The organism is Kitasatospora sp. NPDC048194 (genome assembly GCF_043202455.1).
Classification (GTDB): Bacteria; Actinomycetota; Actinomycetes; order Streptomycetales; family Streptomycetaceae; genus Kitasatospora.
Map to the genome: position 1 here is coordinate 1 of NZ_JBIDAK010000019.1, position 57671 is coordinate 57671.

47 protein-coding genes and 2 tRNA genes (1 of these 49 running past the window's edge) are annotated in these 57671 nt (G+C 72.9%); 34 read left to right on the top strand and 15 right to left on the bottom strand.

Features of this window, described 5'->3' with window-relative positions:
- Positions 1 to 357 precede the first annotated feature (357 nt).
- From ACGF07_RS22365 to ACGF07_RS22380, 4 genes are all read left to right on the top strand, one after another.
- Positions 358 to 2949, top strand: a complete 2592-nt coding sequence (locus tag ACGF07_RS22365; protein WP_350749964.1) for a sensor histidine kinase KdpD — start codon at positions 358 to 360, stop codon at positions 2947 to 2949.
- A gap of 199 nt (positions 2950 to 3148) precedes the next feature.
- Positions 3149 to 3829, top strand: coding sequence for a response regulator (locus tag ACGF07_RS22370; protein WP_350749961.1), 681 nt, complete (start codon positions 3149 to 3151; stop codon positions 3827 to 3829).
- 65 nt (positions 3830 to 3894) lie between these two features.
- Positions 3895 to 4305, top strand: a complete 411-nt coding sequence (locus ACGF07_RS22375; protein WP_350750372.1) for an OB-fold nucleic acid binding domain-containing protein — start codon at positions 3895 to 3897, stop codon at positions 4303 to 4305.
- The gene (locus ACGF07_RS22380) at positions 4302 to 5069 is read left to right on the top strand and encodes a DUF3159 domain-containing protein (protein ID WP_392901427.1); all 768 of its coding nucleotides are present in this window, start codon (positions 4302 to 4304) and stop codon (positions 5067 to 5069) included. The genes ACGF07_RS22375 and ACGF07_RS22380 overlap by 4 nt, the downstream gene beginning before the upstream one ends.
- Before the next feature lie 109 nt (positions 5070 to 5178).
- Here the strand turns inward: ACGF07_RS22380 and ACGF07_RS22385 are convergent, their stop codons facing one another.
- Both ACGF07_RS22385 and ACGF07_RS22390 read right to left on the bottom strand, forming a co-directional pair.
- On the bottom strand, positions 5179 to 5850 hold the full coding sequence (locus tag ACGF07_RS22385; protein ID WP_350740902.1) for a TrkA family potassium uptake protein: 672 nt from the start codon (positions 5848 to 5850) through the stop codon (positions 5179 to 5181).
- Entirely contained in the window at positions 5850 to 6518 is a 669-nt protein-coding gene (locus tag ACGF07_RS22390; protein ID WP_350740904.1) for a TrkA family potassium uptake protein, read from the bottom strand. Before ACGF07_RS22390 ends, ACGF07_RS22385 begins: the two co-directional genes overlap by 1 nt.
- A 247-nt stretch (positions 6519 to 6765) precedes the next feature.
- On the opposite strand from ACGF07_RS22390, the gene ACGF07_RS22395 reads away from it, so the two are divergent.
- A complete protein-coding gene (locus tag ACGF07_RS22395; RefSeq protein WP_392901581.1) occupies positions 6766 to 8841 on the top strand; it encodes an APC family permease in 2076 nt (691 codons plus the stop codon).
- 377 nt (positions 8842 to 9218) lie between these two features.
- Complete coding sequence (locus ACGF07_RS22400) at positions 9219 to 10568, top strand: class I SAM-dependent RNA methyltransferase (protein ID WP_392901583.1); 1350 nt, start codon at positions 9219 to 9221, stop codon at positions 10566 to 10568.
- A gap of 66 nt (positions 10569 to 10634) precedes the next feature.
- On the opposite strand, the gene ACGF07_RS22405 is transcribed toward ACGF07_RS22400, so the two are convergent.
- Positions 10635 to 10829, bottom strand: a complete 195-nt coding sequence (locus ACGF07_RS22405) for a hypothetical protein (RefSeq protein WP_350740908.1) — start codon at positions 10827 to 10829, stop codon at positions 10635 to 10637.
- A 417-nt stretch (positions 10830 to 11246) separates the two neighbouring features.
- Between ACGF07_RS22405 and ACGF07_RS22410 the strand changes: the two genes are divergently transcribed.
- Both ACGF07_RS22410 and ACGF07_RS22415 read left to right on the top strand, forming a co-directional pair.
- A complete protein-coding gene (locus ACGF07_RS22410; RefSeq protein WP_350740910.1) occupies positions 11247 to 11483 on the top strand; it encodes a toxin-antitoxin system HicB family antitoxin in 237 nt (78 codons plus the stop codon).
- The gene (locus ACGF07_RS22415; RefSeq protein ID WP_350740912.1) at positions 11480 to 11908 is read left to right on the top strand and encodes a fic family toxin-antitoxin system, toxin component; all 429 of its coding nucleotides are present in this window, start codon (positions 11480 to 11482) and stop codon (positions 11906 to 11908) included. The genes ACGF07_RS22410 and ACGF07_RS22415 overlap by 4 nt, the downstream gene beginning before the upstream one ends.
- Positions 11909 to 12191: 283 nt before the next feature.
- Here ACGF07_RS22415 and ACGF07_RS22420 read toward each other — a convergent pair whose 3' ends face one another.
- The gene (locus tag ACGF07_RS22420; RefSeq protein WP_392901430.1) at positions 12192 to 13031 is read right to left on the bottom strand and encodes a GNAT family N-acetyltransferase; all 840 of its coding nucleotides are present in this window, start codon (positions 13029 to 13031) and stop codon (positions 12192 to 12194) included.
- Positions 13032 to 13235: 204 nt separating this feature from the next.
- Between ACGF07_RS22420 and ACGF07_RS22425 the strand changes: the two genes are divergently transcribed.
- The 6 genes from ACGF07_RS22425 (at position 13236) to ACGF07_RS22450 (ending at position 18906) form a co-directional block, all read left to right on the top strand.
- Positions 13236 to 14129 (top strand): RimK family alpha-L-glutamate ligase, encoded by an 894-nt coding sequence (locus tag ACGF07_RS22425; protein WP_392901432.1) that lies wholly within the window; start codon positions 13236 to 13238, stop codon positions 14127 to 14129.
- Positions 14126 to 14992, top strand: a complete 867-nt coding sequence (locus ACGF07_RS22430) for a RimK family alpha-L-glutamate ligase (RefSeq protein ID WP_392901434.1) — start codon at positions 14126 to 14128, stop codon at positions 14990 to 14992. The genes ACGF07_RS22425 and ACGF07_RS22430 overlap by 4 nt, the downstream gene beginning before the upstream one ends.
- A gap of 51 nt (positions 14993 to 15043) precedes the next feature.
- Positions 15044 to 16021 carry a putative RNA methyltransferase gene (locus ACGF07_RS22435; RefSeq protein WP_392901436.1) on the top strand — a complete coding sequence of 326 codons (978 nt, stop codon included), beginning with the start codon at positions 15044 to 15046 and terminating at the stop codon, positions 16019 to 16021.
- Positions 16022 to 16112: 91 nt separating this feature from the next.
- The gene (locus tag ACGF07_RS22440; RefSeq protein ID WP_392901438.1) at positions 16113 to 17525 is read left to right on the top strand and encodes an AAA family ATPase; all 1413 of its coding nucleotides are present in this window, start codon (positions 16113 to 16115) and stop codon (positions 17523 to 17525) included.
- A gap of 131 nt (positions 17526 to 17656) precedes the next feature.
- Complete coding sequence (locus tag ACGF07_RS22445; protein ID WP_392901585.1) at positions 17657 to 18106, top strand: nucleotide pyrophosphohydrolase; 450 nt, start codon at positions 17657 to 17659, stop codon at positions 18104 to 18106.
- A gap of 170 nt (positions 18107 to 18276) precedes the next feature.
- Entirely contained in the window at positions 18277 to 18906 is a 630-nt protein-coding gene (locus tag ACGF07_RS22450; RefSeq protein ID WP_392901440.1) for a DUF6099 family protein, read from the top strand.
- On the opposite strand, the gene ACGF07_RS22455 is transcribed toward ACGF07_RS22450, so the two are convergent.
- Positions 18852 to 19094: a hypothetical protein gene (locus tag ACGF07_RS22455; protein ID WP_392901442.1), complete on the bottom strand. Its 243-nt coding sequence runs from the start codon at positions 19092 to 19094 to the stop codon at positions 18852 to 18854. The genes ACGF07_RS22450 and ACGF07_RS22455 overlap by 55 nt on opposite strands.
- A gap of 517 nt (positions 19095 to 19611) precedes the next feature.
- On the opposite strand from ACGF07_RS22455, the gene helR reads away from it, so the two are divergent.
- The gene (gene helR, locus ACGF07_RS22460) at positions 19612 to 21777 is read left to right on the top strand and encodes an RNA polymerase recycling motor ATPase HelR (protein ID WP_392901444.1); all 2166 of its coding nucleotides are present in this window, start codon (positions 19612 to 19614) and stop codon (positions 21775 to 21777) included.
- A gap of 142 nt (positions 21778 to 21919) precedes the next feature.
- Positions 21920 to 22219, top strand: a complete 300-nt coding sequence (locus ACGF07_RS22465; protein ID WP_350740942.1) for a DUF6087 family protein — start codon at positions 21920 to 21922, stop codon at positions 22217 to 22219.
- A gap of 953 nt (positions 22220 to 23172) precedes the next feature.
- Here the strand turns inward: ACGF07_RS22465 and dapD are convergent.
- Complete coding sequence (dapD, locus tag ACGF07_RS22470) at positions 23173 to 24177, bottom strand: 2,3,4,5-tetrahydropyridine-2,6-dicarboxylate N-succinyltransferase (RefSeq protein ID WP_350740944.1); 1005 nt, start codon at positions 24175 to 24177, stop codon at positions 23173 to 23175.
- A 165-nt stretch (positions 24178 to 24342) separates the two neighbouring features.
- On the opposite strand from dapD, the gene ACGF07_RS22475 reads away from it, so the two are divergent.
- From ACGF07_RS22475 to argF, 3 genes are all read left to right on the top strand, one after another.
- Entirely contained in the window at positions 24343 to 26034 is a 1692-nt protein-coding gene (locus tag ACGF07_RS22475) for a 3' terminal RNA ribose 2'-O-methyltransferase Hen1 (protein WP_392901446.1), read from the top strand.
- A complete protein-coding gene (locus ACGF07_RS22480; protein ID WP_392901448.1) occupies positions 26031 to 28694 on the top strand; it encodes a polynucleotide kinase-phosphatase in 2664 nt (887 codons plus the stop codon). Before ACGF07_RS22475 ends, ACGF07_RS22480 begins: the two co-directional genes overlap by 4 nt.
- A gap of 224 nt (positions 28695 to 28918) precedes the next feature.
- Positions 28919 to 29920, top strand: coding sequence for an ornithine carbamoyltransferase (gene argF / locus ACGF07_RS22485; RefSeq protein ID WP_350740950.1), 1002 nt, complete (start codon positions 28919 to 28921; stop codon positions 29918 to 29920).
- A 107-nt stretch (positions 29921 to 30027) separates the two neighbouring features.
- Here the strand turns inward: argF and ACGF07_RS22490 are convergent, their stop codons facing one another.
- Positions 30028 to 30561, bottom strand: coding sequence for a superoxide dismutase family protein (locus ACGF07_RS22490; protein ID WP_392901450.1), 534 nt, complete (start codon positions 30559 to 30561; stop codon positions 30028 to 30030).
- 68 nt (positions 30562 to 30629) lie between these two features.
- Entirely contained in the window at positions 30630 to 31037 is a 408-nt protein-coding gene (locus ACGF07_RS22495) for a type II toxin-antitoxin system VapC family toxin (RefSeq protein ID WP_350740954.1), read from the bottom strand.
- 443 nt (positions 31038 to 31480) lie between these two features.
- Between ACGF07_RS22495 and acnA the strand changes: the two genes are divergently transcribed.
- Positions 31481 to 34141, top strand: a complete 2661-nt coding sequence (gene acnA, locus ACGF07_RS22500; RefSeq protein WP_350740956.1) for an aconitate hydratase AcnA — start codon at positions 31481 to 31483, stop codon at positions 34139 to 34141.
- 276 nt (positions 34142 to 34417) lie between these two features.
- On the opposite strand, the gene pepN is transcribed toward acnA, so the two are convergent.
- Positions 34418 to 37030 (bottom strand): aminopeptidase N, encoded by a 2613-nt coding sequence (pepN, locus tag ACGF07_RS22505; RefSeq protein WP_392901452.1) that lies wholly within the window; start codon positions 37028 to 37030, stop codon positions 34418 to 34420.
- A gap of 222 nt (positions 37031 to 37252) precedes the next feature.
- Between pepN and ACGF07_RS22510 the strand changes: the two genes are divergently transcribed.
- Entirely contained in the window at positions 37253 to 37885 is a 633-nt protein-coding gene (locus ACGF07_RS22510) for a DsbA family protein (protein WP_392901454.1), read from the top strand.
- 114 nt (positions 37886 to 37999) lie between these two features.
- Here the strand turns inward: ACGF07_RS22510 and ACGF07_RS22515 are convergent, their stop codons facing one another.
- Positions 38000 to 39427, bottom strand: coding sequence for an amino acid permease (locus ACGF07_RS22515; RefSeq protein ID WP_392901456.1), 1428 nt, complete (start codon positions 39425 to 39427; stop codon positions 38000 to 38002).
- A gap of 265 nt (positions 39428 to 39692) precedes the next feature.
- Here ACGF07_RS22515 and ACGF07_RS22520 point away from each other — a divergent pair, with 265 nt between their 5' ends.
- From ACGF07_RS22520 to ACGF07_RS22535, 4 genes are all read left to right on the top strand, one after another.
- Positions 39693 to 40292: a biotin transporter BioY gene (locus ACGF07_RS22520; protein WP_392901458.1), complete on the top strand. Its 600-nt coding sequence runs from the start codon at positions 39693 to 39695 to the stop codon at positions 40290 to 40292.
- 47 nt (positions 40293 to 40339) lie between these two features.
- Complete coding sequence (locus ACGF07_RS22525) at positions 40340 to 40825, top strand: ribose-5-phosphate isomerase (protein ID WP_350748994.1); 486 nt, start codon at positions 40340 to 40342, stop codon at positions 40823 to 40825.
- A gap of 347 nt (positions 40826 to 41172) precedes the next feature.
- Entirely contained in the window at positions 41173 to 42399 is a 1227-nt protein-coding gene (locus ACGF07_RS22530; RefSeq protein ID WP_350749971.1) for a PP2C family protein-serine/threonine phosphatase, read from the top strand.
- A gap of 483 nt (positions 42400 to 42882) precedes the next feature.
- Positions 42883 to 43080 (top strand): hypothetical protein, encoded by a 198-nt coding sequence (locus ACGF07_RS22535; RefSeq protein ID WP_350749969.1) that lies wholly within the window; start codon positions 42883 to 42885, stop codon positions 43078 to 43080.
- 32 nt (positions 43081 to 43112) lie between these two features.
- Here ACGF07_RS22535 and ACGF07_RS22540 read toward each other — a convergent pair whose 3' ends face one another.
- Positions 43113 to 43898: a DUF6348 family protein gene (locus ACGF07_RS22540; RefSeq protein WP_392901460.1), complete on the bottom strand. Its 786-nt coding sequence runs from the start codon at positions 43896 to 43898 to the stop codon at positions 43113 to 43115.
- Between the two features lie 191 nt (positions 43899 to 44089).
- Here ACGF07_RS22540 and ACGF07_RS22545 point away from each other — a divergent pair, with 191 nt between their 5' ends.
- On the top strand, positions 44090 to 44629 hold the full coding sequence (locus ACGF07_RS22545) for a hypothetical protein (protein ID WP_350749965.1): 540 nt from the start codon (positions 44090 to 44092) through the stop codon (positions 44627 to 44629).
- A 111-nt stretch (positions 44630 to 44740) separates the two neighbouring features.
- On the opposite strand, the gene ACGF07_RS22550 is transcribed toward ACGF07_RS22545, so the two are convergent.
- A tRNA-Gly gene (locus ACGF07_RS22550) sits at positions 44741 to 44811 on the bottom strand.
- A gap of 159 nt (positions 44812 to 44970) precedes the next feature.
- Here ACGF07_RS22550 and ACGF07_RS22555 point away from each other — a divergent pair.
- From ACGF07_RS22555 to clpX, 5 genes are all read left to right on the top strand, one after another.
- Positions 44971 to 45044: transfer RNA gene (locus tag ACGF07_RS22555), tRNA-Pro, on the top strand.
- A gap of 296 nt (positions 45045 to 45340) precedes the next feature.
- The gene (gene tig, locus ACGF07_RS22560) at positions 45341 to 46729 is read left to right on the top strand and encodes a trigger factor (protein ID WP_350741908.1); all 1389 of its coding nucleotides are present in this window, start codon (positions 45341 to 45343) and stop codon (positions 46727 to 46729) included.
- Positions 46730 to 46997: 268 nt separating this feature from the next.
- A complete protein-coding gene (locus ACGF07_RS22565) occupies positions 46998 to 47615 on the top strand; it encodes an ATP-dependent Clp protease proteolytic subunit (RefSeq protein ID WP_350741914.1) in 618 nt (205 codons plus the stop codon).
- Between the two features lie 56 nt (positions 47616 to 47671).
- Positions 47672 to 48334: an ATP-dependent Clp protease proteolytic subunit gene (locus ACGF07_RS22570; protein ID WP_350741906.1), complete on the top strand. Its 663-nt coding sequence runs from the start codon at positions 47672 to 47674 to the stop codon at positions 48332 to 48334.
- Positions 48335 to 48580: 246 nt separating this feature from the next.
- The gene (gene clpX / locus ACGF07_RS22575) at positions 48581 to 49870 is read left to right on the top strand and encodes an ATP-dependent Clp protease ATP-binding subunit ClpX (RefSeq protein ID WP_196950255.1); all 1290 of its coding nucleotides are present in this window, start codon (positions 48581 to 48583) and stop codon (positions 49868 to 49870) included.
- A gap of 114 nt (positions 49871 to 49984) precedes the next feature.
- Here clpX and ACGF07_RS22580 read toward each other — a convergent pair whose 3' ends face one another.
- On the bottom strand, positions 49985 to 50836 hold the full coding sequence (locus ACGF07_RS22580; RefSeq protein WP_392901463.1) for a hypothetical protein: 852 nt from the start codon (positions 50834 to 50836) through the stop codon (positions 49985 to 49987).
- Between the two features lie 191 nt (positions 50837 to 51027).
- Between ACGF07_RS22580 and ACGF07_RS22585 the strand changes: the two genes are divergently transcribed.
- Positions 51028 to 53664, top strand: a complete 2637-nt coding sequence (locus ACGF07_RS22585; RefSeq protein WP_392901465.1) for a valine--tRNA ligase — start codon at positions 51028 to 51030, stop codon at positions 53662 to 53664.
- A gap of 295 nt (positions 53665 to 53959) precedes the next feature.
- Positions 53960 to 54484 carry a hypothetical protein gene (locus ACGF07_RS22590; protein ID WP_350741899.1) on the top strand — a complete coding sequence of 175 codons (525 nt, stop codon included), beginning with the start codon at positions 53960 to 53962 and terminating at the stop codon, positions 54482 to 54484.
- A gap of 90 nt (positions 54485 to 54574) precedes the next feature.
- On the opposite strand, the gene wecB is transcribed toward ACGF07_RS22590, so the two are convergent.
- Positions 54575 to 55738 (bottom strand): non-hydrolyzing UDP-N-acetylglucosamine 2-epimerase, encoded by a 1164-nt coding sequence (gene wecB, locus ACGF07_RS22595; protein ID WP_392901466.1) that lies wholly within the window; start codon positions 55736 to 55738, stop codon positions 54575 to 54577.
- Between the two features lie 104 nt (positions 55739 to 55842).
- Positions 55843 to 57276, bottom strand: a complete 1434-nt coding sequence (locus ACGF07_RS22600; RefSeq protein WP_392901467.1) for a glycosyltransferase family 2 protein — start codon at positions 57274 to 57276, stop codon at positions 55843 to 55845.
- A gap of 219 nt (positions 57277 to 57495) precedes the next feature.
- Here ACGF07_RS22600 and ACGF07_RS22605 point away from each other — a divergent pair, with 219 nt between their 5' ends.
- On the top strand, positions 57496 to 57671 hold the 5' end (the start) of the coding sequence (locus ACGF07_RS22605) for a bifunctional folylpolyglutamate synthase/dihydrofolate synthase (protein ID WP_392901468.1). Its footprint extends 1216 nt past the window's final position; only the first 176 of its 1392 coding nucleotides appear in the window; it begins with the start codon at positions 57496 to 57498; the stop codon falls past the right edge of the window.

The window sequence follows — 57671 nt, forward strand, 5'->3', positions numbered from 1 at the left end:
CTCACAGCGCCGATGGTACTGCAGGGGGGACCCTGTGGGAGAGTAGGACGCCGCCGAACAATTCTTCTGAGAAGGCCCTGCCCGGGTTCCCGGGCAGGGCCTTCTCGCATTTCCGGGACACCGTGGGAATCGGCCGGAGTACCGGAGGAGTCCCGCGGCAGGGCCGGCTGACCAGGGGCGGCGCGCTGCCCTGCGGGATCCCCGCCGAGTGGCTGCTCCTCCGTCAATATGCCGCTAAAACCACGTGATCAGCGCACTGATCAGCGGAAAATCGCCTCTCACGCCGTAGTCTCGAAGGGGACGGGAACAGGTGTCCGGGGATGGCCGCCGGACGGGGCCGGATCAAGAATGGTGCACATGGGACGTGGCAGGCTGCGCATCTACCTCGGGGCGGCCCCCGGGGTCGGCAAGACGTGCGCCATGCTCGCGGAGGCGCACCGGCGGCGGGAGCGCGGCACGGACGTCGTGGTGGCGTTCGTGGAGGACCACGGCCGCCGGCGTACCGCGGACCTCGTCGCCGGGCTCGAGGTCGTGCTGCGGCAGCAGGTGGTGCACCGGGGCGCCAGGTTCTCCGAGATGGACCTGGACGCCGTCCTGGCCCGCCACCCACAGGTCGCGCTGGTCGACGAACTGGCCCACACCAACGTCCCGGGCTGCCGCAACGAGAAGCGCTGGCAGGACGTCGAGGAGTTGCTGGCGGCCGGGATCGACGTGATCTCCACCGTCAACGTCCAGCACCTGGAGTCGCTGGGCGACGCCGTCATGGGCATCACCGGCGTGCGTCAGCGCGAGACCGTCCCGGACGAGGTGGTCCGCCGGGCGGACCAGATCGAGCTGGTCGACATGTCCCCGCAGGCGCTGCGGCGACGGCTGGCGCACGGCAACGTGTACGCGCCGGAGAAGATCGACGCCGCGCTCGCCAACTACTTCCGCCCGGGCAACCTGACGGCGCTGCGCGAACTGGCGCTGCTGTGGACCGCCGACCGGGTGGACGAGTACCTGCAGAAGTACCGCGCCGAGCAGGGCATCGTGGGCACCTGGCAGGCCCGCGAACGGATCGTGGTCGGCCTGACCGGCGGCCCGGAGGGGGCGACGTTGATCCGCCGGGCCGCCCGGATCGCGGCCCGCGTCTCCGGCGGTGAGCTGCTCGCGGTCCACATCTCCCGCTCGGACGGCCTGGCGGGCTCGGGCTCGCCCCAGACGCTGATCGAGCAGCGCGCGCTGGTGGAGAGCCTCGGCGGCTCCTTCCACAACGTCCTGGGGGACGATCCCGCGGCCGGACTGCTGGACTTCGCCCGCGGCGTGAACGCGACCCAGATCGTGCTGGGCACGAGCCGCAGGCCCGGCTGGCAGTTCCTGTACGGGCCGGGCGTCGGCACCACGGTCACCCAGAAGGCCGGGGACATCGACGTCCACATGGTCACCCACGAGCATGCCGGGCACGGGCGGCGCGGCCCGGTGCCCGTCCGCCGGATCACCGACCTGGGTCGGACCAGGACGATCGCGGGCTGGCTGATCGGGCTGGCCGGTCCGCCGGTGCTGGCGCTCGTGCTGACCGCGGTCGGCGGGCTGGGCCTGTCCACGGACATGCTGCTGTTCCTGTCGCTGACGGTCTGCGCGGCGCTGGTCGGCGGGCTGCTGCCGTCGATCGGATCGGCGCTGGTCGGCTCCTCGGTGCTGAACTACTACTTCACCCCGCCGCTGCACACCTTCACCATCAACGAGCCGCAGAACATCATGGCGGTGGCGATATTCACCGTCGTCGGCTGCTCGGTCGCCTCCGTGGTGGACCTGGCGGCCCGCCGCACCCACCAGGCGGCCCGCGCCCAGGCCGAGGCGCAGACGATCAGTGCGCTGGCCGGCACGGTCCTGCGCGGTGCGCCGAACGGGGACGGGGTGCTGACGGCGCTGATGGAGCAGGCGCGGGAGACGTTCGGGCAGGAGAGCGCCGCGCTGCTGGAGCGCCCGGAGCGGATGGCCGCCTGGACGCCGGTCGCCACCGCCGGCCCGCACCCGCCGCAGCGGCCCGAGGAGGCCGACGTGGACGTGCCGGTCGGGGAGAGCCTGGCCCTGGTGCTGCGCGGCCGGGTGCTGCCCGGGGAGGACCGGCGGCTGCTGGGCGCCTTCGCCGCCCAGGCCGCGGTCGTGCTGGAGCGCCGCCGGCTGGCCCGGGAGGCCGCCGCGGCCCGCCGGGAGGCCGAGGGCAACCGGATCCGCACCGCCCTGCTGGCCGCCGTCTCGCACGACCTGCGCACCCCGCTGGCCGGCATCAAGGCCTCGGTGACCTCGCTGCGCTCGGCCGACGTGGAGTGGGACCCGGAGGACGAGGCCGAGCTGCTGGCCGGCATCGAGGCGGGGGCCGACCGGCTGGACCACCTGATCAACAACCTGCTGGACATGAGCCGGCTGCAGACCGGCACCGTCACCCCGCTGATCCAGGAGACCGACCTGGACGAGGTCGTGCCGTGGGCGCTGGGTGGAGTGGCCCCGGAGTCCGTCCGGCTGGAGGTCCCGGAGACCCTGCCGATGGTCCGGGCCGACGGCGGACTGCTGGAGCGCGCGCTGGCCAACCTGGTCGAGAACGCCGTCAAGTACAGCCCGGACGGCGTCAAGGTACTGGTCAAGGCGGACGCGTTGGAGCAGCCGGGCGGGCCGGGCCGGGTCGAGCTGCGGATCGTGGACCGCGGGCCGGGGGTGCCCGAGGACGCCAAGGAGCGGATCTTCGCGCCGTTCCAGCGGTACGGGGACGCGCCGCGCGGCGCCGGCGTGGGCCTGGGACTGGCGGTGGCACGGGGCTTCGTCGAGGCGATGGACGGCACCGTCACCGCCGAGGACACCCCCGGTGGCGGTCTCACGATGGTCGTCAGCCTGCCCGCCGTCGAACGGCCGCCCGAACCGGAGGAGCCGATCGGGGACGGCGACGGCCCGCTGTCGCAGCTGATCACATGAGGCGCCGCGGCGCACCACCTCACGCGGCGCACCACCTGCCCTTCGCCTCCGCGGCGCACCACCCGCCCCTCGTCCCAGCGGCGCACGGTCCGTGCCCTGGCCGGCCCGGCACCGCGGGTCGCGGCTCCGGCCGAGCCGCACAGTCCGAAAGATCCGACAGCCCTGATAGTCCGACAGCCCTGAAAGGCGGAGCCCGCACATGACCCGGGTCCTCGTCGTGGACGACGAACCGCAGATCGTCCGCGCGCTGGTGATCAACCTCAAGGCCCGCAAGTACGAGGTCGACGCGGCCCACGACGGCGCGAGCGCGCTGGAGCTGGCCGCCGCCCGCCACCCGGACGTGGTCGTCCTGGACCTGGGCCTGCCCGACATGGACGGCGTCGAGGTGATCCGCGGTCTGCGCGGCTGGACCCGGGTGCCGATCATCGTGCTGTCGGCCCGGCACGCCTCCGACGAGAAGGTCGAGGCCCTGGACGCCGGCGCCGACGACTACGTCACCAAGCCGTTCGGCATGGACGAGCTGCTCGCCCGGATGCGCGCCGCCGTGCGCCGGGCCGAGCCGGTGGCGGGTGAGGACGACTCGCTGGTCGTCACCGAGAGCTTCACCGTCGACCTCGCCGCCAAGAAGGTCAACCGGGACGGCACCGACGTACGCCTCACGCCCACCGAATGGCACCTGCTGGAGGTGCTGGTCCGCAACGCCGGCCGACTGGTCAGCCAGACCCAGCTGCTCCAGGAGGTGTGGGGCCCGGCGTACCGCACCGAGACCAACTACCTGCGGGTCTACCTCGCCCAGCTGCGCCGGAAGCTCGAGCGGGACCCCTCGCACCCGCGCCACTTCATCACCGAACCGGGCATGGGATACCGCTTCGAGGGCTGACCGCGGGCGCCCCCGGCGGCCGCGCGGCCTGCCGCCGGGGCCCCGGAAACCGGTACCCTGCCGACATGAGTGGTGACAACAGCAGTGGCCAGCCGCCGGGGCGATTCCGCCGTTTGATCAGCCGGCTGACCTCCTCGGCCGAGGAACTGGACGCCGAGGACCTGCGCCAGGAGATCGCCGCCGAGTCCGGCTGCCGGCCGATCGCCGGCTGCGCGGACCGCGAGCTCGTCACGGTCGCGGGCACGCTGCGCACGGTGACGCTCCGTCCCAGGGCCGGGGTGCCGGCGCTGGAGGCCGAACTCTTCGACGGCACCGAGGCGCTGGAGGTCGTCTGGCTCGGGCGCCGCTCGATCGCGGGCATAGAGCCGGGCCGCCGGCTGGTCGCCAGCGGCCGGATCAGCCACGCGCGCGGGCGCCGCGTGCTGTTCAACCCCCGCTATGAGCTGCGTCCGGTCGGACACGGGAGCGAAGCGTGAGCAACCACCCCGGCGGCAAGGCCGTCGCACCGGCCGTGGAGTCGGCCGCCACACCGGCCGTGGAGCCGCAGCTCGACCCGGCGGCCGCCGAGGCCGCCCGGCAGGCCGCGTCCAAGGAGGCCGCCGACACGGTGCTGCAGGCCTTCGGCGGCGTGCGCGGCATGATCGACATGACGCTGCCCGGCCTGGTCTTCATCGTCACGTACAACATCACCCACCAGGTGAGCGCCGCGGCCTGGGCCGCGCTCGGCCTGAGCGGCCTGTTCGTGGTGGTGCGGCTGGCGAAGCGGGAGACCATCCAGCACGCCTTCAGCGGCGTGTTCGGGGTGGCCCTGGGCGCCTGGATCGCGATGAAGAGCGGCAAGGCCGAGGACTTCTACCTGCCCGGCCTGCTCTGGAACGTCGGCTACTGCATCGCCCTGGCGGCCTCCGCGCTCGTGCGCTGGCCGATGATCGGGGTGATGCTCGGCCCGATCACCGGCGAGATGTTCACCTGGCGCAAGGAGAATCCCGGCCGCCTGGCCGCCTACACCAAGGCGACCTGGGCCTGGGTGGTGATCATGGGCCTCAAGCCGGTGATCCTCTTTCCGCTGTACTTCACCCACAACGTGAACCTGCTCGGCTGGCTGAAGGTCGCTCTCGGCATCCCGCCGCTGCTGCTGGCGATGTACGTCACCTGGCAGATCCTGCTGAAGGCGCCGCCGCCGATCAAGGCGCAGCTGGACGACGACCAGGACGAGGACGAGTCGGCGAAGGCGAAGTAGCCGCCCTGCGGGGCCGCGCCCGTGGAGCTGGCACGGGCGGCGCCCGGTACGTACGGCGGAGGGCCCGCACCCACCCGGGTGCGGGCCCTCCGCCGTGTCCCGGCGTCCGCTACTGGGCGCCGGAGGTGGCCGAGAGCAGCTGCTCCAGCTCCTCCTCGCGCTCCTGCGCGGCGACGAAGAGCAGCTCGTCGCCGCCCTCCAGGGTGTCGTCCTTGCTCGGCACCAGCACCCGGCCCTCGCGGATGATCGTCACCAGGGCGGTGTCCGGCGGCCAGATCACGTCGCCGACCCGGGTGCCGACCAGCTCGGTGTCGGCGGCGAGGGTCAGCTCGACCAGGTTGGCGTTGCCCTGGCTGAAGCGCATCAGCCGGACCAGGTCGCCGACGCTGACCGCCTCCTCGACCAGGGCCGACATCAGGCGGGGGGTGGAGACGGCGACGTCCACGCCCCAGGACTCGTTGAAGAGCCACTCGTTCTTGGGGTTGTTCACCCGGGCGACCACCCGCGGCACCGCGTACTCGGTCTTGGCGAGCAGCGAGACGACCAGGTTGACCTTGTCGTCCCCGGTCGCGGCGATCACCACGTGGCAGCGCTGCAGGGCGGCCTCGTCCAGCGAGGTGATCTCGCAGGCGTCGGCCAGCAGCCACTCCGCCATCGGCACCCGCTCCACCGAGATGGAGTTCGGGTTCTTGTCTATCAGCAGGACCTCGTGGCCGTTCTCCAGCAGCTCGCCCGCGATCGAGCGGCCCACGGCACCGGCCCCGGCAATGGCGACCCGCATCAGTGACCCTCCTCCTTCGGACCCTGCGCGAACGCGGCCTCGACGGCCGTCAGGTCCGCCCGGCGCACCATCACGTGCACCAGGTCACCCTCCTGCACCACCATCTGCGGCGAGGGCAGCACGCCCTCGCCGAGCCGGGTGACGAACGCCACCCGGGCGCCGGAGGTCTCCTCCAGTCGGCCGATCCGCTGGCCGACCCAGTCCGGGTGGTACGCGACCTCGGCGAGTTGCACGCTGCCGCTCGGGTCCTGCCACAGCGGCTCGGCACCGCTCGGCAGCAGCCGGCGCAGCATCTGGTCGGCGGTCCAGCGGACCGTCGCCACGGTGGGGATGCCCAGGCGCTGGTACACCTCGGCGCGGCGGGGGTCGTAGATCCGGGCCGCGACGTTCTCGACGCCGAAGGTCTCCCGGGCCACGCGGGCGGCGATGATGTTGGAGTTGTCGCCGCTGGAGACGGCGGCGAAGGCGCCGGCCTCCTCGATGCCCGCCTCGCGCAGGGTGTCCTGGTCGAAACCGACCCCGGTCACCCGGCGCCCCTTGAATCCGGCGCCCAGCCGGCGGAAGGCCGTCGGGTCCTGGTCGACGACGGCGACCGAGTGGCCCTGTTTCTCCAGCGCTCTGGCGAGGGCCGAGCCCACGCGGCCGCAGCCCATGATGACGATGTGCACCGGCGCTACCTCACCCGTCCCGTAGGGCTCTTGACCTGCGCAAACACCGTTCATCTCCCTTTCCCGCCCGGGTCGCCGGGACGAGCTTGCTCGTGGGGGCGTCGGCTGGACACTGCTCGACAATGCGAGTGTTGCCCGTCGACTCGTATCCGACACGCTAGCCGGTCCACAGAACGCAGTCGCGACGAAGGGGGGGACAAACGGCAGAGGCCCGTCCGGGAAGCCCCTACGATTCCTTAACGTGCCTATGCCGAAAGACCTTCCGAAACGCATCCTGATCGGGCGCGCGCTCCGCAGCGACAAGCTCGGGGAAACGCTTCTCCCCAAGCGGATCGCGCTGCCCGTCTTCGCCTCGGACGCGCTCTCCTCGGTCGCGTACGCCCCCGAGGAGATCCTGCTCACCCTGTCCGTCGCGGGGGCGTCGGCGATCCACTTCTCCTGGCTGATCGGCCTCGTCGTGGCGGTCGTGATGCTCGCCGTGGTCGCCTCGTACCGGCAGAACGTGCACGCGTACCCGAGCGGGGGCGGCGACTACGAGGTCGCGACCGTCAACCACGGGCCGGCCGCCGGCTTGGTGGTCGCGGCCGCCCTCATGGTCGACTACGTGCTGACCGTGGCCGTGTCCACCACCTCGGGCGTCGCCAACGTCGTCTCCGCCGTCCCGGCGCTGCGCGGACACGAGATGATCGTGTCGATCATCGTCGTCGTGCTCCTGATGGGCATGAACCTGCGCGGTGTGCGCGAGTCCGGCAGCGCCTTCGCGGTCCCCACCTACGCCTTCATGATCGGCGTGGTCGGGATGGTCGGCTACGGCGTGCTCCGGCACTTCGCCCTCGGCCAGGACATGCCCGCCGAGAGCTCCGGCTTCCACCTCGCCGCCACCCCGGGCAACGACTCGCTGGCCGGGTTCGCGATGGTGTTCCTGCTGCTGAAGTCCTTCTCCTCCGGCTGCGCCGCGCTCACCGGGGTCGAGGCGATCTCCAACGGCGTGCCGGCCTTCCGCAAGCCGAAGAGCAAGAACGCGGCCACCACCCTGCTGATGATGGCGTCCATCGCCGTGGTGATGTTCATGGGCATCATCTGGCTGGCCCGGCTGACCGGCGTGCAGATGGCCGAGAACCCGGCCGAACAGCTCGTCGGAGCCTCGCCCGACTACCACCAGAAGACCGCGCTGGCCCAGATCAGCGAGGCCGTGTTCAGCAACTTCACGCCCGGCTTCTACTTCGTCGCCGCCGTCACCGGCCTGATCCTGGTGCTGGCCGCCAACACCGCCTTCAACGGCTTCCCGGTGCTCGGCTCGATCCTCGCCCAGGACCGCTACCTGCCGCGCCAGCTGCACACCCGCGGTGACCGGCTGGCCTTCTCCAACGGCATCATTCTGCTGGCGATCGCCGCGATCCTGCTGATCATCGCGTTCGACGCGGACCCGAACCGGCTGATCCAGCTCTACATCGTGGGCGTCTTCGTCTCCTTCAACATGAGCCAGTCCGGCATGATCCGGCACTGGACCCGCCTGCTGCGCACCGAGACCGACCCCGCCAAGCGCCGGCACATGCAGCGCAGCCGGGCGATCAACGGCTTCGGCCTGGTGATGACCATGGCGGTGCTGATCGTCGTGCTGGTCACCAAGATCGGCCACGCCTGGATCGCGATCGCCGCGATGGTCGTGCTGTTCGTGATGATGAAGGGGATCCGCCGCCACTACGACCGGGTCTCCGAGGAGCTCACCGCGTCCGTCGAGGCGGACGACGTGGTGCCGCCCACCCGGGTCCACGCGATCGTGCTGGTCTCCAAGCTGCACAAGCCGGCGTTGCGGGCCCTCGCCTACGCCAGGCTGGCCCACGCCCACACCCTGGAGGCGGTCAGCGTCAACGTCGACCCGGCGGACACGGCGGCGCTGCGGCAGGAGTGGGACGAGCGCGGCATCGAGGTGCCGCTCAAGGTGCTGGACTCCCCGTACCGCGAGATCACCGGGCCGATCCTGGACTACGTGAAGAACCTGCGGCGCAGCAGCCCGCGCGACGTGGTCGCGGTCTACATCCCCGAGTACGTGGTCGGCCACTGGTACGAGCACCTGCTGCACAACCAGAGCGCGCTGCGGCTCAAGGGGCGGCTGCTGTTCAAGCCCGGGGTGATGGTGACCTCGGTGCCCTGGCAGCTGGAATCGTCGGAGCGGCGCAAGGCGCAGAAGGCCTGGTCGCCGCCGGGGGCCGTCCGCCGAGGCGATCCCCGGGCGCCGAAGGCCGTAAAGTCGAAGGATTCCGACCGCACCGGTGCGACCGCCGGTAGCACCTCCGACCGCAGCAAGGAATCCTCCCAGTGACCCGCAACACTCCGCCCCGCTCCTCGGGCTCCTCCGGCGCCTCCGGCAAGGGCGGCGCCCGTCGGGGCGGCTCCCAGCCCGGGCAGGTCTCCCGGCCGCGCTGGGGCCGGCCGAACCGTCCGGAGGCCACCGACCGGGACGGCCTCACGGCACGCACCGCGCCGGTCGTGCCGGGGGAGCCCCGCCCGGACGCCCCGGCCGGGCGGCCCGCCCGTGCCGAGAAGGGCGCTCGTGCCGAGAAGGGTGCCCGTGCGGAGAAGCCCGCCCGCGCCGAGCGGGGGGCCGGGGCCGGGAAGGGCGCCCGCGCCGACGTGAGCGGCGGTGCCGGGGCGGGCCGGAAGGCGCCGCGCAAGGACGCGGTGCGGCCGCCGAAGGCGCTGCGCACGGCCGCTGCGCGGACGCCGCGCCAGGAGAAGCCGTCCGGGGATCCGCTGGTCGGGCAGCGCTACGAGGTCGAGGTCGGCCCGGTCGCGCACGGCGGCGGGCACTGCGTGGCCCGGCACGAGGGGCGGGTGCTGTTCGTCCGGCACGCGCTGCCCGGCGAGAAGGTCGTCGCGCTGGTGACCGAGGGCACCACCACCTCGCGGTTCCTGCGGGCCGACGCGGTGGAGGTGCTGGAGCCCGCCAAGGAGCGGATCGAGGCGCCCTGCCCGTTCGCCGGGCCGGGCAGGTGCGGCGGCTGTGACTGGCAGCACGTGACCCCGGGCGGCCAGCGCAAGCTCAAGGCGGCGGTGCTGACCGAGCAGCTGGCGAAGCTGGCCGGACTCACCCCGGCCGAGGCGGGCTGGGACGGCAGCGTCGAGCCGGTCGGCGGCAAGCTGCCGGCCGGACAGGTGCCCGCCTGGCGCACCCGGGTCCAGTACGCCGTGGACGCGGAGACCGGCAAGGTCGGCCTGCGCAAGCACCGCTCCCACGAGGTGCAGCCGGTGGACCGCTGCCTGATCGCCGCGGAGGGCGTCAGTGAGCTGGGCATCGAGTCCCGCGACTGGCCCGGCGTCGCCACCGTGGAGGCGGTCGCCGCGACCGGCTCCTCGGACCGCCAGATCGTGCTGACCCCGCGTCCCGGAGCCCAGCTGCCGCTGGTCGAGCTGGACAAGCCGGTGTCGATCGCCCGGATCGACGACCAGGGCGACGTCCACCGGGTGCACGGGCGCACCTTCGTGCGCGAGCGGGCCGCCGGGCGCACCTGGCGGGTCAGCAACGGCGGCTTCTGGCAGATCCACCCGGAGGCGCCGGAGACGCTGGTCGACGCGGTGCTGGACGGGCTGGACCCGCAGTGGGGCGAGAACGCGCTCGACCTGTACTGCGGCGTCGGCCTGTTCGCGGGCGCGCTGGCCGACCGGGTCGGCGAGGACGGCGCGGTGCTCGGCATCGAGTCCGCCAACCAGGCCGTGGCCGACGCCCGGCACAACCTGGCCGCGCTGGACAATGTGCGGATCGAGTGCGACCGGGTCGAGACGCTGCTGCCGCGCACCGGCATCACTGCCACCGACCTGATCGTCCTCGACCCGCCGCGCTCGGGCGCCGGCCGGGAGACGGTCGCGCACCTGGTGGGCCTGGAGGCGCGCCGGATCGCGTACGTGGCCTGCGACCCGGCGGCGCTCGCCCGGGACCTCGGGTTCTTCCGCGAAGGCGGCTATCGGCCGGTGTCGCTGCGGGCCTTCGACCTGTTCCCGATGACCCACCACTTCGAGTGCGTGGCGATCCTGGAGCCCGTCGGGGAGTGATCTCGACACCGAGGAGGCGGCACCCGTACCGGACGGGGGCCGCCTCCTCGGCGTTCCGGCGTGCGGTCAGCCGTTCTGCTCCTCCTCGTCGGCGCTGTGCGGAAGGTCGATGCCGTGCTGGGCGGCGAGCCGCAGGAGCGCGGCGATCCGGCCCTCGTACGCCTGGACGCCGTCGGCGTCCCCTTCGGCCCGGGCCGCCGCGAGGTCCCGCCGGGCCTGGGCGAGCTGCTCGCGCAGCTCCTGGTCGAACATGGCTGTCATTGCCGGCCTCCACACCGGTCGGTGCCGCTCGGGGAACGCTCAGGAGAGTTCAGAGTCCCGGATGGTGGGGGACTCTTCAAGTCTCGCTCGCCCTGGTGGGGTGGGGTCGTGGCGGGGCGGGTATGGGAGCTGAGGTCGTGCCCGGTGGGGCCGGCGGGGCTTCCGGGTGGCCCGGGGGGTTTCGGGACGGTTCGGGGCGGCGCGGGTGGTTCCGTGGTGGCTCCGGCGGCTCCGGTGGTTCTGGCGGTCCTGGTCCTGGCGGTTCCGTGGCGGCCCGGGTGGCGGTCCGGACGGCGCTTCGGATGACGGCCCGGCTGACGGGAGGTGGCGCGGGGGCGTGCGGCAGGTGTGCGGGCGGTGTGCGGCGGAGGGTGTGCGCCCTTGTTGTGCTAGCACTTCGGCGCTAGCTTGAAGGGCATGGGCAAGAAGCAGCTGAACGTCCGGGTGGACGCCACGACCGCGGAGATGGCCCGGGAACGGGCGGAACAACAGGGGATCAGCATGAACCAGTACATCGAGCGCCTGGTCCAGCAGGACATGGGTGAGTCGGGGCGGGCCTTCGTCGACGCGGCCGCCCAGTTCATGAAGGAGTACGAGACGGCGTTCCTCGCCGAGTTCGGGGAGCCGGGCGAGTTCCAGGACGTGCGCCGTTGAACCTGGAGGTCGACCTCTCGTGGCTGCTCATGACCGCCGAGCAGTACACGCCCGGTGACCCGCAGGTCACCGACTACGGATCACTGCTCGCAGCCGTCACCCGGCACCAGGCCGAGATCTTCGACATCGCCGTCTACCCCGAACCGCAGGACCGCGCCGCCGCCCTGATGCACCAGCTGATACGGGTGCCGGCCCTGGAGAAGACCAACGAGCTCTACGCGACCGCCGTCGCCTACGCCTACCTCGTCGCCAGCGGCTGCACCGTCGCCACCACCGCCCGCGAGGTGCGAAGCCTCGCCAGGGCCATCCGGGAAGGGCGGCTCGGCGTGTCCGGGGTCGCGGAGCGGCTCGCGGCCTGGGTGGTGGACGAGGCCGAGGGGGAGGGCGTCAGCGGGGCGGACGACGAGGACGAGGACGACGACTGACCGGCCGGCGCGGGCCGTCCGGCTGCTGTTGTGCCGTAAGGCCGCTCTGCCGTCCTGCCGTCCTGCCGTACCGCCGTTCTGCTGTACCGCCGTTCTGCTGTACCGCCGTTCTGCTGTACGGCCGTTCTGCGGTTCTGCCGTACCGCCGTTCTGCTGTACGGCCCGGGCGCCGGGCTCGCGGACCGGGCCGCCGTGCGCTGCGGGCCCGGCCGCGCGACCGCCCGGCCGTACGACCGGCAGGTCCGCCACGGCCGCCCGGTCCGCGGTCCTCGGCGCCCGCCGGTCACCGCTCCGCGATGAGGGCGGTGGCGAACGGGCGGAAGCCGGCCCGGCGGTAGATCCGGGCCACGTCCTCGTCCGAGGCGGACAGGAACACCGTCCGCACCCCGTTGGCGCGCGCGTGCCTTACCAGCGCCGCCGTGACCGCGAGGCCCAGACCGCGACGACGCGCGGACGGGAGCGTCCCCACCCCGACCACCTCGGTCACCCGGCCCACCGGATTGTGCTGACCCGCGCACAGCACCTCCGTGCCGTCCACGGCGGCGGCCTGCACGGTGACACCGTCGGTGATCCGCTGCGCGATCCGCGCGACACCGCCGTCCGCCGTCAACGCCGCGATGCTCTCCGCCAGTTCGGCCGCTCCAGCCTCGCCGGCGGCGGTGCCGGGGTTGCCGAAGGCCACGTGCGGGACGGCCACCGCCGCCGCCAGCTCCGGCGCGTCCGCACCCAGCACCCGTACCTCCACCCGCTCGGGCAGCTCGGGCGCCGGCGCCTCCGCCTCCGGGCCGAGCACCAGCAGCGGATGCTCGTGCACCGTCAGCCCGGCCGCCTCCACGGCCGCCCGCAGCTCCGGGTTCCGCTCGGCGACCCACTCGAAGGCCTCCGGCGCGCCCAACTCCCGCTGCCGCTCCAGCACCTTGCGGACATCCTCGGCGGTGGCGGCCGGACCGTCGTGGTCCAGCGTCGGCCGGGCGTAGTACGGCCAACCGGCGTCGCCCCTGCGGACGAACAGGGTCAGCGGTCCGAAATCCTCGGCGTCCGCGGCGCTGCGCGGAGCCGCGTCGTAGTAGCGCTCGATCTCTTCGAGCAGGGCATGGTCGTCGGCATGATCGGCTGAGGTCACGGCGTGCATCCAACCAGGGGGCACCCTCACCGTGCCATCGCTTTTCGCGCACTGCGCGCGGCCGTGGCCGCGGATTGTTGCCGAACGCTTACCGGCTCGCGGTGATCTTGTGCGTGTACACCGGGCAAGCTGAACCCTTCACAGGTCGGCCGAGGGGGGACGGCGGACCGACGTACTCGGCGAGGCAAGGGGGAAGACAGGCCCATGAGGCTCTGCTTTCTGGTGGAGGAGCACTACCGGCGGGACGGCATGCCGCTGGACGTGGCACGTCAACTCACCGCGTGGGGACACCGGGTGGACGTGCTGCGCCCCGGCGACTCGCTGATGGTGATCTCCGAGGCGGTGCGGGCGGGCAGCCACGACGCCTGGGTGCTCAAGACCGTCTCCGGCGGGCCCGGGCTCACCCTGCTGGAAGCGGCCGCCGCCGTGGGCCTGACCACCGTCAACGACGTGCGCTCGATCCGCGGCGTCCGGGACAAGGCCCTCGCCTCGGTCATCGCCCGCACGCGTGGCCTGCCCGCCCCGGTCACCTACGCGGCCGCCCGCTGGGAGCGGCTCGCCGAGATCCCCGCGGCCGAGTACCCGCTGGTCGTCAAACCCGCCGACGGCAGCTCGGGGCGGGGCGTCCGCCTGGTCGCCGGCCCCGACGACCTGCCCGCCCTCGGACCCGAACTCGCGGCCGAGGGGCTGCTGATCGCGCAGCCGTACGTACCCAACTCCGGCACGGACCTCAAGGTCTACTGCGTCGACGGCGAGTTCTTCGCGACGGAGCGGTCGTCCCCGCTGCACCCCGGGCAAGCCGTGCGCGAGCGGCAGGTGCCGCTGCCGGCGAGCGTGGCGCGGATCGCCGCCCAGGTCGGCGAGGTCTTCGGGCTGGACCTGTACGGAATCGACGTCCTGCTCGGCCCGGACGGGCCGGTGGTGGTGGACGTCAACGACTTCCCCAGCTTCCGGCAGGTCCCGGACGCGGTGGCCCAGGTCGCCCGGGCGGTGCTGCGGCTCGCACGGAGCGGGACGGCCGTGTCGGCGCCCGCGCTGGTGCCGGTGGGCGGCGCCCCGTACGACCGGCTCGACCTGGTGGACGGTGAGCTGAGGTGAGGGTCGGACTGATCGCGCGGGACGCAGGGCACCCGGTCCTCGCGGCCGCCGCCGAGGTGCTGGTGCGGCGCGGGTGCGCGGTGGAGGTCATCCCTCCTGACGGCGTCGCTCCTTCCGCTTCCGAGGCGGGGGCCGGGGCGCCGTCCGGGGCGGGGGCCGGGGCGCCGTCCGGGGCGGGAGAGCTCGCCGACGTCTACCTGCTCAAGGCTCGCACACCGCAAGCCATCGCCCTGGCGAGGGAGTTGGAAGGGCTGGGCGCCGTCGTCATCAACTCGGCGGCGGCGACGGAACTCTGCCAGGACCGGGTGCGCATGGCGGAACTCGCCCGGGGCGCCGGACTGCCGTTCGCGGCGACCACCCCGGCCGGACGACTCGGCGAACTCACGGGCCCGGAGCACCCGTTCGTGGTCAAGAGCCGGCACAGCCGACGGCACGACCTGGTCGCCAAGGTCGACGGCGCGATGCGGCTGCGCGAACTCGCCGGGCGTTGGCCCGACGAGGAGGTCGTCATCCAGCCGTATCTGCCCGGCAACGGCTGGGACCAGAAGCTGTGGGTCATCGACGGCCGGCTCTTCGCCGCCCGGCGGCGCTCCGAACTCTCCCCCGCGAGCGACGAACCGGGCTTGGCCGGTGCATGGGAGCCGCCCGCCGAGGTGGCCGCGCTCGCCCTGCGGGTGGGGGAGGTGTTCGGGCTCGACGTGTACGGGGTCGACCTGCTCGACGGAGCCGCGGAACCGGTCATCGTGGACGTCAACGCGTTCCCCGGGGTGCGCGGGCGCCCGGGCGCCCCGGAAGCGCTCGCCACCCTGGCGCTGCGGGCGGCCGCGGAGCGCGAACGGGTGCCGGCCGCCCGGGGTCGTTAGGCTGGCTGGCGCCCCGGACGGCCGGGGCGAACGGCGAGAGAAGACGGAACGTTGCTGCAGGACATCGAGCCCTACCTGGCCTGCCCCCACTGCGCGCAGGCCCTCACCCGGCACGAGCGCAGCCTGCGCTGCCCCGCCGGGCACAGCTTCGACCTCGCCAGACAGGGATACGTCAGCCTGCTCGCCGGCGACGCCCACACCGGCACCGGCGACACCGCCGAGATGGTCGCCGCGCGCGCCGACTTCCTCACCGCCGGCCACTACCGGCCGATCGCCGACGCCCTCGCCGCGGCCGCCACCGCACTCGCCTCCCCCACCCCTGCCGGGGCCACGCCCGCCGAGGCCACCGCCCCCGCCGAGGCGGCCCGGGCGCTCCCGGAGGCGGCCCGGGCGGAGGCCGGCCCCGCCGGACAGGACGCCCCGGCCCTCGAGCAGGCCGACCCGTCCCGCGCCGCCGGAGGGCTGGTCGTCGACCTCGGCGCCGGCACCGGCCACTACCTGGCCCACGTCCTCGACGCCCTGCCCGGCCGGGTCGGCGCCGCCCTCGACATCTCCAAGTACGCGCTGCGCCGCGCCGCCAAGGCCCACCCCAGGATCGGGGCCGTCGTCTGCGACGCCTGGCGCCCCCTGCCCCTGCGGGACGCCTCCGCCGACCTCGTCCTCAACGTCTTCGCCCCGCGCAACGGCCCCGAGATCCGCCGGGTCCTGCGCCCCGGCGGCACCCTGCTGCTGGTCGCGCCCACCGGCCGCCACCTGCGCGAACTCGTGGCCGCGCTCGGACTGCTGTCCGTGGACGAGGAGAAGCAGCGCCGGATCGACGAGAAGCTCGGCCCCCATCTGACGCCGGTGGAGCAGCGCGAGGTCGAGTTCACCCTCCGGCTCGCGCCGCAGGACGTCCGCACCGTCGTCGGCATGGGCCCCAGCGCCTGGCACACCGACCCGGCGCGCCTCGCCGCCGCCCTCGCGGCCCTGCCGGACCCGGTCGAGGTGACCGCCTCGGTCACGGTGGCCGCGTACCGGCGACCGTAGGTCATCGGGCCGGAGGATTGGCCGCACGTTGGGATGAATTTTGCTGAGCAGGCACGTTTCTCCCGATCGGACTGCGGCTAACGTCCCACGGGTGAACCGCGACGCCGCCGCCCCTGCCGGGCCGGCCCCCCTGCGCCCGGACGCCCCGGTGCCCGACCGGCCGCCCGTGCCACGCCCCACCGTCGAAGAGCTCCGGCTCACCGCCTTCAAGTCGTACCGGCGAGCCGTCCTGCCCCTCGCGCCGCTCACCGTGCTGCACGGCCCGGCCGGAGTCGGCAAGTCCAACGCCCTCGACGCGCTGGCCGTCCTGTCCCGGCTCGCCCTCGGCGAGGAGATCACCGACTCGCTGAACGGACTGGCCGACCGCACCGGCCCGCTCGCCGCGCCCGTGCGCGGCGGCCTCGACGGCTGCGTGCCGCACGGGCGCGACGCCGTCATCCTGGGCTGCACCGTCCGCTCACCGCGCGGCCGGATCCGGTTCGACCTGGTGATCCGCACCGACGGCCCGGTGCGGATCGCCCGGGAGTCGATCAGCCTCGACGGCCGGACGCTGGTCGACACCGGCGAACAGGACGTACGCAACCGGCGCGTCAACGTCTGCTGGCACAACGACACCCGGCAGGGCGACATCCGCGCGCCCCTGCCCAGCAGCACCATGATCACCGCGCAGCTTCCGCTGCGGGTGGCCGGCTCCTCCCCCGGCGAACGACTGGTCCTCAGCGCCGTCGAGGACCTCCTCACCGCACTGCGCGAAGTCTTCCCGCTGCACCCCGTACCGGCCCTCATGCGCGGCTGGGCCACGGCCGACCCGCAGGCCCGGCTGCGCAGCAACGCCGCCAACATCTCCGCCGTGGTCCACCGGCTCAGCAACGAGTGCCCCCGCCGGTACGGCCAACTGCTGCGGGCCGTCCAGGCGGCCGCGCCGCACCCCCTGCTCGGCCTCACCTTCGCGGAGCGCGAGAGCGGCGCGGCCCGGCGGGTGCTCACCGTGTTCGACGAGGGTGTGCTCGGGCGCACCGGCGCCGACCAGGCCTCCGACGGCATGCTGCGCCACCTCGCCTTCGCGGCGGTGCTGCTCACCGGAGCCGGGGTGCTCGACCTCGACGTGGCCGCCGAGGTGCCCTGGGCGCACCGGCAGCTCACCGTCCTCGCCGAGGACCTCGGGTGCGGGCTCGCGACCGAGCAGGCCGCCTCGCTGCTGCGGCTGGCGCGCGACATGGCTGGGCGCAACCGGCTGAGGGTGGTGGCCGCGTTGCAGGAGCCGACGGCGGCGCGCGAGGCGTTCGGGCCGGGCGCGGACCTCTCGGGGGCGGTCGCGTTGGTGGAGTGCCGGCGTGATCCGGGGTCGGGGCTCACGGTGCTGCGGCCGGAGACGGCGCGGGTGCCGGTGCAGGGCGGGCGCGGGGACGGCGAGGCGGCCGGGGGCGGGGACGGGACAGGGGGCGCCGACGGAGGTGCCACCGGGGCGGTGGTGGACGCGGATGCGGTAGACCTGGGGGCGTGAACGAGCGAGCGAAGGGGCCGGCGGAGCCGGGCGAGGCCGGGGTGCCTGGGGTGCCCGAGGAAGCCGGGGTGCCCGGGGAGCCCGGGGTGTCCGGGGAAGCCGGGGTGCCCGAGGGGGATGTGAACGCCGGGATGGCGACCGGGGCGTGGGAGGCCGGGGCGTCGCCTGCGGCCGGGCAGGGCGGGGAGTCGCCCGGGGCCGGGCAGGGCGGGGAGTCGCCCGGGGCCGGGCAGCTGACCTTGGAAGGTCTGCGCCTCCGGCTGGTGGAGTTCGCTGCGGCTCGGCGCTGGGAGCCGTACCACACGCCGAAGAACCTGGCGGCGGCGCTGAGCGTGGAGGCGGGGGAGCTGCTGGAGATCTTCCAGTGGCTCACGCCCGAGCAGGCGGCCGCGGTGATGTCCGACCCGGAACGGGCCCACCGGGTGCGCGACGAGGTGGCGGACGTGCTCGCGTACCTGCTGCAGTTCTGCACGACGGTCGGGGTGGACCCGCTGGAGGCGCTCGCGGCCAAGATCGACCGCAACGAACACCGCTTCCCGGTCCCGGGAGTGGCGGCCGACGTCAATCACGACGAGGCCTGATCACTCCTCTGGGGGACGAAAGTTATCCACAACCCCCCGGTTTTCCACAGCTTCCGAATAGCCGGATGCAGCCTCCCCCCACTTCCCCGCACGCTCTCCCCGTGACCACCCGACCGCCCCGCCGGCGGCCGGGAGCAGACGGAGACAGCGAGCGGAAGGAAGTGGCAACCATGGAGGCGCTGCGACTGATCAGGACGGCCCGGCACGCCCTCGTCGAGGCCCGACACGTGTCCGACGTCCTGGCCGAAGCGAGGCAGGCCGCGCTGCTCACCGAGGCGGTGGGCGCCAGGCTGGCGGAGTCGGAGGACGATGAGCTGACCGGGCCCGGTCAGCAGCTCTCCGAGGCGGGGGCGCACGCGGCGGTCTGCCTCGACCGGTCCATCGCCAAGGGCTCGCTGGTGAGCGGCGCGCGGGCCGCCCGGCTCACCGAACTCGGCGATCCCGCTGCGACCTTGGGTGCACTGGAGGAGCTGCTGCAGGAGGTCGGGGAGACGCTGGTGGTGCTGGCGTGCGGGGCCGAGACCGAAAGCCTCTACTGGACGTGCATCGACGGCGTGGACGCGGTGTCGGAGTGCAAGGACGTGGCCGCACGACTGCGCCAGGCGGTGGGCGGCGGTGCGGGACGGGAGCCCACGGCACTCGGCGGGGCGGAGCCTGAACGGGCCGTCGGAGCCCCGCCGTTACTGGTGGTCCGGCTCGGCCCGCCGGGTGGCGACGAGCCGACGGCGCAGGAGCGGGCGCCGGACTACCGGGCGCCCGGGGTGGCCGGAGCCTCGGAGGTGTCCGTGCCGGCGGGGTAGTCGGCGGTCGACTCGGCGTTCCGAGTACCGGTGCCGGACTGCAACTCGGCGAGGTCCGCGGTCACCGAGGCGAGCAGCGCCTGCATCTGCTCCAGCAGGCTCTTGGGAGTCGCGGGCCCGGCCGAGGCGCCGAAGGCCGAGCCCGTCGGGCTACTCGGGAGCTGCGGCGTGGCGGAGGTTTCGGACATGGCGGGACCTCTTCGGATCGGCGGTGGGGTGTGCCGCAGCGACCAACGAACCGTGTCGGCACGCGGTCACCGCCTACCACCCGATGCGGTCCAACTGCGGGGCCCGGTAAGCCTCTCGGGTGAGCCCGGGTTGCCGCCGCGCCGCAGCCTCGGCTAGGGCCGCCCGGCCGACCGGGTGCGCGATCGCGGCGGCTGCGACGGCGGCTGCTGCGGCGGCGAGCGCGAGGGCGACGACCGCGAGGCGTCGCGAACGTACGGGTCCCGAACGTACGGGTCCCGAACGTGCGGGTCGCGAACATGCGGGTCCTGAACACGCAGTCCCGAACACGCGGGTTGCCAGCGCGAGGACCGGAAGGTGTGCGGCGGACGCACGCGGGGCGGGCGGAGGGGGGAGGGGGAGGGGGAGGGGGAGGGGAGGGGGGACCCCTGCCAGTTTCAACCTATAGCGCACCGGGGGCCTTGCGGCAAGGCCCCCCAGATGCCGCAGAATCGCTGGCCTCAGATCGGAGCTGATGCTATGAATCCCCTCCCCACCAGCGCTTTCGACCTCCCCGAGCGACTCTCCGGCAAGGCCGACCCGGCGCTGATCGCCGACGACGACCGGCACTTCGCGGACATCGCGGCGACCCTGGAGCAGGCGATCGCCGAGCTGTCCGACCAGCTCGACGCAGCGCTCCGCGCCCCGGGCGGTGCGGGGCAGGCGGCGATGGACCGGGACATCGAGGTCCACCGGCTGGGCGGCCGGCTGCGCACCCTGCGCCGCTACGGCCTGGACCTGTGCCTCGGGCGCATCGTCGCCGCGGACGGCCAACCCCCGGTGTACGTCGGCCGGCTCGGGCTCACCGACGGCGACGGCCGCCGGTTGCTGGTCGATTGGCGCTCGCCCGCCGCCGAGCCGTTCTTCGCGGCCACCCACGCCGACCCGATGGGCCTGCTGAGCCGCCGCCGGTACCGCTGGACCCGTGGCCGGATCACCGACTACTGGGACGAGGTGTTCACCGCCGAGGGCTTGGCGGGGCACGCCGCTCTGGACGACCAGTCCGCCTTCATCGCCAGCCTGGGCGGCAACCGCTCGGCGCGGATGCGGGACGTGCTCGGCACCATCCAGGCCGACCAGGACGCCGTCATCCGGGCCGGCTCGCGCGGCGCCCTGGTGGTCGACGGCGGCCCCGGCACCGGCAAGACCGTCGTCGCCCTGCACCGCTCCGCCTACCTGCTGTACTCCGACCCCCGCCTCGGCCACCGGCGCGGCGGGGTGCTGTTCGTCGGCCCGCACCAGCCGTACCTGGCGTACGTCGCCGACGTCCTGCCCAGTCTCGGCGAGGAGGGCGTGCGGACCTGTACCGTGCGCGACCTCGTCCCGGAGGGCGCGGCCGCGGCGCCGGAGGCCGATCCGGAGGTGGCGCGGCTGAAGTCCTCCGTGGACATGGTGAAGGCGATCGAGAAGGCCGTCCGGTTCTACGAGGAGCCGCCGACCGAGGGGTTGGCGGTCACCACCCACTGGTCCGACCTCTGGCTGAGCGCCCAGGACTGGGCGGACGCCTTCGACGCCCCCGATCCGGGCACTCCGCACAACGAGGCGCGTGAGCAGATCTGGGACGAGCTGGTAACGATCCTGATGGACAAGCTGGACCGGGACGAGGAGGAGGTCCCGCTCGAGCTGTTCCGGCGCTCGCTGCGGCAGGACCGGGAACTGGTGGAGACCCTCAACCGCGCCTGGCCGCTGCTCGACGCGACCGACCTGGTCGGCGACCTCTGGTCGGTGCCCGCCTACCTGCGGATGTGTGCGCCGCACCTCACCCCGGAGGAGGTCCGCACGCTTCAGCGCAAGCACGCCCCGCAGGCCTGGACGGTCTCCGACCTGCCGCTGCTGGACGCGGCCCGCCAGCGGCTCGGGGACCGCGAGGCCACCGTGCGCCGCAACCGCCACCGGGCCTCGGTGGCCGCCGAGCGGGCCCGGATGGCCGATGTGATCGGCGACCTGCTCCAGGCCGACGACGACGGCGAGGGTGCGGTGACCATGCTGCGCGGCCGGGACCTCCAGGACACCCTGGTCGACGAGGCCGCACTGCCCGGTGCCGAGGCGGAGCCGCTGGCCGGCCCGTTCGCGCACATCGTGGTGGACGAGGCCCAGGAACTCACCGACGCCGAGTGGCAGATGCTGCTGCTGCGCTGCCCGTCCCGGAGCTTCACCGTCGTCGGGGACCGCGCCCAGGCCAGGCACGGCTTCACCGAGTCCTGGCAGGAGCGGCTCGAACGGGTGGGGCTGGACCGCGTCACCATGGCCTCGCTGAGCATCAACTACCGCACCCCGGACGAGGTCATGGCGGAGGCGGAGCCCGCCATCCGGGCGGCACTGCCGGACGCCAACGTGCCGACCTCGGTGCGCAGCAGCGGCATCCCGGTGCAGCACGGATCGGTGGCGGAGCTGGAGGCGGTGCTCGACGCCTGGCTCGCCGAGCACCCCGAAGGGATCGCCTGCGTCATCGGTGATCCGGGCTTCCGGGAGCGGCCGCGGGTCCGCTCGCTCACCCCGGAGCTGGCCAAGGGGCTGGAGTTCGACCTGGTGGTCCTGGTCGACCCGGAGGCGTTCGGCGAGGGCGTCGCGGGAGCGGTCGACCGGTACGTGGCGATGACCAGGGCGACTCAGCGGCTCGTCATCCTGAGCAGCCGCGGGGCCTGAGCATTCGCAGGGCCTGAGAGCTCGCAGGGCCGATGAACCGCGGAGGGACGCGCTGACGACCCCGTGGACGGTGGAGCCGGTGTGTCCCCCGGTCGGGTGACGAGGGTGCCGATCAACGGGGCGAGAGGGCCAGACTGGGGCGATGGACGAGGACGAACCGCTGGCGGCGTGGGCCGCACGACGGGAGCAACGGCTGCGGCCGGTCGGGCAGTTGAGGGCCGTGCGGCTCGGGGGAGAGCAGCGCCGGGGTGCCCATGTGGAGCCCGCCGAGCCGCGACTGATCGTCCGCTGGGACGGGTACCAGTGGCTGGCCGAGACGGTGGCCGAGGACTACGCTGCCGCCCAGCGGATCCTGCACGGGATCGAGGGCGACGGGGTGCGCCGGCCGCTGTACCCGCAGCCCCGGCAGCGCAGGTCGCCGGGTCGCCACCGCCGGGCCTGACGGGCGGAAGCGCGGCGGCCACCGCACAGGCACGGCGGACCGGTCAGGCGCGGCCCCCATCGGACGGCGCGGGCGCGGCACCGCCCCGCACCCGCTGGCACGCGAAGGGGTCCGGCGCCCCCGGCGCCGGACCCCGAAGACCGCTGCCCGTGCGATGCTGAACGGAAAATCGAACCTTAGCCAGGCAGGCGGCAGCGTCCGTTTCGCGGAGCGAAACGGAGATCGTGGCCGGCGGTGGGCTCGATCAGGCTGCAGGTGCGAGGGTGACCTGGTGTCCGAGGGCCTGGAGTTGGCGGACGAGGTCGCGGGTCTTGCGGGTGGTGTTCAGGTGGCGCTGGTGCCAGTCTGCAGTTGCCGGTGGCCTCCATGATCACTCGCTGGACGCCCTGACAGACGAGCCGGTCCCCGAGTTCCATGATCGCGTTGGTGGTCGAGGTCACCGTCCAGACCTGCTGAACTCGCCGCCCCTCGATCCGTTCGTGCGGCAGTCGCATGCAGACCACGCCGGACGCCTTGGCGATGTCGATCGCCGCGACCCGGGCCACGGCTCCGTCGGCCTGTTCCTCCCTCGTCTCCTCCACGGTCATCAGCCCTCCCTTGCTGTCGTGCTTCGGGGCGGGGGCCGTCCGGGGAGCCTGAGGGAGGCGGAGAAGCTGAACGGCGTGCTCAAGGCGACAGTGCGTGGTCCCTCGGGCGGCTCCCTCGCCAGACTCCTATGCGAGCTCGAAGCCCAAACATCATGCGGCGTCAGCGGACAGCCCCCGCACCGATTTTCACGCGGGCAAGGCGTCATCCGCAGGTGAACGGCTGACTCCTATAAGGTCACGGGCGCCCGTCCGGTCGCGTGCGGTGGCCTCCCCGTCCGAGCCGACGAATCGCCTGAAGGACAGCCAGACGGCGTCGGTCAGTTGGTGAGTCAGACCCGGCGGAGAAGCCACCACACATCCTCACTGTCAGTTGTGGGCGTGCAGGTCGGCGTTCAGGCCGCCCCAGGAGCCGGAGCGGGCGATCACCTCGACCGCGCCGGTCTGCGAGTTGCGGCGGAACAGCAGGTTGTCCTGGCCGGACAGCTCGACCGCCTTGGCCACCGTGCCGTCCGGGGTGGTGACCCGGGTGCCGGCGGTGACGTACAGGCCGGCCTCGACGACGCAGTCGCTGCCGAGCGAGATGCCGATGCCCGCGTTGGCGCCGAGCAGGCAGCGCTCGCCGACCGAGACGACCTGCTTGCCGCCGCCGGACAGGGTGCCCATGATCGAGGCGCCGCCGCCGATGTCGCTGTGGTCGCCGACGACGACGCCCGCGCTGATCCGGCCCTCGACCATCGAGGTGCCGAGGGTGCCGGCGTTGAAGTTGACGAAGCCCTCGTGCATCACGGTGGTGCCGGACGCGAGGTGGGCGCCGAGCCGGACGCGGTCGGCGTGGGCGATGCGCACGCCGGTCGGGGCGACGTAGTCCGTCATCCGCGGGAACTTGTCGATCCCGTAGACGGCCAGCTGGCCGCCCTGGGCGCGGACGGCGAGGCGGGCCTGCTCGACCTTGTCGACGGGGACGGGGCCGATGCTGGTCCACGCGACGTTGGCGAGCAGGCCGAAGATGCCGTCCAGGTTCTGGCCGTGCGGCTTGACCAGGCGGTGGCTGAGCAGGTGCAGGCGCAGGTACACGTCGTGGGTGTCGAGCGGCTTCTCGTCGAGCGAGGCGATGGTGGTGCGCACGGCGACGACCTCGACGCCCCGGCGGGCGTCGGCGCGCAGGGCCTCGGCGGCACCGGCGCCGAGCTCGGCCTCGGCCTGCTCGGCGGTCAGCCGGACGGTGCCGGCGGGGCCGGCCTCGGCGGCCAGCGCGGGGGCCGGGTACCAGGTGTCGAGGACGGTGCCGTCGGCGGCGATGGTGGCCAGACCGGCGGCCACGGCGCCGTTCGCCGGGAAGGTGGATTCGAGCGGGGTGGATTCAGCAGTCACACCGTGCACGTTAACCAATGCGGGGCCCCGGTGCCGAACACGCCCACCGTCCGGACGCGGCGGACGGGCCGCGGGCGGGGGCCGGGCGGAACCGCCGGTCGGCCCGGCCCGGGCGGAGGGAAATCCCGGTGCCCGGAGCCTGGGCGCTGGGCAATACTTCGGCGGGTGTTCATGTCGATCTCCACCACCGGCAGCGCTGAGGCCCCGGCCACCGACCTCGGGTTCCTGCTGCACAAGCACCCCGACAAGGTCCAGCGGTTCGCCACGTCGCACGGCGAGGCCCACGTCTTCTACCCGCAGGCGCAGGACGCGGTCTGCACGGCGGCGCTGCTGCTGGACGTCGACCCGATCGCGCTGGTCCGCAAGGTCAAGGGCGGGAGCGACGGCGGGGGGCGCGGCGGCTCGCCCGACTTCGCGCTCGCCCAGTACGTCAACGACCGCCCGTACGCCGCGTCCTCGCTGCTCGCGGTGGCGTTGCGGACGGTGTTCCGGTCCGCGATGAAGGGCGATTGCCCGGCCCGTCCGGAGCTGCCCGGTCGGGCCCGCCCGCTGCGGATCGAGCTGCCCGCCGTGCCCGCGAACGGCGCGGGCGAGGGCAGCGGTCCGGCGCTGGTGGCCCGGCTGTTCGAACCGCTGGGCTGGCGGGTCGAGGCGACGGCGGTCCCGCTGGACGAGGCGTTCCCGCAGTGGGGCGAGTCCCGTTACGTGCGGGTCGTGCTGGCCTCGGACGCGGCGCTGCTCTCCGACGCCCTCCAGCAGCTGTACGTACTGCTGCCGGTGCTGGACGGTGCCAAGCACTACTGGGTCGCCCCGGACGAGGTGGACAAGCTGCTCGCCGCCGGTGAGGGCTGGCTGGCCGTCCACCCGGAACGCACGCTGATCACGCGCCGCTACCTGGCCCGGCGCTGGTCGCTGACCAGGGCGGCGATGGAGCGCCTGGAACTGGCCCGGCTGGCCGAGGCGGACGACCGCGAGGTCGAGGAGGTCGACAACGCGGTCGACGACGACCGACCGGAGGAGGACACCGGAACCGCCGACGAAGCCGGGACTCCCCAGGACGCCGGCGCCACCGACGCGGCCGGCACCACCGGCACCACCGGCACCACCGACGGCACCCGGCGGCAGTCGGAGTCCCCGCAGCCTTCCCTCGCGGAGCAGCGCCGCGCCGCGATCCTCGCCGCGCTCCGCGAGACCGGCGCGGCCAGGGTCGCCGATCTCGGCTGCGGCCAGGGCGAGCTGATCGACGAGCTGCTGAAGGACGCCCGGTTCACCGACATCCTCGGCGTCGACGTCTCCATGCGGGCGCTGCGCGCGGCGAACCGCAAGCTGCGCCTGGAGCGCCTGCCGGAGCGGCGGGCGGCCCGGGTGACACTGACGCAGGGGGCGCTGACGTACACCGACTCCCGGCTGAGGGGCTACGACGCGGCGGTGCTGTGCGAGGTGATCGAGCACGTGGACCTGCCGCGGCTGCCCGCCCTCGAGTACACGGTGTTCGGTGCGGCCCGGCCGGAGGCGGTCATCGTGACCACGCCGAACGTGGAGTACAACGTGCGCTGGGAGGGCCTCCCGGCGGGCCGTGTCCGGCACGCCGACCACCGCTTCGAGTGGTCCCGGGCGGAGTTCCGCGCCTGGGCCGAGCGGGTGGCGGCCGGGTACGGCTACACGGTCGAGCTGCGCCCGGTCGGCCCCGAGGACGAGGAGGTCGGCGCCCCGACCCAGCTCGCCCTGTTCCGTACGGCCTCCGACACCGGCCGGACGACCACGGCCGCCGCCGTCCCGGCCGCCGCCGCGACCGCCACCGCCACGGCCACCACCAGCACGACCGCCACGACGCCCGAAGGAGGCGAACCCCGATGACCGACGACGGCACCGTGAGCACCGCCCCCCGCCGCCTCCCCGTCACCGACGTCTCCCTCGTCGTCCTGATCGGCACCAGCGGCGCGGGCAAGTCCACCTTCGCCCGCCGCCACTTCCTGCCCACCCAGGTGGTCTCCTCCGACTTCTGCCGCGGGCTGGTCGCCGACGACGAGAACGACCAGTCCGCCTCCGCCGAGGCCTTCGACCTCCTGCACTACATCGTCGGCAAGCGTCTGGCGGCGGGCCGCCTCACCGTGGTGGACGCCACCAACGTCCAGCCCGAGACGCGCCGGCGACTGGTCGGGATCGCCCGCGAGCACGACGTGCTGCCGATCGCGATCGTCCTGGACGTCCCGCCGGGCGTGTGCGCCGAGCGCAACCGCTCCCGTCCGGACCGTCAGCTGCCCGCCCACGTCGTGCCGCGCCAGCACCGCGAGCTGCGCCGCTCGCTGGGCGGTCTGGAGCGCGAGGGCTTCCGCAAGGTGCACGTCCTGCGCGGCGAGGCCGAAGTGGCCTCCGTCGAGATCGAGTTGGAGAAGCGCTACAACGACCGGCGTCACCTGAGCGGCCCGTTCGACGTGGTCGGTGACATCCACGGCTGCCGCTCCGAGCTGGAGACCCTGCTCACCCGTCTCGGCTACACCCTCAGCCGGGACGACGCGGGCCGCCCGGTGGACGCCGTCCACCCCGCGGGCCGCACCGCCGTCTTCGTCGGCGACCTGGTCGACCGCGGCCCCGACACCCCGGGCGTGCTGCGCCTCGTGATGGGCATGGTGGCGGCGGGCCACGCGATCTGCGTGCCCGGCAACCACGAGAACAAGCTCGGCCGGGCGCTGGACGGCAAGAAAGTCACCGTCTCGCACGGCCTGCAGGAGTCGCTGGACCAGCTGGCCGGGGAGAGCGAGGAGTTCCGGGCCGAGGTGCGCGCCTTCATGCGCGGCCTGGTCAGCCACTACCTGCTGGACGGCGGCGCCCTGGTGGTCTGCCACGCCGGTCTGCCGGAGAAGTACCACGGCCGGAACTCCGGCCGGGTCCGCTCCCATGCCCTGTACGGGGAGACCACCGGGGAGACCGACGTGTACGGCCTGCCGGTGCGCTACCCGTGGGCCGAGGAGTACCGGGGGCGGGCGCTGGTGGTCTACGGCCACACCCCGGTGCCGAGTGCGAGCTTCGTCAACAACACCGTCTGCCTGGACACCGGCTGCGTCTTCGGCGGCAGCCTGACGGCGCTGCGCTACCCCGAGCGGGAGCTGGTGAGCGTGCCGGCCGAGCGGGAGTGGTACGCGCCGGTGCGTCCGCTGATCACCGACGCGCCGGGTGCCCGTGAGGGCCGTCCGCTGGACCTCGCCGACGTGGCCGGGCGCCGGGTGGTGGAGACCGGTCTGCACGGGCGGGTCGCCGTCCGGGAGGAGAACGCCGCGGCGGCGCTGGAGGTGATGAGCCGCTTCGCGCTGGACCCGAGGCTGCTCGGCTACCTGCCGCCGACCATGGCGCCGAGCCCGACGTCCCGCCGGGACGGCTACCTGGAGCACCCGGAGGAGGCCTTCCTCGCCTACCGCGCCGACGGTGTCCGGCACCTGGTCTGCGAGGAGAAGCACATGGGCTCGCGCGCGGTGCTGCTGGTCGCCCGGGAGGACGCCGCGCTGGAGCGGCGGTTCGGGGTGGCCGGGCCGGGCGCGATCTGGACCCGCACGGGCCGAGCGTTCCTCGACGACGGGGAGCTGACCGCGGCCGTGCTGGGGCGGGTCCGCGAGGCCGCCGAACGCGCCGGGCTGTTCGAGGAGTTGGACTCCGGTTGGCTGCTGCTGGACGCCGAGCTGATGCCCTGGTCGCTCAAGGCGGTGGAGTTGCTGCGCCGCCAGTACGCGGCGGTCGGTGCGGCGGCCGGCGCCGCGCTGCCCGTGGTGCTGTCCGCGTTGGAGCAGGCCGCCGGGCGCGGACTGGAACTCGGGGAGCTGACCGGGCGCCAGCGCCGACGACTCGCCGACGCGTCGGCGTTCACCGAGGCGTACCGGCGCTACTGCTGGCCGACCGAGGGGCTGTCGGGCGTCCGGCTGGCGCCGTTCCAGCTGCTGGCCGCCGAGGGGGCGAACCTCGCGGTGCGCCCGCACGACGAGCACCTGGCCCGGATCGACCGCCTGGTGGACGCCGACGAGCGGAACACCGCCGAGCGGAGCGCCGCCGAGCGGAGCGCCGCCGCGCAGAACCCCACCCCGCAGGCCCCGGCCGGCGAGGAGCCGATGCTGCGCCGGACCGGCCGGGTCCTGGTGGACACCGAGGACGAGGCCTCGATGGCCGCCGCCACCGCCTGGTGGGAGCAGCTGACCGGCGCGGGCGGCGAGGGCATGGTGGTCAAGCCGCTGGCTTCGGTCGCGCGGAGCACCCGCGGCGAGGGCCGTCCCGGCGGCCTGGTGCAGCCGGGCATGAAGGTGCGCGGGCGGGAGTACCTGCGGATCGTCTACGGCCCGGACTACACCGAGCACCTGGACCGGTTGCGCCGCCGCTCGCTGGGCCACAAGCGTTCGCTGGCGCTGCGCGAGTACGCGCTGGGCCTGGAGGCGCTGGACCGGCTGGCGGCCGGTGAGCCGCTGTGGCGGGTGCACGAGCCGGTGTTCGCCGTGCTCGCGCTGGAGTCCGAGCCGGTCGATCCGCGTCTGTAGCGGAGGCAGTGGGACTGCCGATGCTGCCGGGGCTGCAGCGCGGTGGTGCCACAGGGGCGGCGGGCTGCGGAGCTGCGGAGCTGCGAGGCCTCCCGGCGGGCGGTCGCGGTGAAGGGGGAGTCCGGCCCGGGCTCTCCCTTCGTTCTCGACCGCCCCGCATATAAATACTGAGCATCGTATACACTTGCCCTCTTTCCGCAGTCCCGTCACCCCAGGAGCCCGGCATGGCCTTCAACCTCCGGAACAGGCACTTCCTCAAGGAGCTCGACTTCACGCCCCAGGAGTTCCGCTTCCTGGTGGACCTCGCCGCCGGGCTCAAGGCGGCCAAGTACGCGGGCACCGAGCAGCCCCGACTGCGGGGCAAGAACATCGCGCTGATCTTCGAGAAGACCTCCACCCGCACCCGCTGCGCCTTCGAGGTCGCCGCCCACGACCAGGGCGCCGGCACCACCTACCTGGACCCGGCCGGTTCGCAGATGGGCCACAAGGAGTCGGTGAAGGACACCGCCCGGGTGCTGGGCCGGATGTTCGACGGCATCGAGTACCGCGGTCACGGCCAGGAGGTCGTCGAGGAGTTGGCCCAGCACGCCGGGGTCCCGGTCTGGAACGGCCTGACCGACGAGTGGCACCCCACCCAGATGCTGGCCGACGTGCTCACCGTCACCGAGCACACCCCCAAGCCGCTCACCGAGGTCGCCCTCGCCTACCTGGGCGACGCCCGTTCGAACATGGGCAACTCGCTGCTGGTCACCGGCGCCCTGCTCGGCATGGACATCCGGATCGTGGCGCCGCGCGCGCTCTGGCCGGCCGAGGACGTGCAGAAGGCCGCGCAGCAGCTGGCCGAGGGAACCGGCGCCCGGATCACCCTGACCGAGGAGGTGGCCGAGGGCGTGGTGGGCGCCGACTTCCTCTACACCGATGTCTGGGTCTCGATGGGCGAGCCCAAGGAGGTCTGGGCGGAGCGGATCGAGCTGCTCAAGCCGTACCAGGTGTCGATGGACACCGTCCGGGCCACCGGCAACCCGGACGTGAAGTTCCTCCACTGCCTGCCCGCGTTCCACGACCTGGGCACCGTGGTCGGGCGGCAGATGTACGAGGCGACCGGCATGACCGAGCTGGAGTGCACCGACGAGCTGTTCGAGTCGGCGCACTCCATCGTCTTCGACCAGGCCGAGAACCGCCTGCACACCATCAAGGCGGTCCTGGTCGCCACCCTGGGCTCCTGACCCGCCCGGCGCCCTGCCGGACCGGCTGCCGCCCGGCGCCCTGCCGGACCGGCACCCGCCCGGCGCGCTGCCGCCTCAAGCCCGCCCCCCGGACCGCCCTCCGACGGCTACTTCTCCAGCCTGACGCAGGCCACCCGGTCGCCCGCCGCGTGCCGGCCGGCCGGGGTGCCCGCGTGCAGCACCAGCGAGCGGGCCTCGCCCGGGCGGGGCTGCCAGCCCACCGCCGCCTTCGCGGTGCCCCGGCCCCGTTCGTCGGTGCGCAGCACCAGCCGCAGCTCGTTGCGGTCGTTGGCGTACGCCGGGTCGGTGGACGGCTGCACCGGGTCGACCACGTCCTGGTAGTGCGGCCCGGAGGAGGCCGGCTCGGCGCCGCAGGCGCCGGTGTGCAGGTGCACCGGGAACTCGTGATCGGGGGCGAGCCCCGCCGCCGTCAGGGTGAGCACCGTCCGCCCGGGCGTCGAGCGGTCGGTGACGACCCGGACGTGCGAGCCGTACGGCACGAGGTCGTCGGCGTAGCTGATCGCGGCCGGCGGGACGAAGGCGCTCGCCGGGTCGAAGTGGGCGTCCAGGACGGAGACCGGAGAGGCGGTGGGGGCGAGCAGGGCCAGCGGCAGCAGGGCGGCGGCGAGCGGTGCGGGCATCGGGACGGGCCTTCCACGGGCAGGGCGACGGTCACCCTGCTAACGCGGCCGTCCCGCCGGGGACACTCTCAGTCCGCCTCCCGGTGGATGCCCCTGATCTCGCAGCGCGGCCCGCTGGCCCGCATCAGCCGCAGGTCGGCGGTGACCAGCGGCACGCCGTACCGCTCCGCCACCGCGACGTACGCGGCGTCGTCCGGGGTGAGGTTGTCCTTGAGCTCCCAGATCCGGCCGAGCAGCGGCGCCACCTCGACCTTGCGGATCGCCACCGCGGCCAGTTCGGCGGTGAGTTCGGCGACCCGCTCGGCGGTCAGCTGCTTGGCGAGGTAGAGCCCGCGCAGCGACTGCATCACCTCGACGACGATGTGCTCGGGGGCCAGCCACTCGCCGTCGGAGGCGAGTTCGGCCCGGGCCCGGGCCCCGCGCGATCCCTGGTCGGCGAGTGCCAGCACCAGTGCGGATGCGTCCACCACGATCATCGGTCGGCCCCCTCAGCCCGTCACCACAGCCTGTCGCCGCAGCGCCCGCCGCCACGGCGCCCGTCGCCACAGCGGCCACCGTACCCGGCGGCTCCCCGCGAGCGGCGCGCGGTGGCCGGCGCCGTTGCGGTGGCCGGGTCCGCTGCGGTGGGCCGGGTCCGTCGTCCCCTCGCCGTCCGCGGGCTCCGGTGGTGAGCTGGTGGTGGTGCCGGCCGCTGACCAGCGCCGTCGCGCAGCGGGGGATGCCTGCGGTGGTGTCGGCGGCGGCATGCACTATGGTTTATCTCGACATCGAGATAACTGCCCCTTACGATATATCTCGACATCAAGATACTTGCCGAGAGGCGCTCGCCGCCGATGCGGGAAAGGTCAGCCTAAGTAAGGGTGACCTTACCACCTCGTGACGGCCGGATATCGCACGAAGCACCCAGAAGGAGTCAGTCGTGTCCGCGAACAGCTTCGACGCCCGCAGCTCGCTGCAGGTGGGCGACGAGTCGTACGAGATCTTCAAGCTCTCCGCCGTCGAGGGTTCCGAGCGGCTGCCCTACAGCCTCAAGGTGCTGCTGGAGAACCTGCTCCGCACGGAGGACGGCGCGAACATCACCGCCGACCACATCCGCGCCCTCGGCAACTGGGACGCCGACGCCCAGCCGAGCCAGGAGATCCAGTTCACCCCGGCCCGGGTGATCATGCAGGACTTCACCGGCGTGCCGTGCGTGGTCGACCTCGCCACCATGCGCGAGGCCGTCAAGGAGCTGGGCGGCGACCCGGCCAAGATCAACCCGCTGGCCCCGGCCGAGCTGGTCATCGACCACTCCGTCATCGCCGACAAGTTCGGCACCAAGGACGCCTTCACCCAGAACGTCGAGATCGAGTACGGCCGCAACAAGGAGCGCTACCAGTTCCTGCGCTGGGGCCAGACCGCCTTCGACGAGTTCAAGGTCGTCCCGCCGGGCACCGGCATCGTCCACCAGGTGAACATCGAGCACCTGGCCCGCACCGTCATGGTCCGCGGCGGCCAGGCCTACCCCGACACCTGCGTCGGCACCGACTCGCACACCACCATGGTCAACGGCCTGGGCGTGCTGGGCTGGGGCGTCGGCGGCATCGAGGCCGAGGCCGCCATGCTGGGCCAGCCGGTCTCCATGCTGATCCCGCGCGTGGTCGGCTTCAAGCTGACCGGCCAGCTGCCGGCCGGCACCACCGCCACCGACCTGGTGCTCACCATCACCGAGATGCTGCGCAAGCACGGTGTGGTCGGCAAGTTCGTCGAGTTCTACGGCGACGGCATCGGCGCCATCCCGCTGGCCAACCGCGCCACCATCGGCAACATGTCGCCGGAGTTCGGCTCGACCTGCGCGATCTTCCCGATCGACGCCGAGACCATCAACTACCTGAAGCTCACCGGCCGCGACGAGCAGCAGCTCGCCCTGGTCGAGGCGTACGCCAAGGAGCAGGGCCTCTGGCACGACCCGTCGGTCGAGCCGGTCTACTCCGAGTACCTGGAGCTGGACGTCTCCACCGTCGTCCCGTCGATCTCCGGCCCGAAGCGCCCGCAGGACCGCGTGATCCTGGCCGAGGCCGCCCAGAAGTTCGCCGAGGCGCTGCCGGCGTACTCCGCCGAGGCCTCGAAGCCGACCACCGTCACCTCCCCCGACGGCTCGACCTACGAGATCGACAACGGCGCGGTCGTGATCGCCTCGATCACCTCCTGCACCAACACCTCCAACCCCTCCGTCATGCTGGGCGCCGCCCTGCTGGCGAAGAAGGCCGTGGAGAAGGGCCTGCAGGTCAAGCCCTGGGTCAAGACCACCCTGGCGCCCGGCTCCAAGGTCGTCATGGACTACTACGAGAAGGCCGGCCTGCTCCCCTACATGGAGAAGCTGGGCTTCAACCTGGTCGGCTACGGCTGCGTCACCTGCATCGGCAACTCGGGCCCGCTGCCCGAGGAGGTCTCGGCCGCCGTCAACGAGTCCGACCTCGCGGTCGTCTCGGTGCTCTCCGGCAACCGCAACTTCGAGGGCCGGATCAACCCCGACGTCAAGATGAACTACCTGGCCTCCCCGCCGCTGGTGGTCGCCTACGCCCTCGCCGGCAACATGAACGTCGACATCACCAAGGACGCCCTGGGCAAGGACGCCGACGGCAACGACGTCTTCCTCGCCGACATCTGGCCGTCGGAGCAGGAGGTCGCCGACGTCGTCGCGGGCTCCATCGACCAGGACATGTTCGACAAGGGCTACCAGGACGTCTTCGCCGGCGACCACCGCTGGCAGTCGCTCCCGGTCCCGACCGGCAACACCTTCGAGTGGGACGCCGAGTCCACCTACGTCCGCAAGCCCCCGTACTTCGAGGGCATGGCCAAGACCCCGAGCCCGGTGACCGACATCGCCGGCGCCCGCGTCCTGGCCAAGCTGGGCGACTCGGTCACCACCGACCACATCTCCCCGGCCGGCAACATCAAGCCGGGCACCCCGGCGGCGCAGTACCTGACCGCCAACGGTGTCGAGAAGCGCGACTTCAACTCCTACGGCTCGCGCCGTGGCAACCACGAGGTCATGATCCGCGGCACCTTCGCCAACATCCGCCTGCGCAACCAGATCGCGCCGGGCACCGAGGGCGGCTACACCCGCGACTTCACCCAGGCCGACGCGCCGGTGTCGTTCATCTACGACGCCTCGCAGAACTACCAGGCCGCCGGCATCCCGCTGGTCGTCCTGGCCGGCAAGGAGTACGGCTCCGGTTCGTCCCGCGACTGGGCCGCCAAGGGCACCGCGCTGCTCGGCGTCAAGGCCGTCATCGCCGAGTCCTACGAGCGCATCCACCGCTCGAACCTGATCGGCATGGGCGTCCTGCCGCTGCAGTTCCCCGAGGGCCAGAACGCCGACTCCCTCGGCCTGACCGGCGAGGAGACCTTCTCCATCACCGGCGTGACCGAGCTCAACGAGGGCCGCACCCCCGCGACCGTCAAGGTCGAGGCGGTCGGCGCCGACGGGACCAGCAAGGAGTTCGACGCGGTCGTCCGCATCGACACCCCAGGTGAGGCGGACTACTACCGCAACGGCGGCATCCTGCAGTACGTGCTGCGCTCGCTGATCGGCTGAGACCAGCCCCGCACCAGCGGCTGAGAGGGGCCGGACCGCACCGCGCGGTCCGGCCCTTCCGCGTGCCGCCGCGTCCGCACCGCTGCCAGGGCCGGCCCCTGGGAAGTACCGAGGGGCCCGCCGTGCTCGCGCACCGCGGGCCCCTCGGGGCGAGGCAGTCCGAACGACCGGCCGGGACCGCACAGGGCCGGGCAGGAGGCAGCCGGGCAGGTCAGGCAGCCCGGACAGAGCCCGGGCCGGACCGCCCGGACGGCCCGGGTGGCCCGGACCGCTCGGTCAGACCCGGTCGCAGGCCTGCGCCCGCAGCGCACGCGCCAGGTCGTCCCGGCGCTCCAGCACCAGGCGCCGCAGCGCGGGCGCGGCCTGCGGGTGGCCGGCGAGCCAGGCGTCCGCCTCGGCCAGCGTCTGCTCGTCGGTCTGGGCGATCGGGAAGAAGCCGCCGACGATCCGGATCGCGATCTCGATGGTCCGCTCGGCCCAGACCTTCTCCAGCAGCTTGAAGTACGGCGCCGCGTAGAGGGCGGTCAGGTCGCGCTGGGCCGGGATGGCGAAGCCCGCGCTGTTGGCCTCGACCAGGGCGCTGGGCAGCTCGTCGGAGTCGATCACGGCCGACCAGGCGGCGGCCTTGGCCTCCGGCGTGGGCCGGGCGGCCAGGCACAGGGTGTGCTGGCGCTTGCCGCCCGCGGTGTTGTCGGCGGCCAGTTCCCCGGCCAGCTCCTCGTCGGTGGCCTGCCCGGCGGCGGCCAGGGCCAGCCACAGCGACCAGCGCAGCTCCTGGTCGACCTCCAGCCCGTCGATCCGGGCGCTGCCGGTCAGCAGTCCGCGGACCAGCCCGAGGTGCTCGGCGCCGCCCGCGGTCTGGGCCAGGAAGCGGGCCCAGGCCAGCTGGTGGTCGCTGCCGGGGACGGCCTCGCGCAGCTCGCGCAGGGCGCCGTCGGCGAGTTGCCGGGCGCCCTCGGCGCGCCACTCGGGGGCGGCGTAGAGGTCGACGGCGGTCTTGGCCTGGGCGTGCAGCGACTGGAGGACGCCGATGTTGCCCTCCTGGCCGGCGAAGCGCAGCACCAGGGCGACGTAGTCGCGGGCCGGCATCAGGCCGTCCCGGGTGAGGTTCCAGACGGCGGACCAGGCGAGCGCGCGGGCCAGCTCGTCGTGGATGTCGCCGAGGCCGGTGCGCAGGGTTTCCAGCGAGTCGGCGTCGAAGCGGACCTTGCAGTAGGTCAGGTCCTCGTCGTTGAGCAGCACCAGCGCCGGGCGGGGGCGGCCGACGGCCTCGGCGACGACGGTGCGGGCGCCGGTGACGTCCAGTTCGATCCGTCCGGTGCGCACCAGGGCGCCGTCGGCGTCCCGGTCGTAGAGGCCGACCGCGATCCGGTGGGGGCGCAGCACGTCGCCGTCCTGGAGGACGGCCAGTTCGGTGATCCGGCCCTCGGCGTCGGTGGTGACCTGCGGGGTGAGCGCGTTGACGCCGGCGGTCTGCAGCCAGTCGGCGGCCCAGCTCTTCAGGTCGCGGCCGCTGGTCTCCTCCAGCACGTCCAGCAGGTCGGCGAGTTCGGTGTTCCCGAAGGCGTGGCGCTGGAAGTAGCGGCGGGCGCCCTCGAAGAAGGCCTCCGAACCGACGTAGGCGACCAGCTGCTTGAGGACGGCGGCGCCCTTGGCGTAGGTGATGCCGTCGAAGTTGAGCTTGGCGTCCTCGAGGTCGCGGATGTCGGCGGTGATCGGGTGGGTGGTGGGGAACTGGTCCTGCCGGTAGGCCCAGGCCTTGCGCTGGTTGGCGAAGGTGACCCAGGCGGAGGAGTACCGGGTGCGGGCGCCGATCAGGCCGTAGGAGCCCATGAAGTCGGCGAAGGACTCCTTCAGCCACAGGTCGTCCCACCAGCGCGGGGTGACGAGGTCGCCGAACCACATGTGCGCCATCTCGTGCAGGACGACGTTGGCGCGGGACTCGTAGGCGGCGTCGGTGACCTTCGAGCGGAAGACGAACTCCTCCTTGAAGGTCACGCAGCCCGGGTTCTCCATCGCGCCGATGTTGTACTCGGGGACGAAGGCCTGGTCGTACTTGCCGAAGGGGTACGGGAAGTCGAACGCCTCGTGGAAGAAGTCGAGTCCGAGCTTGGTGACGCCGAGGATCTCGTCCGCGTCGAAGTACGGTGCGAGGGACTTGCGGCACATCGCGGAGAGCGGGATCTCCAGGGTGGTGCCGTCGGCGAGTTCGCGGCTGTAGTGGTCGCGGGCGACGTGGTACGGGCCGGCCACCACGGCGGTGAGGTAGGTGGAGATCGGCTTGGTCGGCGCGAACTCCCAGGTGCGGGCGGTGCCTGCGCCGGCCGCCTCGGCTGCCCGCCCGTCCTCGGACGGGTGGGGCCCGGCCGCGCCGACGCGCTCGTGCGGGGCGTTGGACCGCACGTCCCAGTCGGCCGGGGCGGTGACCGTGAAGCTGAACGGGGCCTTCAGGTCGGGCTGTTCGAAGTTCGCGAACACCCGGCGGGCGTCGGCCGGCTCGTAGTGGGTGTAGAGGTAGGTCTCGCCGTCGGCCGGGTCGACGAAGCGGTGGAGGCCTTCGCCGGTGCGGCTGTAGGCGCAGTCGGCCTCGACGGTGAGGACGTTCTCGGCGGCCAGGCCGTCGACGTGCACCCGGGCGCCGTCGTAGGCGGTGGCCGGGTCCAGGGCGCGGCCGTTGAGGGTGACGGAGCGGACGGCCGGGGCGAGCAGGTCGAGGAAGGTGGCGGCGCCGGGCTGGGAGCAGCGGAAGGCGACGGTGGTGGTCGAGCGGAAGGTGGCGGCGGCCGGATCGGGGGCCGAGGTCAGGTCCAGGTGGACCGTGTAGCCGTCCACGGCCAGGATGCCGGCTCGCTGCTGTGCTTCGTCGCGGCTCAGGTTCTTGCCCGGCACGGCGGTACTCCTTTGTCCGGCTCGCACGGTGGTGCGTCTGTGGATGTCCGGTGCGCGGTGTGCGTCGCGCACGCAGGGGCATCCTTTCACGCCCGCCCCGGCCGGTACCATTGCACAGGCTGCCGGGCGGGGGCCGGAATCACCGGCGCGGGACGGGTGTTGGGTTCGGGATGGGGGTCGCACCCCCGCCGCCTCGGACCACCTCATGAAGGACGACACCCAGTGACGACTGCCGCTGAGCGCAAGACCGCCGACTTCTGGTTCGACCCCGCCTGCCCGTGGGCGTGGATGACGTCCCGCTGGCTGATCGAGGTCCAGCAGCTGCGTCCGGTCGACGTGAACTGGCACGTGATGAGCCTGTCGGTGCTCAACGAGCACCGCGACCTGCCGCAGGAGTACCGCGAGCTGCTGGACAACGCCTGGGGCGCGGTGCGGGTCTGCATCGCGGCCGCCGAGCAGCACGGCGAGGAGGTGCTCGGCCGGCTGTACACCGAGCTGGGCCTGCGCTTCCACAACCAGGGCCTGCCGCAGAACCGGGAGACGGTCCAGGCCGCCCTGGTCGCGGCCGGTCTGCCCGCCGAGCTGGCGGACGCGGCCGACACCGACGCGTACGACGAGGCCCTGCGCGCCTCGCACAAGGAGGGCATCAGCCTGGTCGGCGAGGACGTCGGCACGCCGGTGATCGCGGTCGAGGGCGCGGACGGCGAGCGGGTCGCCTTCTTCGGCCCGGTGGTCACCCCGGCGCCGAAGGGCGAGGCCGCGGCCCGGCTCTGGGACGGCACCCTGCTGGTGGCGTCCACCCCGGGCTTCCACGAGATCAAGCGCACCCGTACGGCGGGCCCGTCCTTCGAGTAGGCCCCGGCCCCGGCACGCGGAAGGGCCCGGTACCGTGCTCGGTACCGGGCCCTTCCGCGTGCTCTCGGCGCCCTCTCGGCGCCTGTTCCAGGCCTTTGAGGCGGACCGGCGGGGTCAGCCCGCCGCCGCGTCCCGGCGCTGCTTGAGCAGGCCCGCCCCGATCAGCAGCGCGACCAGCACCCCGGCCGCGTACAGCTGCTGGCGGTTGCCCTCGGTGGTGGTCATCAGCGCGAGGATGCCGGCCACCGCGGCCATCGCCAACCACGTCAGGTACGGGTAGCCCCACATCTTCACGGTGAGCAGTTCGGGCGCCTCGCGCTCCAGTCGGCGGCGCATCCGCAGCTGGACGATGCAGATGAACAGCCAGACCACCAGGATGGCCACGCCGGTGGTGTTCATCAGCCAGGTGAACACGGTGGCGGGCCAGAACTTGGCGGCCAGCACGGCGCCGAAGCCGAACAGGCAGGAGGCCAGCACCGCCCGGCGCGGCACCCCGCCGCTGACCTTGGCCAGCGCCTTGGGGCCCTGGCCGCGGCCGACCAGCGAGTACGCCATCCGGGAGGCGCCGTAGATGTTGGCGTTCATGGCGGACAGCAGCGCGATCAGCACCACCACCTCCATGATCGCGCCGGCGCCGGGCACCCCGAGGTGGCGCAGCACCGTGACGTACGGACCGTCGGTGACGACCGCCGGGTCCTTCCAGGAGACCAGGGTGACGACCAGGGCCATCGAGCCGATGTAGAAGATCGCGATCCGCCACACCGCGGTGCGCACCGCGTTGGCGACGTTCTTCTTGGGGTCGTCGGACTCGGCGGCGGCGATGGTCACCGTCTCCAGGCCGCCGTACGCGAAGACCGAGGCGAGCAGGCCGACGATCAGCCCGCTGACGCCGGTGGGCAGGAAGCCGCCCTGGCCGGTGAGGTTGCCGGTGCCGGGGGCACCGGGGCCGAGGACCCCGGTGACGCCGAGCACGCCGAGGACGAGGAAGGCGACGATCGCGGCGACCTTGACGGTGGCGAACCAGAACTCGAACTCGCCGAAGTTCTTCACCGCGGTCAGGTTGCTGGCGCAGAAGAACACCATGAAGAGGCCGACCCAGACCCAGGCGGAGACGCCGGGTATCCAGCCGTTGACGATCTTTCCGGCGGCGGTGGCCTCGGCGGCGACGCCGCAGCAGAGCATCACCCAGTACATCCAGCCGGCCGTGATCCCGGCCCAGGGGCCGATCTCCTTCTCGGCGTGCACCGAGAAGGAGCCGGAGGCCGGACGGGCCGCGGACATCTCGCCGAGCATCCGCATGATCAGCATGACCAGCAGTCCGGAGAGGGTGAAGGCGAGGATGATCGCCGGACCGGCGGCCGCGATGCCCGCGCCCGAGCCGACGAAGAGGCCGGCGCCGATGACGCCGCCGAGGGCGATCATCGACAGGTGGCGCTGCTTGAGTCCGTGGCTGAGCTGCTGGCTGCCGGAGGCCGGGCCGTCGGCCGGTCGGCCGTCGGCGTCGGTGGTCCCGGGCGCCGTCGACGCGGAGGAGGGGGCCATAGGGGTGGGTCCAGACTGTGCGGAATGCGACATGAGCTGTCCAATATCCGGTGGGCTCCCGGGTCATGCCAACAATGGCCGCTTCCGGCCCACCATGCGGACCGGAGCACACCCCACCGTGACGGAGTGGTCGCGGAGCGTGCCGAGGGGCCGGTTCCGACAACGTCCGAGGGCCCGGCTTTGTCCGAAACCGTGGCGGCGAGGCAGTGGATCACCGCGTAGGTTCACAGGTGTTCACTCACCTGGACCCTTACGGAGGATCCCGATGGCCCCTGCCACCACCCCGATAGCGCGCCGCGCCGTCCTCGCCGACCTGCTGCCCGCCGCCTCCACCCGTGTCGGAGCGCAGGCCCGTGACCTCGCCCTGGTGGTCGGCGGCGCCGCGCTCACCGGTGCGGCCGCGCAGCTGTCCGTGAACGTCCCGGGCTCGCCGGTGCCGGTCACCGGCCAGACCTTCGCCGCCCTGCTGGTCGGCACCGCGCTCGGGGCCCGCCGCGGCGTCGCCTCGCTCGCCCTGTACCTGCTGGCCGGCATGGCGGGCCTGCCCTGGTTCGCCGAGGGCACCTCCGGCTGGGCGATGCCCTCCTTCGGCTACGTGATCGGTTTCGTCCTCGCCGCCGCCCTGACCGGCGCGCTGGCCCGCCGCGGCGCCGACCGGACGCCGGTGAACACCGCCGTCACCATGGTCCTCGGCAGCCTGGCCATCTACGCGGTCGGCGTCCCGTACCTGGCGTTCGCCCTGCACGTGTCGCTGGCCCGTGCCGCCGAGCTCGGCCTCTACCCGTACCTGGTCGGCGACGCCCTCAAGGCGGCCCTCGCGGCCGGTGCCCTGCCGCTGGCCTGGAAGGTGCTCGGCAGGCGCTGACGCCCCCGTTGTCGGGCCGGGCCGCACGCGCATGCCACACTCATGGCATGCGCGTGTACCTGGGCTCCGACCATGCCGGATACGAACTGAAGAACCACCTGGTGGAGTGGCTGAAGGGGGCCGGCCACGAGCCGGTCGACTGCGGGCCGCACATCTACGACGCCGAGGACGACTACCCGCCGTTCTGCCTGCGCGCCGCCGAGCGCACCGCCGCCGACGAGGACGCCCTGGGCATCGTGATCGGCGGCTCGGGCAACGGCGAGGCGATCGCCGCCAACAAGGTCAAGGGCGTCCGGGCGGCGCTGGCCTGGAGCAAGCAGACCGCCGAGCTCGGCCGTCAGCACAACAACGCCAACGTGATCTCCATCGGCGGCCGGATGCACACCCTCGAGGAGGCCACCGGGTTCGTCGAGGTCTTCCTCAACACCCCCTACAGCGGCGAGGCGCGGCACACCCGCCGGATCGAGATGCTGAGCGAGTACGAGACCACCGGCGAGCTCCCGCCGATCCCGGCCCACCACCCGCAGGGCTGATCCCGCCCCCCACCCGCCCACGACGGCCGGCCGCACCCTCCCGTGCGGCCGGCCGTCGCCGTCCGGGCGCCCGGTGTCCGCCCACCCCCGGCTGCGGGCCGGTCCCGCGGGCCCGCCCCCGGGCCGGGCCTGTGGGATCGGCCACAGGCCTCGGGCGCACGCAGCCTCCCGCGCACGGGGCGCGCACGCCGCGCCCGAGCCCCCGGGCCCAACCGGCGTACGCCTCCTGACGGCACGCCCGCACCGCGCCGATCGGCCGAAACCCTCTGAGCTCCCCGCGCGCCGACGCCGCCGCCCGCCCCCGGCCCGTCGACGCCGGGCCGCACCCGTGGATAGGGTCGGACCCCATGGCTGGCAGACCGCCGGGCGCACCGCCCCAGACGACTGCGACGAGGCCCGGCGCCGCCCCGGCGTCCGAGCCCGTGACGGCCCGGCTGCGCAAGAGGGTCCGCCGGGTCCGCCGGAGGCTGCGCACCGCCGGTGTCGACTACTTCCGCGGCGGCGCCGCCGACTGGCCGGTGCTCGGCGCGCTCGCGCTGCTCGTCCCGCTGCTGATCCTGCTCAATGTCTGGATCCCCGACTGGGCCCCGCCCACCGCCCTCGTCCTGCCGATCCTGGCCGGCGCGCTGCTGCTGCGCCCCGGCAGCCTGGTGGTGCTCTACGCGCTGGCCGCCCTCGGCCTGTCCGCCGAGTCCGTGATCCACACCGGCCAGCGGGTCGCCAGCGAGAACCCGGAGGCCTACACCTACGGCGTGACCCCGGGCGCCGCGCTGGTGGTCGGCGCTGCCGGGGTCGGCGGCCTGCTGCTGGCCCAGTTCCGGGCCCGGGTCGGCGTGCCGTGGTGGGGCGGCTCCACCATGCTGTTCGACCTGCGCGAGCGGCTGCGGGTGCAGAGCCGGGTGCCCCGGTTGCCGGACGGCTGGCACGCCGACATGGCGCTGCGCCCGGCCGGCGGGCAGTCGTTCTCCGGGGACTTCGTGGTGGCCGCCCGCACCGGCCCCGGCCAGCGGCTGCTGGAGGTGGTGCTCGCGGACGTCTCCGGCAAGGGCATGGACGCCGGCTCCCGCGCACTGCTGCTCTCCGGCGCCTTCGGCGGCCTGGTCGGCTCGCTGCCCGCGCACGACTTCCTGCCCGCCGCCAACGGCTACCTGCTGCGCCAGTCCTGGGAGGAGGGCTTCGCCACCGCCGTCCACCTGGTGCTGGACCTGGACACCGGCGAGTACGAGCTGCTCTCGGCCGGGCACCTGCCCGGCATGCAGCGGCTGGCCGGCGCCGGACGCTGGGAGGTCAAGCAGGCCGAGGGCCCGCTGCTGGGGATCTACGACGGCGCCAAGTTCGAGGGCGTGCGCGGCCGGCTGAACCGCGGCGACGTGCTGCTGCTGTGCACCGACGGCATGGTGGAGGCGCCGGGCCGGGACCTCACCGAGGGCATGGACCGGTTGATGGGGGAGGCCGACCGGCTGGTTCCCGGCGGCGCCCCGGGCGCCCGCGCGGGCGCCGCGGGCGCGCTGATCGAGACGGTGGCCCGGGACATCAACGACGACCGCGCCGTCCTGCTGCTGTGGCGCGACTGAGGCGGCTGCCGGCGCTCGGCTGAGGCACATGCCAGCGGCAGCGGCGCTGTCAAGCCTGGCCGCTGATCTTCGGCCATATCGGACGCCCCGTCGACGGACCGGATCAGCGGCTTCCGCTCCCGGCCCGACGACTCTCCCGGCCGCTCAGCCCGCCCCGCCGACCATCCGTCAGAACGGCTCCGCTATCGTCCCGGTCGGCGGAAACTCGTCTCGCATCGCAGGATGTCCGGGGTGGGCAGGCCGTCAGACCTTTACGCAACCGGCACGGTCGACCACACTGAGTCCGGGCGGGACTTCAGGATTCGGGGGAATGGGGGGCGACACGTGCGGCACACCAGACAGCGCACGGGCGTGAGCTCCCCGGCCGGCACTGCGCCGGGCGGTCCGCGATTCCGCCTCGGGACCGTCGGACAGGCCGGGGTCCGGCTTCGCAGGTGCCGCCGGGCGGCGGCGCCACGCTACGAAACGAGGAAGTGAGTCCGGGTGGCACTCTCCGTCTCCGCGCTGGTCCTGTTCGCGATCCTGTGCATCATCTTCATCCGGAACAAGCAGATGAAGATCCCGCACGCGATCGTCGCCGCCCTGTTCGGCTTCATGCTGCACGAGACCACCATGGCGACTTCGATCAACTCGATCCTGTCCAACCTGGCGCACAGCATCTCCAGCATCACCGGCGGCTGACCGGGCCGGGCCGGCGAGTGGGCGAGTAGCGGTCACCGGCCGGCCCGTCGGGCCTCCCGCCAGCGGGCGAACAGACCCCGGGGGCGTGCCGCCGCCGGGGCGCGCCACGGTGCCGGTGCCGCGGCGCCGGCGGGCGCGGCCGGGACCGGTGCTGCCCGTTCCGCCGTCAGCAGCACGAACAGCCGCGCCCAGCACAGCCGTTCGCCCCGGGGCCAGTCCAGCGCGTGCAGCGCCGCGGAGGCCGCTTCCGACACCTCGCCGCCCACCCGGACCTCGGCGATGTCGTCGCCCGCCTTGCCGCCCAGGAAGAGCTTCACGCCCACCGGTCCCGGCCCGGTCACCTCCGCGCGCAGCGCGGGCGCCAGCGCCGGCAGCACCCGGTGCTCGGCGAGCCAGCCGGCCAGGTGCTCGTTGCCGAACCCGAAGACCGCCGCTGGCCCCTGCACCGCGTGCCAGCCCGGGAGTTCGGGCAGGTCGGCGTGGTCGGCGTGCACCCCGCGCCCCTCGGCGAGTTCGACCAGCACCGAGGCGGTGGTGGTCGCCCACATCTTCACCGCGTTCGCGAGCTTCTCCTCCTCGGTCTTGCCGAGGCCCGCGGCGCAGTCCCACACCACCGGCGCGTCCGCCCGGCCCAGGTGCAGCACGAAGCCGAGGTCCACGTGCCCGGAGCCGTCGTCGCCCGGGTGGTCGCGCACCGCCACCGCGGTGGTCCCCGGGCCGCGCACCACGTCGCCGTCCGAGCGGAACACCTGACCGAGGCGCGCCATCTCCCGGATCACGCAGCGCTGTATGACGGCCAGTCGCTCCTGCGGACGCACCGGCTCTCCTCCACCTCGGGGAACGCGCCGACTCCGGTCGCGCTCGAACTGCGCTCGAACGCCGCCGAGGCTATCGGCCCGGCCGCCAACCCGGAAACCGCCCGCGGTCGGGCGCACTCCGCTCGCGGAAATGTCTGGAATGCCCCACTTTGGGGAGCGGAAACTGACGGCCACCCGCCTGGAGAACCCGCATGCCCCGCACCGCCCCGACGACCTTCCCGCCGCTCCTGGTCCACCCGGACGGCACCGGCCTGGTCGCCGAGATCGAGGCGTACCTCGCCTCGCTGCCCGCCCCCGTCCGCACCCCGGCCCCCTACGTCTGCCGGTACGGCGCGACGCTGCGCCCCTGGAACGCCGGCTTCCTGGCCCCCCGGGCGACCCTGCTCGACCGGGTGCTGGGCCGCCCCGCCCGGCCCGTTCCGGTCAGCGCCGCCGACCACCTGCGGCTCGCCTCCCGCTACATCGGCGCCCACGGCTGGCTGCAGGGCGCCATGTGGGACCGGTCCGGCCGGGTCTGCCTGCTCGGCGCCCAGGCCGCCGTCCTGGCGTACGGCTACGGCACCCCGGCCACCGTGCGCACCGCCCGGGTCCAGCTGATGGAGGTGCTGCACGCCACCGGACGGCCGGCGAGCTCCCCGGACGAGTACAACGACCGCCCCACCACCCGGGTGGGCGACGTCCACCAGCTGCTCGACCGGGCCGCGGCCCGGGCCGCCCGGCTCGGGCTCTGACGCCGCGGGCCGGCGCGACCGCCGGGCCCGCTCCGGCCCGCCGGGTCGGACGGGTGCTCCGGAAACGCCGACGGCCCCGGTGCGCTGGGCGCACCGGGGCCGGGCCGGAAGAGCGGGCGACGAGAATCGAACTCGCGTGACTAGTTTGGAAGACTAGGGCTCTACCATTGAGCTACGCCCGCGCGAACCCCGCGAGCCGTTCCCGGCCGGAAGTCCGGGAGACAGCGTACCTGGTCCACCCTTCTCGTGCACACCCGATTCCTCCCGCGCCCTCTTCCGCGCCGCCCCGAAATAGTCGGCGAACCGTGCAGGCCCGGCGTGTACGCTTCTGCTCGGCACCACGGGGTGTGGCGCAGTTTGGTAGCGCGTCCGCTTTGGGAGCGGAAGGCCGTCGGTTCGAATCCGGTCACCCCGACAGTGAGTGCGGCAGGGTCTCGCCCACCGGGGCGGGGCCCTGTTCTGTTGGGCGGTACGGTGGCGTCTGGCGTCCGCCTTTCGTGGTACCGGTAGGATGGGCCGCTGGCGGTAGTCCCTGTGGAGTCCACCCAGGTCAACCGCACGAGGGCGAGGAGTCACGCTCACCGTCCGCCCACGGGAGATGCAGCTCCAACCGCCCATCGCCCGTCTCGCCCGAACCACCCGTACCGGCTCCGGCCGAACGGAAGGAACGGGCGGAGACAATCTGACCGCAAGCCCCTAGGAGACCTAACCGTGAAGAGCGCCGTCGAGACTCTGAACCCGACCCGGGTTCGACTCACCGTCGAGGTGCCCTTCGAGGAGCTCAAGCCCAGCCTCGACGCGGCGTACAAGAAGATCAACCAGCAGGTCACGGTCCCGGGCTTCCGCAAGGGCAAGATCCCGGCTCGCGTCATCGACCAGCGTTTCGGCCGTGGCGCCGTGCTGGAGGAGGCCGTCAACGACGCCCTGCCGCGCTTCTACACGCAGGCCGTCGACGAGGGCAAGATCGAGGTCCTCGGCCAGCCCGACATCACCAACATCGAGGGTGTCGAGAAGATCGCCGACGGGGGTGACCTGAAGTTCACCGCCGAGGTGGACGTCCGTCCGGAGATCACCCTGCCGGAGTTCTCCTCCATCGAGGTGACCGTCGACCCGATCGCCGTCTCCGACGAGGACGTCGAGAAGTCGCTGGAGCAGCTGCGCGAGCGCTTCTCCTCGGTCAAGGACGTCGAGCGCGCCGCGGCCACCGGTGACATCGTGGTCGTCGACCTGGTCGCCAAGGTCGACGGCGAGGTGCCGGAGGACGGCACCGCCACCGGCGTGAGCTACGAGATCGGCTCGGGCCGTCTGATCGACGGCATCGACGAGGCCGTCGTCGGCCTGTCGGCCGGCGAGGAGAAGACCTTCGAGACCGAGCTCAAGGGTGGCACCCAGGCGGGCAAGACCTCCGAGGTCACCGTCACCGTCACCGCCGTCCAGGAGAAGGAGCTGCCGGAGCTGGACGACGAGTTCGCCCAGCTGGCCAGCGAGTTCGACACCCTGGAGGAGCTGCGCGCCGACTCCCGCAAGCGCCTGGAGCGCATGAAGGAGTACGACCAGGCCACCCAGGCCCAGGAGAAGGTGCTGGACGCGCTGCTCGCGCTGGTTGACATCGAGTACCCCGAGAAGCTCCTCAAGGACGAGATCGAGACCCGCAAGCACAACGTCGAGCACCACCAGCTCGAGCCGATGGGTCTGAACCTCGACACCTACCTGGAGACCCAGGGCAAGACCCGCGAGGAGTGGGACGCGGAGATCGAGGAGCAGGCGAAGAAGGGCATCAAGACCCAGTTCGTCCTGGACCAGATCGTCGCCAACGAGGAGCTGGGCGTCAACCAGGAGGAGCTCACCGAGCACCTCATCCGCCGCGCCGCCGGCTCGGGCCTCACCCCGGACCAGTTCGCCCAGCAGGTCGTCCAGGGCGGCCAGGTTCCGCTGCTGGTCGGCGAGGTCGCCCGCGGCAAGGCGCTGGCCACCGTGGTCGAGGCCGCCAAGGTCGTCGACACCGAGGGCAACGAGATCAACTTCGACGACGAGGACGAGACGGCCGAGACCGTCGAGGCCGCCGCCGAGGACAAGGCCGAGGAGGACACCGAGGCCTGAGTGCCCCGGTAGCCCCGCCAGGCAGTCAGCGGGCCCGGACGCCGTACGGTGTCCGGGCCCGCTGTCGTCCGGCGCGGGCCGGGTGCGACCCTGCGCTGACAGCGAACAGTTCTGCGTGAGGGATTCTGCGGCCCGGCCTGCGCGTTAGGGTCCTTGGACAGCAACAATCACGACGTGATACCCGGAAGCTGTGCGACACCGTGACGGCCGCGGAGCGGCCGTCCAAATCGACTGAGCAGGTGGCTAAGTGACGTTCCCGCAGATGCAGATGCCTGGCCCGATGGCGCCGCACGCCGCCGCTGGTGACGTGCTCGGCGGCCTCGGCGACCAGGTCTACAACCGGCTGCTCAACGAGCGGATCATCTTCCTCGGCCAGCAGGTCGACGACGACATCGCCAACAAGATCACCGCCCAGCTGCTGCTGCTGGCCGCGGACCCGGACAAGGACATCTTCCTCTACATCAACTCCCCGGGCGGCTCGATCTCGGCCGGCATGGCGATCTACGACACCATGCAGTACATCAAGAACGACGTCGTCACCATCGCGATGGGCATGGCCGCCTCGATGGGCCAGTTCCTGCTGACCGCCGGCGCCAAGGGCAAGCGCTTCTCGCTCCCGAACGCCAACATCCTGATGCACCAGCCCTCCGCGGGCCTCGGCGGCTCCGCCACGGACATCCGCATCCAGGCCGAGCAGCTGCTCCGCACCAAGAAGCGGATGTCCGAGCTGATCGCCTTCCACAGCGGCCAGTCCTTCGAGCAGATCACCAAGGACTCCGACCGCGACCGCTGGTTCACGCCGGAGGAGGCCCTCGACTACGGCCTGATCGACGCGATCATGCACAGCGCCGCGGACGTCCCCGGCGGCGGCGGCACGGGCGCCTGAGCCTCGGCCCGGCCCACGAGACCACAGCCCCAACGCCCCGGAGGACAAGGACCCCCATGAACATCCCCAGCCTGTCGGCCGCCCAGGCCCGCGTCGAGGACATGCGCGCCGAGGGCCGCTACATCGTCCCGCGCTTCGTGGAGCGCACCACGCAGGGCATCCGCGAGTACGACCCGTACGCCAAGCTGTTCGAGGAGCGCATCATCTTCCTCGGCTCGCAGGTGGACGACGTGTCGGCCAACGACATCATGGCCCAGCTGCTGTGCCTGGAGTCGATGGACCCGGACCGCGAGATCCAGATGTACATCAACTCGCCCGGCGGCTCGTTCACGGCCCTCACGGCCATCTACGACACGATGCAGTACGTGAAGCCGGACATCACCACGGTCTGCATGGGCCAGGCGGCCTCCGCCGCGGCCGTGCTGCTCGCCGCCGGCACCCCCGGCAAGCGGATGGCCCTGCCGAACGCCCGCATCCTGATCCACCAGCCGTACACCGAGACCGGTCGCGGTCAGGTGTCCGACCTGGAGATCCAGGCCAAGGAGATCTTCCGGATGCGCGAGCAGCTGGAGGAGATGCTCTCCAAGCACTCCAAGCGGTCGGTGGAGCAGGTGCGCGACGACATCGAGCGCGACAAGATCCTGACCGCCGAGGAAGCCGTCGAGTACGGCCTGGTCGACCAGATCATCTCCACCCGCAAGACCTCGCTGACCTCCTGAGGACGGCACCGTCGGGGCGGGGCGCGCACCCGGTAGCGCGTCCCGCCCCGGCCCGTCGGCGGACTCCGGCACGGCATCTGTTCGGTATCAATTCGCCCAGGGCGTAGGGCAGACCCGGCGAAGAGGACGGAATCACGGGCCCGGCAGAGTACCGTCGGATAGCGAGACCGAGCGCCGTCGGCGCGGACGGTCCACAGCACCAGGCCCCGGACCCCCGCGGGGCCCCTGGCGAAGGGGAAGCACCTCGTGGCACGCATCGGAGACGGTGGCGACCTGCTCAAGTGCTCGTTCTGCGGCAAGTCGCAGAAGCAGGTGAAGAAGCTGATCGCCGGCCCAGGCGTGTACATCTGCGACGAGTGCATCGACCTGTGCAACGAGATCATCGAGGAGGAACTCGCCGAGACCTCCGAGGTCCGCTTCGAGGAGCTGCCGAAGCCGCGCGAGATCTACGAGTTCCTCGACCAGTACGTGGTCGGCCAGGACCTCGCCAAGAAGGCGCTGTCGGTGGCGGTCTACAACCACTACAAGCGCGTCCAGGCCGGCGAGGCGGGCCGCAGCGGCGGCAACGGCCGCGACGACGCGATCGAGCTGGCCAAGTCCAACATCCTGCTGCTGGGCCCCACCGGCTCCGGCAAGACGCTGCTGGCGCAGACCCTCGCCCGGATGCTGAACGTGCCGTTCGCGATCGCGGACGCCACCGCGCTGACCGAGGCCGGCTACGTCGGCGAGGACGTCGAGAACATCCTGCTCAAGCTGATCCAGGCGGCCGACTACGACGTCAAGAAGGCCGAGACCGGCATCATCTACATCGACGAGATCGACAAGGTCGCCCGCAAGAGCGAGAACCCGTCGATCACCCGTGACGTCTCCGGCGAGGGCGTGCAGCAGGCGCTGCTGAAGATCCTGGAGGGCACCACCGCCTCGGTGCCGCCGCAGGGCGGGCGCAAGCACCCGCACCAGGAGTTCATCCAGATCGACACCACCAACGTGCTCTTCATCGTCGGCGGCGCGTTCGCGGGCCTGGAGCGGATCATCGAGGGCCGCGCGGGCGCCAAGGGCATCGGCTTCGGCGCCAACATCCGCTCCAAGCGCGAGTCGGACGCCAGCGACCACTTCCGCCAGGTGATGCCGGAGGACCTGGTGAAGTTCGGCATGATCCCCGAGTTCATCGGCCGTCTGCCGGTGATCACCAGCGTGCACAACCTCGACCGCGAGGCGCTGCTGCAGATCCTCACCGAGCCGAAGAACGCGCTGGTCAAGCAGTACCGCAAGCTCTTCGAACTGGACGGCGTGGAGCTGGAGTTCTCCCGGGACGCGCTGGAGGCGATCGCCGACCAGGCGATCCTGCGCGGCACCGGCGCCCGCGGTCTGCGGGCCATCATGGAGGAGGTGCTGATGTCCGTGATGTACGAGGTCCCCTCGCGCCAGGACGTCGCCCGCGTGGTGGTCACCGGGGACGTGGTCTCCAAGCACGCCATCCCCACCCTCGTCCCGCGCGACATGATCAAGCGCGAGCGCCGCGAGAAGAGCGCCTGAGCCCACGGCCGGCACGCGAAGGGGCCCCGCACCGATCCGGTGCGGGGCCCCTTCGCGTCGGCGGCGCGGCCGCCCCGGGCTACCGGGCGTCGGCGGCGCCGCCGACGCCCCCGGCTACCGGGCGACCTTCATCGCGTCGCGGATCGCCCTGGTCTTCTCCGCGGCCTGCTCGGGGGTGATGGCCTGGCTGCCGCTGTCGCCGCCGGCGGTCAGGCTCATCTTGGTGAAGGTGACCCGGCCGTAGGTGGACTTGTCCGCCCAGACGCAGACCGCCGAACCGGCCTTGCCGGCGACGACGCTCAGGATGCCGCAGCTGAGCCTGCCCGAGGAGGCGTGGCTGTCCTTCGCCGGGTAGTCGGTCAGCGGCGTCGTCCAGGTCGTGCCGCTGGTGGTGCTCTTGGAGTCGGCGATGATCTGGTCCGGGTCGTTGATGTCCCCGTAGATGCCGATCACCGACAGCGAGTCCACGTTCTTGACGTCGGTGCCCTTGCTGTAGCTGGCCCCCAGCGCGTGCAGGTCCTTGCCGACCTTCGCCACGTCGGGCTTGCTCATGTCGGCGGCCTCCTCCTTCGCCGACTTCTGCACGTAGCCGTCCAGCAGCGTCTGCGGGGCGGTCAGCTTGTACTGGCCGCCGGCGTCGCTGCCGCCGAGGAACTTCCAGGCCGCGAAACCGCCGCCGCCCAGCACCAGCGCGCCGATCACCAGGCCGATCACCAGACCGCCCCTGCCCTTCTGCGGCTGCGTCGGGTAGCCCGGCTGCCCGTACGGCGCCTGCGGGGGCACGCCGTACGGCTGCTGCGGGGCGCCGTAGGGCTGCTGCTGCGGCGGGTAGCCGTACTGGGGCTGCGGGGCGCCGTAGGGCTGCTGCGGCGGCGGGGCGCCGTAGGGCTGCTGGGGCGGCGGGGCGCCGTAAGGCTGACCACCGTAAGGCTGACCCTGCGGATACTGCTGTCCCTGGCCGTACATCTGTCCTCGTGCTCCCCCGCCGCACCCGCGGCCGATCGTGGTGTGGTTAGTCGTTCCGTGTGCGTCCGGTCGCCCGGACGAGTGTCCGGGCACGCTACCGCACGCGCCCGTGGCAGGGGCGTCCGGGCGGGGCCGGTCCGGGCACCGAAAGCGGTTCGTGACCAGTACCGGGGTTACGTAAACTGTGCGTCGTGACCGACACGACGAACCAGCGCCCCGTGAGCACCACCGGGGACGATGCGGCAACCCTCCCGACGACCTACACCCCCGCGGACGTAGAGGGCGAGCTGTACGAGCGCTGGGTGGAGCGTGGGTACTTCACCGCGGACGCGAAGAGCGACAAGCCTCCGTTCACCATCGTCATCCCGCCGCCGAACGTCACCGGCAGCCTCCACCTGGGCCACGCCTTCGAGCACACGCTGATCGACGCGCTGGTCCGCCGCAAGCGGATGCAGGGCTACGAGGCGCTGTGGCAGCCGGGTATGGACCACGCCGGCATCGCCACCCAGAACGTGGTCGAGCGTGAGCTCGCGAAGGAGGGCAAGTCCCGCCACGACCTGGGCCGCGAGGCCTTCGTCGAGCGCGTCTGGAAGTGGAAGGCCGAGTCCGGCGGCCAGATCTCCGGCCAGATGCGCCGCCTCGGCGACGGCGTGGACTGGTCCCGCGAGCGGTTCACCATGGACGAGGGCCTCTCCCAGGCCGTCCAGACCATCTTCAAGAAGCTCTTCGACGACGAGCTGATCTACCGCGCCGAGCGCATCATCAACTGGTGCCCCCGCTGCCTGACCGCCATCTCGGACATCGAGGTGGAGTACCAGGACGACGACGGCGAGCTGGTCTCGATCCGCTACGGCGAGGGCGAGGACTCGATCGTCGTGGCGACCACCCGTGCCGAGACGATGCTCGGTGACACCGCGGTCGCCGTCCACCCGGAGGACGAGCGCTACAAGCACCTGGTCGGCACCGAGATCGAGCTGCCGCTGACCGGCCGCCGCATCCCGATCGTCGCCGACGCCCACGTCGACCCGGAGTTCGGCACCGGCGCGGTCAAGGTGACGCCCGCGCACGACCCCAACGACTTCGAGATCGGCCAGCGGCACAACCTGCCGAACATCGCCGTGATGGACGAGCACGCCGTCATCACCGTCCACGGCCCCTTCCTCGGCCTGGACCGCCTCGAGGCCCGTTCGGCGATCGTCGCCGCGCTGCGCGCCGAGGGCCGGATCGTCGCCGAGAAGCGCCCGTACGTCCACTCGGTGGGTCACTGCTCGCGCTGCAAGACCACCATCGAGCCGCGGCTGTCCATGCAGTGGTGGGTCAAGGTCGGCCCGCTGGCGAAGGCCGCCGGGGACGCCGTCCGCGACGGCAAGGTCAAGATCCACCCGCAGGAGTTGGAGAAGCGGTACTTCGACTGGGTCGACAACCTGCACGACTGGTGCATCTCGCGCCAGCTGTGGTGGGGCCACCGCATCCCCGTCTGGTACGGCCCGAACGGCGAGGTCGTCTGCGTCGGCCCGGACGAGCAGCCCCCCACCGGTGAGGGCTGGCACCAGGACACCGACGTCCTGGACACCTGGTTCTCCTCCGGCCTGTGGCCGTTCTCCACGCTCGGCTGGCCGGAGCAGACCGATAGCCTCGCGAAGTTCTACCCGAACTCCGTCCTGGTCACCGGCTACGACATCCTGTTCTTCTGGGTCGCCCGGATGATGATGTTCGGCCTCTACGCGATGGACGGCACCCCGCCGTTCCACACCATCGCCCTGCACGGCATGGTCCGTGACCAGAACGGCAAGAAGATGTCCAAGTCCTTCGGAAACGTGGTCAATCCGCTGGACTGGATGGACAAGTACGGCTCCGACGCGCTGCGCTTCACGCTCGCGCGCGGTGCCAACCCGGGCGTCGACGTGCCGATCGGCGAGGACTGGGTCCAGGCGGCCCGCAACTTCGCCAACAAGATCTGGAACGCCACCCGGTTCGCGCTGATGAACGGCGCCACCGTCGAGGGCCCGCTGCCCGCGCCGGAGGAGCTGACCGCGACGGACCGCTGGATCCTGTCGCGCCTGGGCAGCACCGTCGCCGAGGTGGACGGCCTGTACGAGGACTACCAGTTCTCGAAGCTCTCCGAGGCGCTGTACCACTTCGCCTGGGACGAGGTCTTCGACTGGTACGTCGAGCTCTCCAAGACCACCCTCGCCAAGGGCGGCCCGCAGGCCGACGCCGCGCGCCGGGTGCTCGGCGAGGTCCTGGACGTCACCCTGCGGCTGCTGCACCCGATCGTCCCCTTCGTCACCGAGACCCTGTGGACGACGCTCACCGGCGCCGAGTCGGTGGTCATCGCCGACTGGCCGGCCGACAGCGGCTACCGCGACGCCGCGGCCGAGGCGGAGATCGCCACGCTGCAGCAGGTCGTCACCGAGGTCCGCCGGTTCCGTACCGACCAGGGCCTCAAGCCGGGCCAGCGCGTCCCGGCGACGCTGGACCTGGAGGGCACGGCACTGGCCGCCCACGAGGACGCGATCCGCTCGCTGCTGCGGCTGACCGTCCCCGAGGAGGGCTTCGCGGCGACCGCCTCGCTGCCGGTCGCGGGCGCCACCGTCTCGCTGGACCTCTCCGGCACCATCGACGTCGAGGCGGAGCGCAAGCGCCTCGCCAAGGACCTCGCGGCCGCCGAGAAGGAGAAGGCCCAGACCACCGCCAAGCTCGGCAACGAGGCCTTCCTGGCCAAGGCGCCGGACGAGGTGGTCGCCAAGATCCGGACCCGCCAGGAGGCCGCCGAGGCCGACATCGCCCGGATCACCGCCCAGCTCGCGGCGCTCCCGCAGGGCTGAGCCGGACCGTCCCGCCGAGGGGCCGCACACCGCGACACGCGGGTGCGGCCCCTCGGGTGTTTTCCGGGCGTTACCCGGATGCCCATTCGCTACGCCCAACAGAGCAGCAACATTGCTCCCTTCCGGCGAATATTCATCCTGGACCGGGTGACGTCCTATTCCGAGCGAATTGATTCCGGTCTTGCCCGCGCGCGTTCGCGGAAGTTTGCAGGTCGGATGTGTACGGTGTGCACGGAGTTTCCTAAGGGCGTTTCTGCTGAGCGTTCATGCTGAACGACGGACGGGAGGGCATGGCGTGGTGGTGACCCAGGAGTTGGCCGAGGAACTGCCTGCCGCGGCGGTCGAGGAGGCCAAGGCCAGGGCGGCGACCCTGTTGCTCGCCTTCCGGCACGGGAACCAGCTCGCGTTCGACCACGAACTGGACATGTTGTTCGAGGAGAACGTCGAGCGGGAGGTGACCACCCTGCTCGCCTGGATCGCCGCCGAGGCCGTCCGCAAGGCGTACGCCCCCGAGGTCGGGGACCGGGTGCTCCGGGCGATGGCCCGGCGGGCCCCGGAGGACACCGGTGCGGTCCAGGTGGACGAGGAGTCCGCCAACGCCGCCCAGCTGATCGAGGCGGTCGCGGCGGGCGAGGTGGCCGAGGTCCGGGGCCTGGTCGCCGCGACGCCGGACACCACCTACCTGCTCGGCGGCCTGCTCCAGGGCGTGGCGATGATGCTGCCGCTCCTGCCGGAGGGGGAACTCGCCGAGATCACCACGGAGTTGCGCCGTCGGCACGGCCACAACGTGCACGTGCCGGAGGCCCGGGCAGGGGTCTGATCCGACCCCGCCCGCCGGGAAGGCCCACCCATCCGGCCCTACCCATCCGGCCCCGGCCGCCCGACCGCCCCGCCGCCCCCCGCTGCGCGGCTACGCGGCCGCAGGCACCGCCGGCTCCGCCAGAGCCTCCGCCTCCGCACCGCGCCCGGCGAGCGCGGCGGTCAGCGCGGCGATCCGGGCCGAGGCGAGCCCGTCGCCGTACGGGCTCGGGGTGGCCGCCAGCCGGGCCAGTCGCTCGGGGGTGTCGGAGAGCCAGGCCCGGGCCAGCTCGCCCAGCTCCGCGCCGGGCCGCACCAGTGCGGCGAAGCCGGCCGCCATCGCCTCCGGGCGTTCGGTGGAGCGGCGCACCACCAGCAGCGGGCGGCCGAGCACGGTGCACTCCTCCTGGACGCCGCCGGAGTCGGAGACCAGCAGCGCCGCGTGGCTCGCCAGGCCCAGGAAGTCGCCGTAGCCGACCGGTTCGGTCACGGCCAGGCGCTCCAGCAGGCGGTCCAGTCCGAAGCGCTCGACGGCCGCGCGGGTGCGGGGGTGCATCGGGAACAGCACGGGGGTGCCGGCCCGGGCGATCCGGTCCAGCTCGGCGAGCACGGCGCCGAGCGCCTCCGCGGTGTCGGTGTTCTCCGGGCGGTGCACGGTGGCCAGCACGTACGCGTCCGGGCGCAGCCCGTGGGCGGCGAGCAGCGCGGCGCGGGCGGCCGGGGCCGGCAGCCGGCGGCGGACCACCTCGACCACGGTGTTGCCGGTGAGCGCGATCCGCTCCGGGGCGAGCGACTCGTTGCGCAGGTTGGCGACGTTGTCCTGGGTGGCGGCGCAGAGCAGGTCGGAGACGTGGTCGACCATGACCCGGTTGTGCTCCTCGGGCATCGCCCGGTCGTAGCTGCGCAGCCCGGCCTCGACGTGCACCAGCGGGATCTCCCGGGCGTTGGCGGCCAGCGCCCCGGCGAGGGTGGCGTTGGTGTCGCCCTGGACGACCACGGCGGCGGGGCGGTCCTCGGCGAAGGCGGCGTCGAGTTGGCCGAGCGACTGGGCGATCTGGCCGGCCCGGGGGCGGCCGCCGACGCCGGTGAGCAGTTCCGGGCGGGGCAGGTCGAGGTCGCGCAGGAACCGGCCGGACATCGCCTCGTCCCAGTGCTGGCCGGTGTGCACCAGCCGGGTGGCGTCGCCGAGTTCGTGGATCAGCGGGGCGAGCTTGACCAGCTCGGGGCGGGTGCCGAGGACGACGGCGACGCTGGACGGGGGCAGGCACGTGCTCATGGCGGAACTCCGAAGGGGGCGGGCGGGCACCGGCGGTCGCGGTCGCCGGAGGTCGGGCGCGGGGGAGGGGGCGGTGGTGCGAGGCGGGGGAGCGGTGGTGCGGCTCAGGACTCGAGCGCGGTGGGGGCGCCGACGGCGACCTTCTCCGCGTTGCGCCGGGTCTTGGCCCAGCCGTTGCGGCCCAGCAGCAGCCGGACGGCGGCGCGGGTGGCGACGACGAAGAGGTGGTAGGCGTAGAGCCAGACCAGGACGCCCCACAGCAGTCCGGTGAGCCGGCTGCGGTCGCCGTGGACGTGCCTGCGGTAGGCGAGGCCCCAGAACACCATCGGCAGGGCGGCGAGCACGAAGGCGAGCAGCATCCAGGGGCCGAAGCGGAGCTGGAACTCGGCGGTCTCGGCGGGGAAGAGCACCAGCCCGGCGGCGGTGATCCCGAGCGAGAGCGGGAAGAGCAGCACCAGCAGCACGCAGACCACGGGCTGGAGGAAGGTGTACATCACCTCGGCCTTGCCGGCCGGGGTGTAGTGCGGGGAGCGGAGCACCCGGCCGGTGTAGCGCAGGCACTGCATGTTGCCCTGGGCCCAGCGGGTGCGCTGGGTGAGGAAGCGGCGCAGCGAGATCAGGCCCTCCTGGGAGACCTGGGCCTCGGTGACGTGGGTGAGCCGCCAGCCGGCCAGCCGCAGGTCGAGGCCGGACTCGTAGTCCTCCAGCAGGGCGCGTTCGGGCCAGGGGCGGCCGGCCCGGCCCTCGTCGGCGGTGAGCGAGTCGAGGGCGGAGAGCCGGACGAACTGGCCGTTGCCGCCGAGGCCGACGCTGCCGGTGCGGCGGCGGAGCAGCTGCATGCCGGTGTTGCTGGCCTGGAACTCGATGTCCTGCATCCGGACCAGGGCACGGGCGAGGGTGTTGGCGGTGCGGCCGCGGCCGGGCAGCGGGCGTTCGTCGTCGGCGTTGCGCATCCGCACGCCGATCTGGACGGCGCCGGTGTCGGGGCGGGCGAGCGCCTCGGGGTTGCAGACGTGGCCGAGGGTGCCCGAGTCGAGCCGGCCGTCGGCGTCGACCACGCCGATCACCACGCGGGAGCGGTCGGTGGACTCGGGCAGCCAGGCGGAGATCTCGCGGTAGGCGGCGTTGAGGGCGGCGCCCTTGCCGATCCGGGCGTGCGGGCGGCGGCGCTGGACGAGGTGGATGCGCGGGTCGCGGGCCGCGGCGGCGAGCACGAGGTCGCGGGTGGCGTCCTCGCTGTCGTCGTCGATCACCCACAGGTGGGCCTCGGGCGCGCCGGCCCGCAGGCCGTCCAGGGTCTGGGTGACCACGGCCTCCTCGTCGCGGCACGGGATGACGAGGTGCCATTGGAAGAGGGACGGGTCGCCGGGCTCGGCGGGTTCGTTGTGCCGGAAGGCGTGACGGGAGCCGGCCCAGTACACGAGGAAGCGTCCGAAGACGAGGAGCATGTAGCCGACGAGGGCCAGGGAGATCAGTCCGGCGAACCAGACGATCTGCTCCTGGCGGAGCACGATCCAGTCGTGCAGGAACTCGGGCATGGTGCGGTGCTCCTCATGATCAAAGGCTGTCGGCTCCTGTGGTCTGCGAATCGATGCTTCGTTGCCGTTCAAGTCGCTAAAGGAATGGTAAAGCGGACAAACGGGTGGCAGTAGGGTGAGATCGGGCGAAGTGGCGCTTCTCACCTCCCCGCCGGCCGGCCCGCCACCCCCGCCCTCACCCTGTCGGGACGGGCCCGCGCCGCTCCGTAGACTGTGGTCGTGAGCGACAAGGCCGACCCGAACCCGTACACCCTCCGCCCCGCCGACGCCGGCCCCGGCGACGCCCTGCGCGACGTCGAGCTGGAACTCTCCAAGCGCTGGCCGGAGAACAAGCTGGAGCCCTCGCTCGACCGGATCGAGGCGCTGATGGACATCCTGGGCCAGCCCCAGCGGTC

What these genes read in the sequence shown, in the direction of transcription:
- ACGF07_RS22580 (WP_392901463.1), bottom strand. Translation starts at nt 50,836, where the DNA reads ATGTACGGCCAGGGACAGCAGTATCCGCAGGGTCAGCCTTACGGTGGT.
- ACGF07_RS22465 (WP_350740942.1), top strand. Translation starts at nt 21,920, where the DNA reads ATGGACGAGGACGAACCGCTGGCGGCGTGGGCCGCACGACGGGAGCAA.
- ACGF07_RS22370 (WP_350749961.1), top strand. Translation starts at nt 3,149, where the DNA reads ATGACCCGGGTCCTCGTCGTGGACGACGAACCGCAGATCGTCCGCGCG.
- ACGF07_RS22375 (WP_350750372.1), top strand. Translation starts at nt 3,895, where the DNA reads ATGAGTGGTGACAACAGCAGTGGCCAGCCGCCGGGGCGATTCCGCCGT.
- ACGF07_RS22450 (WP_392901440.1), top strand. Translation starts at nt 18,277, where the DNA reads ATGGAGGCGCTGCGACTGATCAGGACGGCCCGGCACGCCCTCGTCGAG.
- ACGF07_RS22455 (WP_392901442.1), bottom strand. Translation starts at nt 19,094, where the DNA reads ATGTCCGAAACCTCCGCCACGCCGCAGCTCCCGAGTAGCCCGACGGGC.
- ACGF07_RS22490 (WP_392901450.1), bottom strand. Translation starts at nt 30,561, where the DNA reads ATGCCCGCACCGCTCGCCGCCGCCCTGCTGCCGCTGGCCCTGCTCGCC.
- ACGF07_RS22515 (WP_392901456.1), bottom strand. Translation starts at nt 39,427, where the DNA reads ATGGCCCCCTCCTCCGCGTCGACGGCGCCCGGGACCACCGACGCCGAC.
- ACGF07_RS22385 (WP_350740902.1), bottom strand. Translation starts at nt 5,850, where the DNA reads ATGCGGGTCGCCATTGCCGGGGCCGGTGCCGTGGGCCGCTCGATCGCG.
- ACGF07_RS22565 (WP_350741914.1), top strand. Translation starts at nt 46,998, where the DNA reads ATGCCTGGCCCGATGGCGCCGCACGCCGCCGCTGGTGACGTGCTCGGC.
- ACGF07_RS22445 (WP_392901585.1), top strand. Translation starts at nt 17,657, where the DNA reads ATGGCGACCGGGGCGTGGGAGGCCGGGGCGTCGCCTGCGGCCGGGCAG.
- ACGF07_RS22365 (WP_350749964.1), top strand. Translation starts at nt 358, where the DNA reads ATGGGACGTGGCAGGCTGCGCATCTACCTCGGGGCGGCCCCCGGGGTC.
- helR (WP_392901444.1), top strand. Translation starts at nt 19,612, where the DNA reads ATGAATCCCCTCCCCACCAGCGCTTTCGACCTCCCCGAGCGACTCTCC.
- ACGF07_RS22570 (WP_350741906.1), top strand. Translation starts at nt 47,672, where the DNA reads ATGAACATCCCCAGCCTGTCGGCCGCCCAGGCCCGCGTCGAGGACATG.
- ACGF07_RS22480 (WP_392901448.1), top strand. Translation starts at nt 26,031, where the DNA reads ATGACCGACGACGGCACCGTGAGCACCGCCCCCCGCCGCCTCCCCGTC.
- ACGF07_RS22495 (WP_350740954.1), bottom strand. Translation starts at nt 31,037, where the DNA reads ATGATCGTGGTGGACGCATCCGCACTGGTGCTGGCACTCGCCGACCAG.
- wecB (WP_392901466.1), bottom strand. Translation starts at nt 55,738, where the DNA reads ATGAGCACGTGCCTGCCCCCGTCCAGCGTCGCCGTCGTCCTCGGCACC.
- ACGF07_RS22545 (WP_350749965.1), top strand. Translation starts at nt 44,090, where the DNA reads ATGCCCCGCACCGCCCCGACGACCTTCCCGCCGCTCCTGGTCCACCCG.
- ACGF07_RS22425 (WP_392901432.1), top strand. Translation starts at nt 13,236, where the DNA reads ATGAGGCTCTGCTTTCTGGTGGAGGAGCACTACCGGCGGGACGGCATG.
- ACGF07_RS22520 (WP_392901458.1), top strand. Translation starts at nt 39,693, where the DNA reads ATGGCCCCTGCCACCACCCCGATAGCGCGCCGCGCCGTCCTCGCCGAC.
- ACGF07_RS22405 (WP_350740908.1), bottom strand. Translation starts at nt 10,829, where the DNA reads ATGACAGCCATGTTCGACCAGGAGCTGCGCGAGCAGCTCGCCCAGGCC.
- ACGF07_RS22525 (WP_350748994.1), top strand. Translation starts at nt 40,340, where the DNA reads ATGCGCGTGTACCTGGGCTCCGACCATGCCGGATACGAACTGAAGAAC.
- ACGF07_RS22395 (WP_392901581.1), top strand. Translation starts at nt 6,766, where the DNA reads ATGCCGAAAGACCTTCCGAAACGCATCCTGATCGGGCGCGCGCTCCGC.
- argF (WP_350740950.1), top strand. Translation starts at nt 28,919, where the DNA reads ATGGCCTTCAACCTCCGGAACAGGCACTTCCTCAAGGAGCTCGACTTC.
- ACGF07_RS22600 (WP_392901467.1), bottom strand. Translation starts at nt 57,276, where the DNA reads ATGCCCGAGTTCCTGCACGACTGGATCGTGCTCCGCCAGGAGCAGATC.
- ACGF07_RS22410 (WP_350740910.1), top strand. Translation starts at nt 11,247, where the DNA reads ATGGGCAAGAAGCAGCTGAACGTCCGGGTGGACGCCACGACCGCGGAG.
- ACGF07_RS22530 (WP_350749971.1), top strand. Translation starts at nt 41,173, where the DNA reads ATGGCTGGCAGACCGCCGGGCGCACCGCCCCAGACGACTGCGACGAGG.